Source organism: Hymenobacter sp. H14-R3 (assembly GCF_030063445.1).
Lineage (GTDB): Bacteria > Bacteroidota > Bacteroidia > Cytophagales > Hymenobacteraceae > Hymenobacter.
In genome coordinates this window covers 1-57,671 of sequence record NZ_JASITD010000020.1, presented here as the reverse complement: position 1 = coordinate 57,671, position 57,671 = coordinate 1, and the positions used below count along the sequence as shown (strand labels likewise).

The 57,671-nt window shown below is 62.3% G+C and carries 49 protein-coding genes and 4 pseudogenes (1 of these 53 running past the window's edge); 17 read left to right on the top strand and 36 right to left on the bottom strand.

Going from position 1 to position 57,671, the window contains the following annotated elements; all coding sequences use genetic code 11:
- The 4 genes and pseudogenes from QMK33_RS23645 to QMK33_RS17075 form a co-directional block, all read right to left on the bottom strand.
- On the bottom strand, positions 1-248 hold the 5' portion of the coding sequence (locus QMK33_RS23645; RefSeq protein WP_502867075.1) for a transposase. It extends 232 nt beyond the left edge of the window; only the first 248 of its 480 coding nucleotides appear in the window; the start codon lies at positions 246-248; its stop codon lies beyond the left edge, outside the window.
- Between the two features lie 98 nt (positions 249-346).
- Positions 347-568, bottom strand: a pseudogene (locus tag QMK33_RS23640) (transposase); the annotation flags it as partial.
- A 118-nt stretch (positions 569-686) separates the two neighbouring features.
- A complete protein-coding gene (locus QMK33_RS17080; protein ID WP_283565829.1) occupies positions 687-1,220 on the bottom strand; it encodes a gliding motility lipoprotein GldH in 534 nt (177 codons plus the stop codon).
- Between the two features lie 3 nt (positions 1,221-1,223).
- A complete protein-coding gene (locus QMK33_RS17075) occupies positions 1,224-2,927 on the bottom strand; it encodes a PSP1 domain-containing protein (protein ID WP_283565828.1) in 1,704 nt (567 codons plus the stop codon).
- A gap of 461 nt (positions 2,928-3,388) precedes the next feature.
- Between QMK33_RS17075 and QMK33_RS17070 the strand changes: the two genes are divergently transcribed.
- Positions 3,389-4,201, top strand: a complete 813-nt coding sequence (locus QMK33_RS17070; RefSeq protein WP_283565827.1) for a M57 family metalloprotease — start codon at positions 3,389-3,391, stop codon at positions 4,199-4,201.
- A gap of 188 nt (positions 4,202-4,389) precedes the next feature.
- Here QMK33_RS17070 and QMK33_RS17065 read toward each other — a convergent pair whose 3' ends face one another.
- The 7 genes from QMK33_RS17065 to rsfS all read right to left on the bottom strand — a co-directional run bounded on the left by QMK33_RS17065 (position 4,390) and on the right by rsfS (position 13,575).
- Positions 4,390-7,005, bottom strand: a complete 2,616-nt coding sequence (locus tag QMK33_RS17065; protein WP_283565826.1) for a S8 family peptidase — start codon at positions 7,003-7,005, stop codon at positions 4,390-4,392.
- Between the two features lie 161 nt (positions 7,006-7,166).
- Positions 7,167-8,330, bottom strand: coding sequence for a zinc-dependent alcohol dehydrogenase (locus QMK33_RS17060; protein WP_283565825.1), 1,164 nt, complete (start codon positions 8,328-8,330; stop codon positions 7,167-7,169).
- 190 nt (positions 8,331-8,520) lie between these two features.
- Entirely contained in the window at positions 8,521-9,372 is an 852-nt protein-coding gene (locus QMK33_RS17055; protein WP_283565824.1) for a hypothetical protein, read from the bottom strand.
- A 124-nt stretch (positions 9,373-9,496) separates the two neighbouring features.
- Positions 9,497-10,288 carry a UDP-2,3-diacylglucosamine diphosphatase gene (locus QMK33_RS17050; protein WP_283565823.1) on the bottom strand — a complete coding sequence of 264 codons (792 nt, stop codon included), beginning with the start codon at positions 10,286-10,288 and terminating at the stop codon, positions 9,497-9,499.
- Complete coding sequence (locus QMK33_RS17045; RefSeq protein ID WP_283565822.1) at positions 10,266-10,928, bottom strand: LutC/YkgG family protein; 663 nt, start codon at positions 10,926-10,928, stop codon at positions 10,266-10,268. The genes QMK33_RS17050 and QMK33_RS17045 overlap by 23 nt, the downstream gene beginning before the upstream one ends.
- 92 nt (positions 10,929-11,020) lie before the next feature.
- On the bottom strand, positions 11,021-13,087 hold the full coding sequence (gene ftsH, locus QMK33_RS17040) for an ATP-dependent zinc metalloprotease FtsH (protein ID WP_283565821.1): 2,067 nt from the start codon (positions 13,085-13,087) through the stop codon (positions 11,021-11,023).
- 95 nt (positions 13,088-13,182) lie between these two features.
- Entirely contained in the window at positions 13,183-13,575 is a 393-nt protein-coding gene (gene rsfS / locus QMK33_RS17035) for a ribosome silencing factor (RefSeq protein WP_283565820.1), read from the bottom strand.
- A 49-nt stretch (positions 13,576-13,624) separates the two neighbouring features.
- On the opposite strand from rsfS, the gene QMK33_RS17030 reads away from it, so the two are divergent.
- The 4 genes from QMK33_RS17030 (at position 13,625) to QMK33_RS17015 (ending at position 18,369) form a co-directional block, all read left to right on the top strand.
- Entirely contained in the window at positions 13,625-14,383 is a 759-nt protein-coding gene (locus QMK33_RS17030; protein ID WP_349361772.1) for a biotin--[acetyl-CoA-carboxylase] ligase, read from the top strand.
- A gap of 118 nt (positions 14,384-14,501) precedes the next feature.
- Positions 14,502-16,907: a penicillin-binding protein 1C gene (pbpC, locus tag QMK33_RS17025; RefSeq protein WP_283565819.1), complete on the top strand. Its 2,406-nt coding sequence runs from the start codon at positions 14,502-14,504 to the stop codon at positions 16,905-16,907.
- Positions 16,908-17,075: 168 nt separating this feature from the next.
- The gene (locus QMK33_RS17020; protein ID WP_283565818.1) at positions 17,076-17,750 is read left to right on the top strand and encodes a glycine zipper domain-containing protein; all 675 of its coding nucleotides are present in this window, start codon (positions 17,076-17,078) and stop codon (positions 17,748-17,750) included.
- A 97-nt stretch (positions 17,751-17,847) separates the two neighbouring features.
- Positions 17,848-18,369 (top strand): YybH family protein, encoded by a 522-nt coding sequence (locus tag QMK33_RS17015; protein ID WP_283565817.1) that lies wholly within the window; start codon positions 17,848-17,850, stop codon positions 18,367-18,369.
- A gap of 76 nt (positions 18,370-18,445) precedes the next feature.
- On the opposite strand, the gene QMK33_RS17010 is transcribed toward QMK33_RS17015, so the two are convergent.
- Positions 18,446-18,838, bottom strand: a complete 393-nt coding sequence (locus QMK33_RS17010; protein ID WP_283565816.1) for a DUF779 domain-containing protein — start codon at positions 18,836-18,838, stop codon at positions 18,446-18,448.
- Positions 18,839-18,967: 129 nt separating this feature from the next.
- The gene (locus QMK33_RS17005) at positions 18,968-20,497 is read right to left on the bottom strand and encodes an aldehyde dehydrogenase family protein (RefSeq protein ID WP_283565815.1); all 1,530 of its coding nucleotides are present in this window, start codon (positions 20,495-20,497) and stop codon (positions 18,968-18,970) included.
- A gap of 255 nt (positions 20,498-20,752) precedes the next feature.
- Here QMK33_RS17005 and QMK33_RS17000 point away from each other — a divergent pair, with 255 nt between their 5' ends.
- Positions 20,753-21,682, top strand: a complete 930-nt coding sequence (locus tag QMK33_RS17000; protein WP_283565814.1) for an AraC family transcriptional regulator — start codon at positions 20,753-20,755, stop codon at positions 21,680-21,682.
- Between the two features lie 203 nt (positions 21,683-21,885).
- Here the strand turns inward: QMK33_RS17000 and QMK33_RS16995 are convergent, their stop codons facing one another.
- Entirely contained in the window at positions 21,886-22,404 is a 519-nt protein-coding gene (locus QMK33_RS16995; RefSeq protein ID WP_283565813.1) for a GreA/GreB family elongation factor, read from the bottom strand.
- Between the two features lie 120 nt (positions 22,405-22,524).
- Here QMK33_RS16995 and QMK33_RS16990 point away from each other — a divergent pair, with 120 nt between their 5' ends.
- Positions 22,525-23,757: an MFS transporter gene (locus tag QMK33_RS16990; protein ID WP_283565812.1), complete on the top strand. Its 1,233-nt coding sequence runs from the start codon at positions 22,525-22,527 to the stop codon at positions 23,755-23,757.
- Between the two features lie 422 nt (positions 23,758-24,179).
- On the opposite strand, the gene rfbD is transcribed toward QMK33_RS16990, so the two are convergent.
- Positions 24,180-25,034: a dTDP-4-dehydrorhamnose reductase gene (rfbD, locus tag QMK33_RS16985; protein ID WP_283565811.1), complete on the bottom strand. Its 855-nt coding sequence runs from the start codon at positions 25,032-25,034 to the stop codon at positions 24,180-24,182.
- Positions 25,035-25,154: 120 nt separating this feature from the next.
- On the bottom strand, positions 25,155-25,730 hold the full coding sequence (locus tag QMK33_RS16980) for a hypothetical protein (RefSeq protein WP_283565810.1): 576 nt from the start codon (positions 25,728-25,730) through the stop codon (positions 25,155-25,157).
- Between the two features lie 367 nt (positions 25,731-26,097).
- Here QMK33_RS16980 and QMK33_RS16975 point away from each other — a divergent pair, with 367 nt between their 5' ends.
- On the top strand, positions 26,098-27,195 hold the full coding sequence (locus QMK33_RS16975; RefSeq protein ID WP_283565809.1) for an NHL repeat-containing protein: 1,098 nt from the start codon (positions 26,098-26,100) through the stop codon (positions 27,193-27,195).
- A 466-nt stretch (positions 27,196-27,661) separates the two neighbouring features.
- Here the strand turns inward: QMK33_RS16975 and QMK33_RS16970 are convergent.
- The 11 genes and pseudogenes from QMK33_RS16970 to QMK33_RS16920 form a co-directional block, all read right to left on the bottom strand.
- A pseudogene (locus tag QMK33_RS16970) lies at positions 27,662-28,420 on the bottom strand (NADPH-dependent F420 reductase); the annotation flags it as partial.
- Positions 28,421-28,488: 68 nt separating this feature from the next.
- A complete protein-coding gene (locus QMK33_RS16965; protein WP_283565808.1) occupies positions 28,489-31,053 on the bottom strand; it encodes a TonB-dependent receptor domain-containing protein in 2,565 nt (854 codons plus the stop codon).
- Between the two features lie 97 nt (positions 31,054-31,150).
- The gene (locus QMK33_RS16960) at positions 31,151-32,062 is read right to left on the bottom strand and encodes a TIGR03915 family putative DNA repair protein (protein ID WP_283565807.1); all 912 of its coding nucleotides are present in this window, start codon (positions 32,060-32,062) and stop codon (positions 31,151-31,153) included.
- Complete coding sequence (locus QMK33_RS16955; protein ID WP_283565806.1) at positions 32,059-32,949, bottom strand: alpha/beta fold hydrolase; 891 nt, start codon at positions 32,947-32,949, stop codon at positions 32,059-32,061. Before QMK33_RS16955 ends, QMK33_RS16960 begins: the two co-directional genes overlap by 4 nt.
- Positions 32,950-32,996: 47 nt before the next feature.
- Positions 32,997-33,218 carry a hypothetical protein gene (locus tag QMK33_RS16950; protein WP_283565805.1) on the bottom strand — a complete coding sequence of 74 codons (222 nt, stop codon included), beginning with the start codon at positions 33,216-33,218 and terminating at the stop codon, positions 32,997-32,999.
- Between the two features lie 58 nt (positions 33,219-33,276).
- A complete protein-coding gene (locus tag QMK33_RS16945) occupies positions 33,277-33,678 on the bottom strand; it encodes a hypothetical protein (protein WP_283565804.1) in 402 nt (133 codons plus the stop codon).
- A gap of 106 nt (positions 33,679-33,784) precedes the next feature.
- Positions 33,785-35,053, bottom strand: coding sequence for a putative DNA modification/repair radical SAM protein (locus tag QMK33_RS16940; RefSeq protein WP_283565803.1), 1,269 nt, complete (start codon positions 35,051-35,053; stop codon positions 33,785-33,787).
- Between the two features lie 164 nt (positions 35,054-35,217).
- Positions 35,218-36,246 carry a LacI family DNA-binding transcriptional regulator gene (locus QMK33_RS16935; protein ID WP_283565802.1) on the bottom strand — a complete coding sequence of 343 codons (1,029 nt, stop codon included), beginning with the start codon at positions 36,244-36,246 and terminating at the stop codon, positions 35,218-35,220.
- Between the two features lie 21 nt (positions 36,247-36,267).
- Positions 36,268-36,888, bottom strand: a pseudogene (locus QMK33_RS16930) (ROK family protein).
- A 12-nt stretch (positions 36,889-36,900) separates the two neighbouring features.
- Entirely contained in the window at positions 36,901-37,047 is a 147-nt protein-coding gene (locus QMK33_RS16925; protein ID WP_283565801.1) for a hypothetical protein, read from the bottom strand.
- Positions 37,048-37,062: 15 nt separating this feature from the next.
- Entirely contained in the window at positions 37,063-37,230 is a 168-nt protein-coding gene (locus QMK33_RS16920) for a hypothetical protein (protein WP_283565800.1), read from the bottom strand.
- Between the two features lie 319 nt (positions 37,231-37,549).
- Between QMK33_RS16920 and QMK33_RS16915 the strand changes: the two genes are divergently transcribed.
- Complete coding sequence (locus QMK33_RS16915; protein ID WP_502867074.1) at positions 37,550-39,733, top strand: GH92 family glycosyl hydrolase; 2,184 nt, start codon at positions 37,550-37,552, stop codon at positions 39,731-39,733.
- Positions 39,734-39,852: 119 nt separating this feature from the next.
- The gene (locus QMK33_RS16910) at positions 39,853-41,274 is read left to right on the top strand and encodes a glycoside hydrolase family 125 protein (protein ID WP_283565798.1); all 1,422 of its coding nucleotides are present in this window, start codon (positions 39,853-39,855) and stop codon (positions 41,272-41,274) included.
- Positions 41,275-41,462: 188 nt separating this feature from the next.
- On the opposite strand, the gene QMK33_RS16905 is transcribed toward QMK33_RS16910, so the two are convergent.
- From QMK33_RS16905 to QMK33_RS23505, 5 genes are all read right to left on the bottom strand, one after another.
- Positions 41,463-42,752, bottom strand: coding sequence for a sugar MFS transporter (locus QMK33_RS16905; protein WP_283565797.1), 1,290 nt, complete (start codon positions 42,750-42,752; stop codon positions 41,463-41,465).
- On the bottom strand, positions 42,740-43,165 hold the full coding sequence (locus tag QMK33_RS16900; protein ID WP_283565796.1) for a hypothetical protein: 426 nt from the start codon (positions 43,163-43,165) through the stop codon (positions 42,740-42,742). The genes QMK33_RS16905 and QMK33_RS16900 overlap by 13 nt, the downstream gene beginning before the upstream one ends.
- A gap of 258 nt (positions 43,166-43,423) precedes the next feature.
- On the bottom strand, positions 43,424-44,128 hold the full coding sequence (locus QMK33_RS23515; protein WP_349361771.1) for a glucosamine-6-phosphate deaminase: 705 nt from the start codon (positions 44,126-44,128) through the stop codon (positions 43,424-43,426).
- A gap of 9 nt (positions 44,129-44,137) precedes the next feature.
- Positions 44,138-44,878 (bottom strand): hypothetical protein, encoded by a 741-nt coding sequence (locus QMK33_RS23510; RefSeq protein ID WP_349361775.1) that lies wholly within the window; start codon positions 44,876-44,878, stop codon positions 44,138-44,140.
- Complete coding sequence (locus QMK33_RS23505) at positions 44,809-45,333, bottom strand: 6-phosphogluconolactonase (RefSeq protein WP_349361770.1); 525 nt, start codon at positions 45,331-45,333, stop codon at positions 44,809-44,811. The genes QMK33_RS23510 and QMK33_RS23505 overlap by 70 nt, the downstream gene beginning before the upstream one ends.
- A gap of 506 nt (positions 45,334-45,839) precedes the next feature.
- On the opposite strand from QMK33_RS23505, the gene QMK33_RS16890 reads away from it, so the two are divergent.
- Positions 45,840-47,786 carry a hypothetical protein gene (locus QMK33_RS16890; protein WP_283565795.1) on the top strand — a complete coding sequence of 649 codons (1,947 nt, stop codon included), beginning with the start codon at positions 45,840-45,842 and terminating at the stop codon, positions 47,784-47,786.
- Positions 47,787-48,006: 220 nt separating this feature from the next.
- Here the strand turns inward: QMK33_RS16890 and QMK33_RS16885 are convergent, their stop codons facing one another.
- The 3 genes from QMK33_RS16885 to QMK33_RS16875 form a co-directional block, all read right to left on the bottom strand.
- The gene (locus tag QMK33_RS16885) at positions 48,007-48,420 is read right to left on the bottom strand and encodes an energy transducer TonB (protein WP_283565794.1); all 414 of its coding nucleotides are present in this window, start codon (positions 48,418-48,420) and stop codon (positions 48,007-48,009) included.
- A gap of 499 nt (positions 48,421-48,919) precedes the next feature.
- On the bottom strand, positions 48,920-49,849 hold the full coding sequence (locus QMK33_RS16880; protein WP_283565793.1) for a diacylglycerol kinase catalytic domain-containing protein: 930 nt from the start codon (positions 49,847-49,849) through the stop codon (positions 48,920-48,922).
- Between the two features lie 9 nt (positions 49,850-49,858).
- On the bottom strand, positions 49,859-50,938 hold the full coding sequence (locus QMK33_RS16875; protein WP_283565792.1) for an SPFH domain-containing protein: 1,080 nt from the start codon (positions 50,936-50,938) through the stop codon (positions 49,859-49,861).
- Between the two features lie 165 nt (positions 50,939-51,103).
- Between QMK33_RS16875 and QMK33_RS16870 the strand changes: the two genes are divergently transcribed.
- From QMK33_RS16870 to trpD, 6 genes are all read left to right on the top strand, one after another.
- On the top strand, positions 51,104-51,943 hold the full coding sequence (locus tag QMK33_RS16870) for a CvfB family protein (protein ID WP_283565791.1): 840 nt from the start codon (positions 51,104-51,106) through the stop codon (positions 51,941-51,943).
- A gap of 203 nt (positions 51,944-52,146) precedes the next feature.
- A complete protein-coding gene (locus tag QMK33_RS16865) occupies positions 52,147-52,530 on the top strand; it encodes a BlaI/MecI/CopY family transcriptional regulator (protein WP_283565790.1) in 384 nt (127 codons plus the stop codon).
- The gene (locus tag QMK33_RS16860) at positions 52,523-53,959 is read left to right on the top strand and encodes a POTRA domain-containing protein (RefSeq protein ID WP_283565789.1); all 1,437 of its coding nucleotides are present in this window, start codon (positions 52,523-52,525) and stop codon (positions 53,957-53,959) included. The genes QMK33_RS16865 and QMK33_RS16860 overlap by 8 nt, the downstream gene beginning before the upstream one ends.
- A 245-nt stretch (positions 53,960-54,204) precedes the next feature.
- Entirely contained in the window at positions 54,205-55,647 is a 1,443-nt protein-coding gene (locus QMK33_RS16855) for an anthranilate synthase component I family protein (protein ID WP_283565788.1), read from the top strand.
- Positions 55,648-55,805: 158 nt separating this feature from the next.
- Entirely contained in the window at positions 55,806-56,378 is a 573-nt protein-coding gene (locus QMK33_RS16850; protein WP_283565787.1) for an anthranilate synthase component II, read from the top strand.
- A 138-nt stretch (positions 56,379-56,516) separates the two neighbouring features.
- Positions 56,517-57,512, top strand: coding sequence for an anthranilate phosphoribosyltransferase (gene trpD, locus QMK33_RS16845; protein ID WP_283565786.1), 996 nt, complete (start codon positions 56,517-56,519; stop codon positions 57,510-57,512).
- Positions 57,513-57,574: 62 nt separating this feature from the next.
- On the opposite strand, the pseudogene QMK33_RS16840 reads toward trpD, so the two are convergent.
- A pseudogene (locus tag QMK33_RS16840) lies at positions 57,575-57,671 on the bottom strand (IS5/IS1182 family transposase); the annotation flags it as partial.

The window sequence follows — 57,671 nt, the reverse complement described above, 5'->3', positions numbered from 1 at the left end:
CCCCGAAAACCGCCGTCAATAAAGAGGCGCTTGACCCGCGCAAAGAGCGGATGCTGCCGCAATTCAGCCCACCAGGCTAACGCGCTTTGTCCATCGTGCGCGTTGGCAGCTAACACCCGTACGGCTAGCGTGGCCCCCGACGAGTCGACGAGTACGAAGCGCTTACGGCCTTTGATAAGTTTGCCGCCGTCGAAGCCAATGTGGGCCGTGGCTGTGGCTGAATTTTTGACGCTTTGCGAGTCGAGGATAAGGGTAGTGGGCTGGCCTCTTTTTTTTCAATAGTAGGGTTAATATTCGCTGCATTTGCCCGATAATCAAGCACTAAGCACGCATTGATATTCTCCCAGGTGCCATCCTTGCCCCATTTGGTGAAGTAGTAATGCACCGTGTTCCAGCACGAGAACTCGCCGGGCAAATCCCGCCAGCCGCACCCGTTTTTTAGCACGTACAAAATGCCATTAACCACGTCAAGCAGTGGCCATTTGCTTGTGCGACGCACGACAATCAGCGGTTCAATCAGGGCCCAGTCCCGAGGACGTAAATCAGATGCGTATTGCTTTATTCTCATAAATGACTTGCAACAGGTAGCTTGCTACAAATTTAACTTAAACAGCTTCTTAGACAATAAAAAAGAACGTCATGCTTCCCTGCGGTCGGCATGACGTTCTTTTTTTACTGACTGCTAGTTACTTACCGCCCACCCTCGCCACGCGCACCCCCACGGCCATAATGCCGGGGAGCTGATTTTGGCGCATATACTGCTCTAGGGTCAGCTTGTAGGTACCGGCCCTGGCGAAGTGCTGGCGGGGCAGGGCCAGGAACTGGTGGTCGAAGATGTCGCCTGCGCCCGCGCCGCGGGGCTCGCCGGTTTTGGGGTCCATGAGCACCATTTGGTGCAGCAGGGCGGGGCCGGCGGGGCGGCCATCGGGGCCGGTGAGCGTGTGCTTGAGGTAGAGGTTATAAAACCCGTAGCCCGAGGCATTGCGCACGTTGAAGTACACATCGTAGCGGGCGGCCGTGTCGGTGATGGCAAACGTGAAGTCGGGGCGCTGCTGCACGTCCCACACGTAGGCATCGCCGGAGGGCGATTTCAGGTCCACGTTATCCTCATACACGCGGTTGGGGTCGCAGGCGCTGAGGCTGGCGGCCCCGGCCAGCGGCAGCAGCGCCTGCCAAAAGCGGCGCGCTAGCAGCCGGGTAAAAGCTAAAAAATCGGGCATGGGCTAGGAGGCGCTGGGCGGAGTAGTGGGAGCCGAATTGCCTTCGCTGCCCCGGCGGCCACTGCCGCCGCGCCGGCCGCGGTTGCGGCCGGTGGTGCCATCGGGCCGGGGCTGGTCGTTGCCCTCGCGGGGCGGGCGGGGCACGGCGTCGCCGGCCGCGGGGTCGTTGCGGCGCGGGCGGGGCTCCTGGGCGGAGCCGTCGCCGGTGTTGCGGGGCGCACTACCCTCGCCGGACTCGCGGCCGCGGCCGCTGCGGCGGTTGAGGGGGCGGGCGGCGGCCCCGCGGCGGCCGCGCTGTTCGGGCTGGCCTTCGGTAGGCGGCGTGGCGGGGCTGGGGGCGTTGGCCTCGGGGCGCGGGTTGGTAGGCGGGGTTTCGGGGGCCGGGCCGGCGGGGCTGGGCGGGCGGACGGTGGCTTCGGAGCCTGGGCCAGCCTGGCGCGGGGGGCGGCCACTTTCAGCACCCTGCCCGGCGGGGCGCTCGATGCGCTCGCGGCGGCGGGGCTCGCGGGGTTCGCGCAGCTCCTGCACATCGGCGCTGGGGCTGGCCGAGCCCACCAGGGTGCCCTCGGGGCGGTCTTTGCGCTTGCGCTTGCTGCGCTTGCTGCCACCTTTTATCTGGTCGTCGAGGCGGTCGAGGTCGCCTTCCATGAGGGTCGAAACGGCGGGCGCTATTTCCTCTTCCTGGCGGGGGGCCAGCAGGGCATCGGGCTTTTCACCCTTCTTGTTCATTTCCAGCACTTCGCGCACGCGCTCGGCGCTCAGCATCACCCAGTTATTATCGCCTTTGAAGGCAAACCACATGCGCTTGCGGAAAATATCCGTCTTTTGCAGAAATGCCTCACCACCAGCCACTTGCAAGGGACGCTGCACCTGCGGAATATCCTTAAGGGCGTCGAGGTAGGCGTCGAGCTCGTAGTTGAGGCAGCACTTGAGGCGGCCGCACTGGCCGGCCAGCTTCTGGGGGTTGAGGCTCAAATTCTGGTAGCGGGCGGCGGTGGTGCTCACGGCCTTAAAGTCGGTGAGCCAGGTAGAGCAGCACAGCTCGCGGCCGCACACGCCGATGCCGCCGATGCGGCCGGCTTCCTGGCGCAGCGAAATCTGGCGCATCTCCACGCGCACCCGAAACTCGTCGGCCAGCCGCCGAATGAGCTCCCGAAAATCGACCCGGTCTTCGGCCGAGTAGTAGAAGAGCGCCCGCGTGCGGTCGGCCTGGTACTCGACATCGGAGAGCTTCATTTTGAGGCGCAGCTCATCGACCACGGCGCGGGCCCGGAACATGGTGCCGTTTTCGAGGTCGCGCACAGCCTGCCAACGCTCCTCGTCGTCGGGGGTGGCCACGCGCAGAATGGGCCGGATGTCGCGCGAGTCGGTGGGCACCTTCTTTTTGCGCATTTGCAGGCGCACCAGCTCGCCCTTGAGCGATACGTGGCCCAGGTGCCAGCCCGAGCCGGCGGCCTCCACTACCACGGCATCGCCCGTCACGAGGGGCAGGCGCTGGTCATTGCGGAAAAACTCTTTACGGCCGCCCTTGAAGCGAATTTCTACGCAGTCGAACCCGCGAAAATCGCTGGGCATATCGACGTCGGCCAGCCAGTCGAAAACATTGAGCCGGGTGCAGCCGCCCGAGGAGCAGCCACCCTTGGAGCCGCAGCCGCCCACCTTACTGGTAGAGCAGCCGCCGCCGGATGAACAAGAAGTACAAGCCATGAGGCTGAAAGCTATATAAATGAGGCAGCCACACAAAAGGGCCGCACGAAAGGGGAATCTAACAAAGATAGCCGATTAGGCAAGCCGAAGGGTAGCGGGCCCTAAAGCGCCCGGCGGACCCCTTCAGCCCACTAAATAACGCGGGGCCAGCGCCCGCCTACGCTACCCATCCCCACCGTGCGGGTAGCCCCAACCTATTCCCGCAAAAGAGAAATCGCCCCTGGCACGTGCTGCGACAATGCGAGCAGCCCCAGCCCGGTGGCTAGCGAGTAATACGCATGGCTAGTCGGCCACTACCCCGTAAATAATCACATTTAACCTTACAAAAATATTAAAGCAACATGGTTACACAAACGTGTAACATTTAGGCATTTACAATACTACCAATTGTTAGTTAGAAAATCCTCTACACATTTGGGCACAAGTTTCACACTCTCTTCACCCTTTTCCAAACCAAACCAATGTACAAGTTTTCTTCCCTTTTGACCCTAGGGGCCATTGCCACTATCTCGTTGGCTGGTTGCCAGAAATCGCAGGATTCGGCTACGCAGCCTGTTACCGTTTCGCAGAAAGTGAACGCTCAGGTAAAGGCATTGGGCTTCGGCACCAGCGACCTAAAAGCAGTGGAGGGTGGCTACGTGGTGGAGGGCGACATTTTCCTCTCGCCCGAAGTGCTGGCCAACGGTACCAACCCTTCTATGCTACGGGTAGGTGCTGATGAGCAATACCGCACCACCAACCTGGTAAACCGCCTGCCGCGCACGCTCACGGTGAGCATTTCGAGCCAGTTTACCTCAACCTACGTAACGGCTATCGACGAGGCTATTCGCCGCTATAATGCGGCCGGCCTGCAACTGCGCTTTATGCGCATTTCGACGACCGGGGCCGACCTGCCCGTGAGTTACTCTTCCGACCTAGGGCCCGGCGTACTTGGCCGATCAGGCGGCTTCCCAACCAACGGCAACCCCGCTCCCGGCTTCACACTGGTACCGAATGTAATTGGTAATCAGAACTCTAACGCCATTGCTACCATCATGGCCCACGAGATGGGTCACTGCATTGGCTTTCGCCACACCGACTACTTCAACCGGGCTTACAGCTGCGGCAGTGGCACCCTCAACCCCAACGAAGGCGCCAGCGATATTGGAGCTATCCGCATCCCCGGCACCCCTTCGGCCGCCGACCCCAACTCCTGGATGCTGGCCTGCGTGGGCAACAACGTGAACCGCCCCTTTAACGCCAACGACCTCACGGCTCTCAACTACCTTTACTAGGCTCGTAAGGCTTAGTTAACGAGCAAAAAGCCCCGGTCTGCTAGTCAGGCCGGGGCTTTTTACTCGTTGTATTAGTAATTGATTATCAGATATTTGTCATTGCAACGCGCTGCCTTTGGGCAAGTACCGCCGGGGTTACAGCACAGACATTGTAGTGCCCGCTAGTACTCCGCTTTCGCCGCGTACCATTAGTCAACCAACACTATGCGGCGGGTGCGGGCGGGGCCGCCCCCGGTGGTGGGGGTAGCGCGCAGCAGGTACACGCCCGACCGCAAGCCGGTTGTGCTCACCAGGTTGAGCGCCCCCTGGACCTGCGCCGTGCGCACGTGGCGGCCCAGGGCATCGTAGAGGTCCACTTGCAGGGCGGCACCTGGCTCGCCGGCCACCTGCAAGTCCTGCCCCACCACCACGGGCACCGGAAACACCAGCAGCTCGCCCCGGCGCACCAGCTGCACGGCCACCACCTCGCTATAAAAGGTGCGCCCGGCCGCATCCTGGCCCTGAATGCGGTACTGGTTGAGGCCGGTGGTAGCCGTGAGGTCGGTAAACAAGGTAGTGAGCTGGGTAACGGGGCTCAGGGCTTGAATAGCCTGAAAGCCTTCTGGGCCAAGGCGTTGCAATTGCACGGCCTGCAAGCGGTAGAGCGTGCCGAGCGACAATACCAAGCGCACGGTATCGGCGATGGGCTGCCGGGCCAGCAGCGACCGCACGTAGCAGCTCACGCCGGCCTCGGCCAGGTTAGCAGTAGCGCCGCGCTCGGCCAGCTTGCCGCCTAGCACGGGGGCCACGGCAAAATAGGACCCGGCCTGGCGGGTAGCCTCTATGCGCAGCAGCGTATCGGCCACTACTTGAAATGGCTCGGGGGCCGTAACGCCCAGCCGGTACACCTGGTACTGCGTGGCCCCCGGCGTAGCGGGCCAGGTTAGCAGCGTTTCGTCAGGGCACACGTAGCCTACGCGCACCGGCAGCGGCTGGGCCAGCGCAAACGTATCGGACACAAAAGCTTGGTTATCAACCACCAGCCGCACCTGCGCCAGCGTGGTCGTGTCGGGCGCTACCCAGCTATACATGCGCTGCGCCGGATTGGCGGCGGCCGCAATGGTGCGCCAGGCCGCCCGGCCGATGGGCCGGTACTCAAGGCGGGCGGTGGTGGCCGCGCCGGCGTAGCGCCAGCGCAGCAACGTGGCCTGGCCCGGCCGCACGTTGCGCAATGCATTGGGCGCCAGCCACTCAAACCCCGGAGCCACCACCTCATAAGCCAGGCTGAACGCCTGCGGGCCGCTAGGCACCGCCGTGCCGCGCACCCGCAACTGGTAGGTGCCGGCGGCGGGCAGGCTGATGGTCACCTGCTCCACGTTGTTGAGGTGGTCGGCGCGGCGGCGGGCGGGCTGCGCCAGCGAATCGAGGTTGGGAAAAGCGCTTAGTACCCAAGGCAGCCAGCGGGTGCCGCCGGGCCCCAGCACTTCCAGGTCGAGGTCGTTGACGAGCGCTTGCGGGGCATTGGCGGCGGCTTCGGGGTCGGTCCAGGCGAGGGTTACTTTTAGCTGCCGGGTGCCGGTGGGCACGGGCAGACTCACGATTTGCACCGCGCCCTGGGCCACGGAGCCGTTGCGAAAGCGGCTTTCCAGCACGGTGCGCACCGCGCCCAGGGCATTGAGCTGACCGAAGCCGCTTACAAAATCGACTTCGGGCCGGCCCACATCGTCGGCGCTAGTAAGAAGAGCGGCTTTTACCAGCGCGGCGGGCGGCAATGCGCCGCCCTGGCTGTTGCGGTAGGCCTGCTGCACCAGCAGCGCCGCCCCCGAGCCCAGCGCCGCGGCATCGGACGAGCCGGCGTCGCCGTAGGCCACCAGCTCGGGCTTCACCCGGCCATCGTAGGCCGGCCCGCGTGAGCTGAGGGCCGCCACCTGGCCCAGCGCATCGGTAGCGCCCACGGCCAGCGAGTTTTTCGACATCTTGAACTGGCCGGTGAGGTTAGCCACGTTTGCCAGGCCCTGGTAGGGGCCGCTGGTACTGGCCGAGGTGCCGGCATTGCCCGACGAAAACACGTGCAGCAGGTAGGGCAGCTGCCGCGTTTGCTGGTCGTAGCCCTGGGCTTCGAGCCCGTAATAGTTCTCAATACCAGTACCGTACGAGTGGTTTTGCACGCTCACACCCAGCCGGATGAGGTCGGCGTTAGGGTCGGGCAGCAGGTTGGCGTAGGAGGACGAGGCAATGCCCGCCTGACGCGCCGCGCCCTCCCCGGCCGGCCCCGAGCTGCCGCCGCCCGCGATGAGCGTGGCCATAATACTGGCGTGCACCGACTCGATAGCCGTACCGGCCGGCGTATTCAGGAGCCGCCCCCGCAAGTCGAGGTCGGCCGCGTCGAGCGGGTTTTCCTTGATGCTCACGGCCAGGCCCTGGCCCGTGAGCGCGGGGTAGCGGCGCTGCACCGCGCGCAGGCCGTTGGCCGCGAGGTCGGCCCCGCTAAGCAGGCGCTCATCGTGGGCGGGGCGGTTGGGCACGTCCACAAACTCTACGAAGGGCGAAGTAGCTAATACAGCTAACTGCTTATCTGATAGATTTTTAACTACAAATACGTTTGCATCACCTGCTGAGGCAACCACTTGAGCAACTGGCACTTGCTGGCCAGCCCACTGCCGAAATGCCACCGCGTTGCGCACCCGTAGGCGCACGGCTTGGCGGCCGGCCCCGCGCCGCAACTCCTCCCCTACCCCAGGGGCCAGCTTAGCGGCTGCCGTTTGTGCCCGCGATGGCGCGCTAGCTGCTAGTGTTAACTCAATCAGTAGCAATAGCTTAGCCAACACAGTCCCTTCGTAATTTTTTGGCATTTATTCCGTACTTTTTACCTGACTCTGTTTTATGCACAACTTTAGTCAGCAAGGTAAGTCGCCGCTAAAAAAGCCCGGCTGCTCGCCCCTTTTCAAGAGCGGCAACCGGGCTTTTAACTAGATGGCAGGGCCGTTTATTCGCCGGGGCGCAGCACTACTTTCAGGCAGTTGTCCTTTTTATGACGAAAAATATCGTAGCCGTGGGCAGCCTGGCTCAACGGCAAGCGGTGCGAAATGATGTCATCCAACACTACTTCGCCCTTGATAATGTGCTGCAACAGCTTATCGATGTGCTTGTGGGCCGGGGCCTGGCCGCCCACCAGCTTGATACCTTTATCAAAAAACTGCCCCACCGGGAAGTTGTCGTTGGTGGTGGCGTACACGCCCAACACCGACACCACGCCGCCGCGACGCACGGCGCTCATACAGGTTTCGATGACTTTAGGCGAGCCTTTTTCGAGGTTAATCACGGCCTTGGCACGGTCGAGCAGGTTGCGGTCGGGCTCGAAGCCCACGCAATCGACGCACACGTCGGCCCCGCGGCCCTCGCTCATGTCGCGGATTTGCTCTACCACCTGGTCGTGGCTTTCCCACAGGATGGTTTCGCAACGGGTTGTTTCCTTGGCTTTGTCGAGACGATATTTCTGGGTATCGATGATGACCACGCGGGCCGCGCCGCGCAGCCAAGCACTCTTAGCGGCCATAATGCCCACCGGGCCAGCCCCAAAAATGGCGATAAACTCGCCGCCCTTCACCTCGGCCCAATCGATGCCCGAGTAGCCGGTTGGGAAGATATCGGTCAGGAACAATACCTGGTCATCAGTCAGAAAATCAGGCACTTTACGCGGCCCAAAGTCAGCATACGGCACGCGCACAAACTCGGCCTGGCCGCCGTCGTAGCCGCCGTAGAGGTCGGTGTAGCCGAAGAGCGCGCCGCCCTTTTGGGTCAGCAGGCCGCCCTCGGGGCCGTAGTGGTCGGGATTGGAGTTTTCGCAGTGGCCGGGTAGCTCGTGGTTGCAGAAAAAGCAGGTGCCGCAGGCCACCGGGAAGGGCACCACCACGCGGTCGCCGCGCTTGAGGTTGCCCACGCCGCGGCCTACTTCCTCCACAATGCCCATAAACTCGTGCCCCAGCACCATGGGTGCCGTCGGCAGCGAACCGTTGTAGATGTGCAAATCGGAGCCGCAAATGGCCGTGCTCGTAACGCGGATAATGGCGTCGCGCGAGTCCTTCAGGATGGGGTCGTCAACGGTGTCTACGCTAACATTGCGGGGGCCGTGAAACATCAGTGCTTTCATGGGTCAGGAGGAAAAGGGATGGAAGAATCTGTCTTTTCTAACGGTCGCCCCGGCGGCTGGTTGCCGCTTAGCTGAGCTTTCTTTAATAGCGCAACTTTGTTACACTTAATAAGTTGAGCTCCATAGCTATCCCTTTTACCTGCACAGCTTTAGGAGCTCATCTGTTCAGTACCAAGCGTTCAACTCCTCATTAAAGCTGATAAATACTCACGCCTTTGGTGGTAATAAAATACGCCCGCTGGTCGTCGAGCAGCACTTGACGCACGGTGGTTGCATCGAGGCCGGCCGGTAGGGGCCGTGTGCGCTCGGTGAGGTCATAGAGGTGAAAAAAGTGCAGTTGCCCGCCGCTGACATAAGCTAACTCATCGCCCCGGAACGTGATGAAATCCAGGCCGGTAAAAGGCAGCTTTTTGCGATAATTGCCCAGGTTATCAAACACGAAAATGCCGCTGGTATGGTCCACCAGGTACAGGTTATTCTGGTATTGGCGCAGGAAGCGGAAGTCAGGCCGGCTGCGACCAATAATGAGGTCGAGCGGCGTGCTTTGCACCACGCGCAGGGCCTGGGGGTCAAACTCGCGCAGCGTAAGCGCGCTTTCGTCGAGCAGCCATAGCAGGCCGTCGGGGGCCAGCGTAGCGGTGCGCACCGTTCCATCAATGTAGTCGGCCAGCCTGATTTCGCTCAGCGGAGCCAGAAAGCGGTCGAGCAACAGCACCTGCTGCCGGTCGTCGTAAAAAACGAGCAGGCTGTTCTGGTTCCAGGCTTCAACCACGGCTACGTGGCCGGGTTGGGTGGGCGAGTAGGTGTTGAGCGGCTGGCCGTCGCGGGCCAGTTGGCGCAGGTTATTATCCTGGTCGGCCAAGTAGAGCACGCCGCGCCGGTCAAGCGACGCCGCGCCGGCACCGGGCAGCGTCAGGGTTTTAACGAGCGCCCAAGTGCCAGCGGCCGGCGCGGGCGCGTTGGGATTTTCGGCCTTGCCCATTGGGGCAGCTTCTACGGGGGCTACGCGGGCGGCGGGGGCCACCGAGGCGGCGCTGGGCACAGCTTGCGCTTGGGCGTAGACTGAGTGAAGAATTAAAAATGATACATTAAAAATTAAAAGTGACCACGACCAACTGCGGCCATGGTCACTTTTAATTTTTAGTGTATCATTTTTAATTGCTACTTCATCCCTTGAACTCCCGCAGAACCAGCTCATTACCGTCATACACGCCATATGTGCAATAATTGACCCACTCGCCCAGGTTGATGTAGCGGCTGCCCGGGGCCACGGCCACATCGAGCGGCAAGTGGCGGTGGCCAAATACGTAATAATCATGGTGTTGTCGCTTTTCCAGCTCGCGGCAGTACTGAAGCAGCCACTCGTCTTCGCCAAAGTACGTGGCATCAGCCGCGCCGTTTTGGAGGCGCGAATGGCGGCTCCAGCGGCTGGCCAGGCCAATGCCCAGGTTGGGGTGCAGCCGCGCAAACAGCCACTGCGTTACGGGCGAGTTGAACATGGGCCGTAGCACATGCTTGTAGGCAAAGTCGCCCGGCCCCAGGCCATCACCGTGCCCAATATTAAAATATTGATTACCAATGCGTTGTGAAACCGGGTCGCGCAGTACCGGAATCCCCATTTCCTGGGTAAAGTAACCAAACATCCACATGTCGTGGTTGCCGGTAAAGAGCGTAATGGGCAGGCCAGCATCGGTCAGCTCGGCCAGCTTACCCTGTAAGCGGCTGAAACCCCGGGGGATAGCGTGCTTATATTCAAACCAAAAGTCGAACACATCACCCAGCAGGTAAATGGCGGCCGCATCCTTGGCTACCTCGTCGAGCCAGCGCACAATGCGGCGCTCGCGCTCGCGGGAGGTGGCGGCATCGGGCGCGCCCAGGTGAAAATCGGAGGCAAAATACACGCGCTGGCCGGGGGCCAGCGCCTGCGGGGGCAATTCAGGCAAAATCTTCGGCGTCATCTTCCAGTAAAAATAAGCTGAGCCGGCGCGGGCCGTGGGCACCCAGCACGAGGGTCTTTTCGATATCGGCGGTGCGGCTTGGGCCGGTGGTGAGCGAGAGCATGGAAGGCAGCTGCGCGCCGTAGCGCGCTTGCACCACGCGCAGCGCATCACCGATTTCGGCTACCACCTGGCTGGGCCGGGCCAGCACCAGGTGCTGGTCGGGGTAGATGCTGAGCCGCCGCCCGCTGGCCGTGGCCGGCGCTACTACGATGCTGCCCGTGCGGGCCACCAGTGCTTCGCAACTGGTGAGGCCGACCGCCGCCTGCGTGCGAAAGTCGGCTTCGGTAGGCTGAAAGGGCACTTGCGCGGCCGTAAGCAGCGCCTGCATGGCTGGCTCCCACACGTAGCACTGCTGGCCGACGGGCAGGCGTTCGGCTAGCCAGGCGCGCAACTCGGTACCCAACTGGGCCGGGTCTTCGGCGTAAAAAAACTCCCCGCCTACGCGCCGGAAGCTTTCGGCAAACGTCACGGCCAGGTCGGTGGTCGGCAGGGCCGGGTGCACTGGCGCAGCCCAATCGGGCACCGGCGGCAGCAGGGCCGGGCCAGTGGCCAGCGCCGTGCGAATACGCGCCAGCAGGATATCGCGGGAGGAAGACATGGGTCAAAGGTAATAGCCACAAAAAAGGCCAGCCTTGCGGCTGGCCTTTTAGCGGTGGCGTTACCCTGGGTAGGGCGAGCGACACGCAGTATTTAGACGGTTTCGGGCTGGCCGGGGAGGTGCATCTCGGGGAGGTCGCCCCCCAGCGGCAGGCCGGAGTGCTCGCTTTTTACTTCGCTGGCGGTTTCGGAACGGTCAGTACCAGCCATGTGGGCCTGGTAGTTGGTCTGGCCGCCGAAGGGGCGCTTGCCTACTAAGCGCTCCAGGTCGTCTTGCAGCAGTACCTCCTTCTCCAACAGCTCCTTAGCAATTACCTCCAACTCGTGGCGGCGCTCGGTCAACAGCTCTTTAGTGCGGATATACGCTTGCTCGATGATAGTGCGAACTTCCTCGTCAATCAGTTGCGCGGTGGCTTCCGAGTAGGGCTTCGAAAAGCCGTATTCGTTCTGACCCTTAGAGTCGTAGAACGAGACGTTGCCGAGCTTGCTGTTCATGCCGTACATCGTTACGATGGAATAGGCCATCTTGGTAATGCGCTCCAAATCGCTCAGCGCGCCGGTCGATATTTTACCAAACACCAACTCTTCGGCAGCACGGCCACCCAGGGCCATGCACATCTCATCTATCAGCTGCTCAGTATTGTACAAAAACTGCTCCTTGGGCAAGTACTGGGCGTAGCCAAGGGCGGCCACGCCGCGCGGCACGATACTCACCTTCACTAAAGGGTCGCAGTGCTCTAGGAACCAGCCAGTGATGGCGTGACCGGCTTCGTGGTAGGCCACGATACGCTTTTCACCGGGGCTGATGATTTTGTTCTTCTTCTCCAAGCCCCCGATTACGCGGTCGATGGCATCGGTGAAGTCCTGGTTAGTGATGAACTTCTTGTCGCGGCGAGCCGCGATGAGGGCCGCCTCGTTGCAGACGTTGGCGATTTCGGCACCGGCAAAACCAGGAGTTTGGGCCGATAGCTTGCGGGCATCCACATCGGGGCCAAGGGTCAGGGGCTTCAAGTGCACCGCGAAAATCTCGGTGCGGCCGTTGATATCGGGCTTGTCAATGCTAATCTGACGGTCAAAACGACCGGGACGCAACAAGGCCGAGTCCAGAGTATCGGGGCGGTTGGTAGCGGCCAGGATTATAACCCCCGAGTCGGTACCGAAGCCATCCATCTCCACTAGCAGCGAGTTGAGCGTGTTCTCGCGCTCGTCATTGCCACCGGGCATCGAGCCCTTGCTGCGCGAACGGCCCACGGCATCAATCTCGTCAATAAAGATGATGCAGGGCGCCTTGGCTTTGGCTTGCTTGAACAAGTCACGTACCCGAGCGGCACCCACGCCCACAAACATCTCTACAAAGTCGGAGCCCGACAGCGAGAAGAACGGCACGTCGGCTTCGCCAGCTACTGCCTTAGCCAGCAAGGTCTTACCAGTGCCAGGAGGGCCTACCAATAGGGCGCCTTTGGGGATTTTACCACCCAGAATGGTGAACTTACTAGGGTTCTTGAGGAACTCCACAATTTCCTGCACTTCCTCTTTGGCTTCTTCGAGGCCGGCAACGTCCTTGAAGGTGATTTTTACTTTATCACCGCCTTCAAAAAGGGCGGCGCGGCTCTTGCCGATGTTAAAAATCTGCCCACCAGGGCCGCCCGCGCTGCTCATGCGGCGCATGAGGAACACAAACAGCACAATGCTGAGGATAATGAGGCCGTAGCTGCTGATAATATCAAACAAGCCCACGCGGTCTACCGGCTCCAGTTGCAGCCGCTGCTCGCGGGGCACCTGGGCTTGTAGCTTTTCAAGCTGCTCCTGGAAGTACTTGGCATCCACGATAGGGAAGGTGTACTGCGCACCCCGGTCAGCAAATGGACCGCGGTGGACCATCAGGTCTTTTTGGTACTCAGACTTTTGCAGGGCAGCCGGCGTAAGGCCAATTTCCACGCTCTGCTTGTTCACCAGGAACACATCTCGCACGTCGCCAGCGGCCAGCATTTGCTCGAACTTTTGCTGGTTGATTTTGATAGCGGCATTCTGGTTACTGAACCAGAACATGCCGACGATTAGGACCAGGAGCCCCGCCATCACCCACAACTGCACTCCCGGCCGGGGCGTGGGATTGGGCAGTGTCGGCTTGCGGCGTTTGGTGGGCGTCGTATCAGACATAAAAATGGATTATTTTTAATGAACTCTAGAGCAACCGCGCCGGGCTGGCGTTGTTGGTAACCTAACCCGGTAGACGCAGCCGACGGCCCAATACTTTAGCGCTGAACCACGTCGGCAGTGTCTTCAATGTGCGTAATTTCGGCGTCGCCCCACAGCTCTTCGAGCGCGTAGAACTTGCGGCGGTCACGCAGAAAAACGTGCACTACCACGTCTACGTAATCCAACAAAACCCACTCCCGATTGGTGCGGCCTTCACTCTGCCAAGGGGCCTGGCCAGTTACTTTTTCCACTTCCTCTTCCACCGAGCGGGCCAGCGCGTCGAGCTGGGTGTCGGAGGAAGCCGAGCAGATGATGAAATAATCGGCCACGGCATTTTTCAACTCTTTCAAATTGAGAACTACAATGTCCATTCCTTTGCGGTCTTGGAGACCGCGTACGGCTACTTCTGCCAATGTGTCCGAATCCTGTCGAACCAAGGTGCTCTTCATAGAGTAAGTTTGCGTTGTTTATCTAGCTAATGTACGACTGCTAACCCCCGTGGTCATCAGCCCCACTACCTTATTTACTGGCCAGCAGCTATTATGGCTGCCTGCCTGCCCTTCTACTAACTCGGAAGCGCAACAACTGTTGCGCGAAAACCGGGCCAGCGAAGGCTGCACCGTCATAACGGACGACCAAACGGCCGGCCGCGGCCAACGTGGCAACCAGTGGCAGGCCGCGCCGGGCGAAAACCTAACGCTCTCCGTCATCTGGCTACCCACTTTTCTGGACGCCGGCCAGCAGTTTTTGCTGAGCCAGGCCGTGGCCTTGGGCGTGTACGACTGGGCCAAAACGCTCCTCCAGCCCTCACCGCAGCTGCGGCTGAAATGGCCCAACGACCTATACTTCGGCACCCAGAAATTTGGGGGAATTCTCATTGAAAACAGCCTGAGCGGCGCAAAAATTCAGTCCAGCGTGGTGGGCATTGGGCTCAACGTGAACCAGCGGCACTTTGCCATGCCCACGGCCACCTCGCTGGGCGTGCTCACGGGCCGCTATTTCCAGCGCGAGGTGCTGGCCGCCCGCCTGCTCGAATGCCTGGAGCGGCGCTACCTACAACTGCGTGCCGGCCAGGTAGGCGAGTTGCGCCGCGCCTACCTGGCCGCCCTCTACCGCTACCAGGAGTGGCACGAGTATGAGGTGGCTGGCCGCCGCGTGCGGGGCCAAATTGTGGGGGTGGAGCCCGACGGCCGCCTAGCCGTGGAAATTGGCGGAACGGTGCAACGCTTTGGTTTGCAAGAAATTAAGCATGTATAAGTAGCATAAACTTCCCAGCTTCGCGCGCGCGCGCTACGAGATATCGTCGTTCGCACGGCGTGGTCCTGCCTGCTCGCGGCGCGCGCCCGAACTGGGAAGTTCGCGCTACATTCGCCGTATGCGCCGCCTGCTTTTTCGTATTGTGCTGGCGCTGGCTGCGCTGTTGGGGCTGGCCTTTGGGGCCGACTGGCTTTTTCCGCTACCGCCCGCGCCGCAGTATTCGCCGCTGGTGCTGGCCACCGATGGCACCGTGCTACACGCCTACCTCAACCCCACCCAAAAGTGGCGGATGAAAACGGAGCTGCCCGAGATTACGCCGGCCTTGCAAACGGCCATTATTGAGAAGGAGGACCGCTATTTTCGCTACCACCTGGGTATCAATCCCTTGGCAATGGTGCAGGCGGCGGGGCGCAACCTATTTGGGCACGGGCGCACCACCGGGGCCAGCACCATTACCATGCAGGTGGCTCGGCTGCTAGAGCCCAAGGAGCGCACCCTGGGCAACAAGCTGCGCGAAATGCTGCGCGCCCTGCAGCTGGAGGCGCACTACAGCAAGGCCGAGATTTTGCAGCTCTATCTCAACCTGGTGCCCTACGGCGGCAATATTGAGGGCGTGAAGTCGGCGGCGCTGCTGTACTTTCAGCAGCCGCCCGATTATCTATCACTGGCCCAAACGGTTACGCTGGCCATTATTCCCAACCGGCCGGGCGGGCTGGTGCTGGGCCGCCACAACGCCGAGATTACGCGTGAGCGCAACCGCTGGCTGCACTACTTCGGGCGCGAAAAGCTGTTTCCAGCCCAGGATATTGCCGATGCGCTGCTAGAGCCCCTGGTGGCCCAGCGCCACCCGGCCCCTACCCTTGCCCCGCACCTGGCGCGGCGGCTGGTGCTGGCGCAGCCCGGCACGGCGCTCATTCACAGCAGCTTGCGGCCCGCCACCCAGGCCAAGGCCGAGGACCTGGCCCGCAACTACGTGCGCCGGCTGGCCACGCTGGGCATTTCGCAGGCTGCGGTGCTGGTGGTGAACAACCGCACGCACGCCGTGGAGGCCTACGTGGGCTCGGTCGATTTTCAGGATGCCGGCGCGCTGGGGCAGGTCGATGGCGTGCGGGCCGTGCGCTCGCCGGGCAGCACGCTCAAGCCGTTGCTTTATGGCCTGGCGTTCGACCGCGGCTTGGTTACGCCCAAAACCGTGCTGCCCGATGTGCCGACCAACTTCCAGGGTTTCCGGCCCGAGAATTTCGACAAGCACTGCCAGGGCGAAGTGACGATGGAGCGGGCGCTGACCTACTCGCTCAATATTCCGGCCGTGCGGGTTCTGTCGGAAGTCGGGGTCGATAAGTTTACGAACACGCTGCGGCAGGCCGATTTTCGGCAGGTGGCGCGCGATGCGCCCCGGCTGGGCCTAAGCACCATTTTGGGCGGCTGCGGCGCTACGCTGGAAGAGCTGACGGGCCTGTACTCGGCGCTGGCCAATGGGGGGCGGTGGCAGGAGTTGGAATTAAAAACCAAACAGGATAAAGTAGAAATTGCTGCTGACGCAACGGAATTGGGTAAGAAACCAACTGGAGCGACGCAGCCAAAAAATCCATTTTTAATTTTTAATTCTAAATTTTTAATTAGCGAAGCCGCCGCCTATCTGCTTACCGACATTCTGGCGCAGCGCACGCGGCCCGACCTGCCGCTCGATGCGGCCGCCAGCCGCCACCTGCCGCGCATTGCCTGGAAAACTGGCACCAGCTACGGCCGCCGCGATGCCTGGAGCATCGGCTACAACCAGCAGTATACCATCGGGGTGTGGGTGGGCAATTTTAACGGCCAGGGCAGCCCTGCCCTCACGGGGGCCGATGTGGCCTCGCCCCTGCTGTTCAATTTATTTAACGCGCTGGCCTACAATGGCAAGAGTGAGTGGTTTACGCCGCCCGCCAGCCTCGACTTTCGGCTGGTGTGCGCCGAAACCGGCCTGGTGCCCGGCGAAAACTGCCCCAACCAGCTGCTCGATTATTACCTGCCCGGCGCATCGGGCAGCCAGCGCTGCCAGCACCTGCGCGAGGTACTGCTCTCGGCCGATGGCCAGTATAGCTACTGCCGGGCCTGCGCGCCGACCAGCGGCTACCGGCGCGAATTATTCCCCAACCTGCGGCCCGAGGTGCTGGCGTTTCGGGAGGTGCATGGCCTGCCGGCGCGCCGCCTGCCTCCCCACAACCCCGCCTGCCGCTTGGTGCGCGGCGCCGATGCGGCGGGTGCAGTTGGCCCCGATGCCGCGCCGCTGCTGGCCATCACCTCGCCCGCTGCCCACGCCGAATACGTGCTCAGCGCCACCGAAAAGCAACAATTGCTGCTCAGCTGCGCGGCAGCCAGCGAGGTGCGCCAGGTATATTGGTACGTGAACGACCAGTTTCTGCAAGCCGCGCCGGCTACCGGGCGCGTGTTTTTCCGGCCGCCGCCGGGCGAGGTCAAGATATCGTGCGCCGACGACCACGGCCGCACCGTGGAAGTGCGCGTGCTGGTCAGGGAGTTATAACCGCCTGCTGGCCACCTGCGTACGTGCAGGGTAAGCTTTAGCTTGCTGCTAATGGGGCTACCTGCTTTATAGTTGTCTGATAAATAGCCTTTTATACACCCTGACGCCGGCAAGCTAAAGCTTACCCTACGCGCGTTGCATACTCCACTTCCTTTATTCCCCACTTCCGTGAAACGTACCAGTTGGCTATTTCTCATCCCGGCGCTGCTCTTTGGCCTGCTGCCCGGCTACCGTGCCCAGGCCCAAACCGAGCCCCAGCCCCGCAAAGGCTGGAGCCCCCAGGCTAAAAACGCCGCTATCGGTGGGGCAGCCGGCATTTTGGGTGGCGTTCTCATCAATGGGCGCAACCGCAAAGTGGGCGCCCTGATTGGCGGCCTGGCCGGCGCCGGTGCGGGTTACGCTATTGGCAAGCACACCGATAACAAGCAGAAAGCCGCCGCCGCCGCGGCTGCCCAGGCCGCCGCCGCCCGCGAGCAAGCCGCCGCCGATGCCCAGGCCGCCGCCTCTGAGCGTGCCGCTGCCGCTAGCGAGCGCACTGCCGCCCGGGCATCTGCAACGGAGCGCGCCGCCGCTAGTAAGCGCACCGCCGCGGCCCGGGCATCGGCGCAGGCGGCGGCTAGCCGGGCTACTGCCGCCCGCACCGCCGCCGCGCAGGCCGCCGCCAACCGCGCCGCCGCCGAGCGCCGCCTCGCCGCCGAGCAGCGGGCCGAGGCCAGCCAGGCCAAAGGAATCGCGCCCGCCGTGGCCGACCTGGCCGTAGCCAGCGGCTACTTCCCCAATCCGGGCTTTGAGCAAGCGGGCGCGCCCTACCCGGCCTCGGCAGTGCTTCGCAAAAGCTGGTAGGCTAATACATTGATTATAAAGTTTTTGCAATACTAAGGATTGACCTCGTTTTTGCGGGGTTTTGCGCAGTCTCTTGCGCTCTTCTTCAAAATTCCCCATGAAATACTACTTGCTTTCCTGCTGCGTAGCGGCCCTGCTGACTTCTTGCTCCGGCAACGACCAAAAATCGGCCGCCAACGCGGCCGACCCTGCCAACGCCAACGCCACTACTGCCGGCGGCGCCAGCGCCAGCGCCAGCGTTACGGACCTCGACCAGCAGTTTGTGAGCGCCTGGAACAACAAAGATGCGAGCAAGATAACTGCCATGCTGGCCGACGATGTGCAGTTTTTGCAGGGCGAAACCCGCTTCAGCGGCAAGGATGAGGTAACCAACAAATGGATTACGCCCACCATCAACACCATTGCCAACCTTAAAACCAACGGCGTCAGCACGGGGTCCAATGCCGACATGGCCTACGAGGCCGGCACCTTCTCAGTGGATGTGCTGCCTACGGCTACTGAGAAAGCAACCGGCCTGGGCACCGGCAACTACGTGTTTATCTGGAAGAAAGCCAGCGACGGCAGCTGGAAAATCAGCCTGGCTCACTTGGAAGACCTGCCCGTGCAGGAGAAAAAATAGCCACCCCCACGGCGTAAACGAAAGGCCCGGCGATTGCTCGCCGGGCCTTTCGTTTACGTTGTAAAACTGGCTGCTCTCAGGCCTGCTCCAGGTATTCTTCACCATTGCGCACCGGCTCCATAGCCTGCGCTTCTTCCTCCGTAAAGAGCCGCGAGCGAATAAGGAAGCGTACGCCTAGCGGAATTTCCAACGAGAAACTCGCGCCCCGGCCCTTGGTCACATCGATGGTGAGCTGGGTGTGCTGCCAGTACTCGAACTGGCTGGTGCTCATGAAGAAATCACAGCCGTGAATCTGGCCCAGCCACACGTCGTTGCCGCCAATCCGAAACTCGCCCTTGGTAAAGCACATCGGCGACGAGCCATCGCAGCAACCGCCGCTTTGATGAAACATGAGCGGGCCGTGCTCGTCGCGCAGCAGGTCGATGGTAGCTTCGGCCGCCTGGGTGGCGAGAACGCGGGAGGTGGGCATAGGCTGTGCGGTAAGCTTTATCTTGCTGTTAAATAATTGATGGCTAAATAATTAGCACTACTACCGAATGCTTCCGGCGGCAGTGCTAATTTAGGGTACTTACGGCAAGCTAAAGCTTACCGCACATTGCTAAAAGAAACCTAATTTCTGCTGGCTGTAGCTGATGAGCATGTTCTTGGTCTGGCGGTAGTGCCCCAGCATCATCTTGTGGTTTTCGCGGCCGAAGCCCGACGCCTTGTAGCCGCCAAACGGCGCGCCGGCGGGGTAGTCGTGGTAGCAGTTCACCCACACGCGGCCGGCCTTAATGGCGCGGGGCATCTGGTAGAGCTCGTGCGCGTCGCGGCTCCAGAGGCCGGCCCCGAGGCCGTAGAGCGTGTCGTTGGCGATTTCCAGGGCCTCCTCGTTGTCCTTGAAAGTTGTTACCGACAGCACCGGGCCGAAGATTTCCTCCTGAAAAATCCGCATCTTATTATGCCCCCGGAAAATGGTAGGCTGAATGTAGTAGCCCTCCCCGAGCGCGCCATCTTCCTGGGTGTAGGCCTCGCCGCCCACCAGCACTTCAGCCCCTTCAGCCTTGCCGATTTCGAGGTAGCTCAGGATTTTCTCAAACTGGTCGTTGCTGGCCTGGGCCCCCATCATCGTGGTGGTATCCATGGGGTTACCCAGCTTGATGGCCTTTACGCGGGCAATGACGCGGGCAATAAACGCGTCGTAAATATCCTCGTGCACCAGCAGGCGCGAGGGGCAAGTGCAGATTTCACCCTGGTTGAGGGCAAACATCACGGCACCTTCGATGCACTTGTCGAGGAAGTCGTCGTCGTGGTCCATCACGCTCTTGCAGAAGATGTTGGGCGACTTGCCGCCCAGCTCCATCGTAACGGGGATGATGTTTTCGGCGGCGTATTGCAAGATGAGGCGGCCGGTAGTGGTTTCGCCCGTGAACGACACCTTTTGCACGCGCTTGTTGCTGGCCAGCGGCTTGCCGGCTTCCAGGCCGAAGCCGTTGACTACGTTGATGACGCCAGCGGGCACCACGTCCTGAATCAACTCCATGAGCATCATGATGCTGGCGGGCGTTTGCTCGGCGGGCTTCATCACCACGCAGCAGCCGGCCGCAATGGCGGGGGCCAGCTTCCAGGTGGCCATTAGCAGCGGGAAGTTCCAGGGAATAATCTGACCGACAACGCCCAGCGGCTCCTGAATCACCAGCGACAACGTGTTCTCGTTCAGCTCGGTAGCTGAGCCTTCTTCGGCCCGAATAACGCCCGCAAAGTATCGGAAGTGGTCGATGCAGAGCGGCAAATCGGCGGCCATTGACTCGCGGATGGCCTTGCCGTTTTCCACCGTTTCGGCGGCGGCCAGGTAGGGCAGGTTGGCCTCTATAATGTCGGCGATTTTGAGCAGCACGTTGCTACGCACGGCAGCCGAGGCTTTGCTCCAGCTTTTGAAGGCTTCGTGAGCGGCGTCGAGGGCTAGCTCAATGTCTTCCTTGGTACTGCGGGCCACTTTGCAGAAGACTTTGCCGTCGATGGGCGACGGGTTATCGAAGTACTGGCCTTTGACCGGGGCCACCCATTTGCCCCCAATAAAGTTGTCGTAGTGCGACTTGAACTGCGGGCGGGCCACCACGGTAGTGGCTTTTTCGAGGGTTTCGACCATGATTGCGTGGGAATTGGAAAGAAGTGGAGTACTAGCGCAAAGATGACTCCTTATCTTACTGCGGAGGTTGTGGTATTGTCGCAATAAATGTCGAAATTGCCTCAACCTTAGTAAGTCATCACTCACCTTGTGTAGCACGTCGTGCTGAGCTTGCCGAATCATCTCGCTCGCATCGTTGAGCGATTGATTTTACTACCCCACGCAAGATGCTTCGACAAGCTCAGCATGACGTTCAATTAACTCATACTCATTGAAATGCCTACCCGCGTTCATTTGCCCGCCGCCGTGCCGCCACTTGCGCTGGGACAGCTACACACGCTAGTCGAAAACCGCACGGTTTTCGCGCTCGATGCCTTTGAGCTGAACATTTTTGAGACGCACCAGGCGGCCCACCGCGTGCCGCTGCGCCTCAATGGGCTGGCCCTCACCACCATGCTGCGGGGCAAAAAAGTGATGCACCTCCCCGACCGCCCGGCCTTCGACTACCTGCCCGGCGAAACGGTGGTAGTGGGCGAAGATGAGCTAATGGAAATCGACTTTCCCGAGGCCTGCCTCTGCCGGCCCACACAGTGCCTGGCGGTGGCCATCGCGCCCGACAGCATTCGGCAAACCGTTGATTTACTGAACGAACGCTACCCGCGCGCCGAAGCCCACGCGCCCTGGGCGCTGGCCGGGCCCGAGTACGCGCACCTCACCAACACGCCCGAGCTCACCGGCACCCTGGAGCGCCTGGTGGCCGTGTCGCGCACTACCGACGCGGCCAAGGACGTGCTGGCCAACTTCACCCTGCAAGAATTGCTGGTGCGCCTGATGCAAACTCAGGCCAGGGAGCTGATTTTCAATGACTACGCCCGGCATCTCACCACGCACCGCTTTGCGGCGGTGGTGCACTACATAAAAGAGCACCTGGCTGATAACCTGCCGATTGAGAAACTGAGCGCGCTGGCGTGCATGAGCAAGGCCACCTTTTTTCGCCTGTTTAAACGCGAGCTAGGCCTCACGCCAGTCGAGTACATCGTGCGCGAGCGGCTGGCCGAGGCTAAGCGCCTGCTGCGCCAGCCGCTAGCCAGCGTGGCCGAGGTGTGCCTGCGGGCGGGGTTTAATAACCTGTCGTATTTCCAGGCGCTGTTCAAGAAGCACGAGGGTATTACGCCCGGCGCTTATAAGAAGCAGCTAACTAATTGATTTGCGTTATTTTATAATTTACACAAGAGCCGTTTATCCTTGCGAGCGCAACGCAGTGGAGCGCGGCAATCTTTCCTTGGTCATTCGCTTCATGGGGTTAGTAACCCGAGCGTACAGGAAAGATTGCCGCGCTCCACTGCGTTGCGCTCGCAAGGACAGACGTTTTTACGTAAGCCGCAATGACAGACGTTTTTCTCCGCTCATCAGGCGTAGGTAATAGCAGTTACCTGCACCACTTCTTCGTGCGGCCCTAGGTGCAGCGTTACCTCGCTGCCTAGCTGCGCGCCCGCCACGGCCCGGGCCAGCGGGGCCACGAAGCTCACTTTGCCCGCCGCCACGTCGGCCTCATCAACTCCTACGATAGTGAAGCGGCGCTCGGTGCCCACTTTGCCGCCGCGCAGGGTGCGCAGTATCAGGGTGGCCCCGAAGCGCACTTCCTTGGCGGGCTGGGTGGTGGGGTCGACGAGGCGGGCACTGGCCAGGCGCTCGGTGAGCAGGGCGAGGCGGCCATTTAGCAGCGATAACCGGTGCGTGCGGTCGGTGTCGTTGGTGTGGTCGGCTTCGGCGTGGGTGCGCTCGGCTTCCAGCTCGGTGAGCTCGTGGCGCAGCTGAACCAAGCCATTGGCCGTGACGTAGTTGGGCGAGCCGGGTGGCAGGGCGGCGCGGGGCGGCACTATGGGCGGCGTTTGGGCATCATCTTCCTTTACAAATCCTCGGCTCATACTGGGCAAACGAAGGCCGGGCGGGCGGGTTGCGAAGCTCAAGCATAACCCTGGCGGGCATTTGGGAGTTAACCCACGCTATTCTGCCGCTATCAATACCCGATTCGTTCGCGCTATTTCATGTCTGAGTTACTGCTTAAGCCTACCCCTGCTACCCTAACTACCCCACCCCGCCGCCTCGATAATGCCCTGGTCTGGCTCATGGCCCTCACCTGCGGGCTGGTGGTGGCCAATATTTACTACAACCAGCCGCTGCTGGCGGCCATCGGCCGCACCTTCGGCATCTCCGATAGCCGGGCCAGCTTGGTGGCCACGGCCACCCAAATCGGCTATACGCTGGGCATTCTGCTGGCCGTGCCGCTGGGCGATATGTTGGAGCGCAAGCGCCTCATTCTCTGGATGCTGGTGGGCGCGGCCGTGTGCCTGGGCGGCGCGGCGCTGGCCCCCACGTTTGCGCTGCTGGCGGTGGCGAGCGTGCTCATCGGCATTTGCTCGTCGGTGCCGCAACTACTGCTACCCATGGCGGCGCACCTGGCCCCTGAGGCCGACCGCGGCCGCATTGTGGGGCGCATTATGAGCGGGCTGCTAATTGGCATTCTGCTCTCGCGCACGGTGAGCGGCTATGCGGGCGCGCACCTGGGCTGGCGGCTGGTGTTTGCCGGCGCGGCGGGCCTCATGCTGGCGCTTACGGGCCTGCTGGCCTGGCGGCTGCCGCAGGACCGGCCCAATTTTGCGGGCACCTACGGCTCGCTGATGCGCTCGCTGGGCACGCTGGCGCGCGAGCTGCCGCAGCTGCGGCGCTCGGCGCTGGTGGGCGGCAGCATCTTTGCCGCGTTCAGTGTGTTCTGGACGACCCTGGTTTTTTACCTCGGCAGCCCCGCGTATGGCTACGGCAGCGACGTGGCGGGCTTTTTTGGCCTGGTAGGGGCCGCCGGGGCCCTGGCCGCGCCGCTGGCCGGCGGCCTGGCCGACCGGCGCGGCTCCAGCTACGCCATCACGGCGGGGCTGGCGCTGTCGCTGGCCGCGTACCTGCTGCTGGGGGTGGGCGGCGGCTACCTGGCCGGGCTGGTGGTGGGCATTTTGCTGCTCGATGTGGGCGTGCAGTCGGTGCACATTTCCAACCAGACGCTCATCTTTTCGCTGCGCCCCGAGGCCCGCAGCCGCCTCAACACGGTGTACATGACGGGCTATTTCACGGGCGGCTCGCTGGGCTCGGTAATCGGCGGCGTGGCCTGGATGCACTTCGGCTGGCCGGGGGTGTGCGCCGTGGGTAGCGCGTTTGTGCTGCTGGCGCTGGCGCTGCACCGGTTTTATGGGCGGCAACAAATAGCTGCCGAACCTACTCCTGCTTAACTCACCTATTTTAAGGTAGTTATAAAATAAGTAACACTGCCATCCCAGTGACAATTCAAGCACCTTCCGGCTTTCATAAGGTGTTTGCAATTAGCATATTTATACAGATAATGTGCGCACTCAGGGCATAGAGCCGCCAGCTGCGAGGTATCGGTAAAGTATAAGCTGCCGCATTCGTCACATTCTTTAGTTTCTCTCTTCATACTTCTTGAGTCGTACCAGCGAGGTTATTAGCTTAGCTGCCTAGAGGACAGCAAAGTAGTTTTAGAATGCGCTGGAGCACAAACCTGCTGGAGTGTGTGGGTATTAAGCAAAAAGGCGGTCACGCAAAGCGCGACGAAGCGAGTTGCTTCGTCGTTTTGGGTGACCGCCTTTTTGCTGACTTTTATCAAAATCGTCAGCTTTCTACACGTTTTACTGTACTATCCCAATTGCCCCAGGCACGCCTGCAAGCTCACGCGCCAGTGCGGAATAACTACGCCCAACTCCTTCTTTATCTTGCTCTTATCCATAACCGAATAGGGCGGGCGGGTGGCTTTGGTGGGGTACTCGGCGGTGCGGATAGGCACGGTGCGCACCGGGATGTTGCTGAGCTCGAAGATGGCAGTGGCGAAGTCGTACCACGAGGTCAGGCCTTCGTTGCTATAGTGGTAGAGACCGTAGGCAACGCTCTGGCTGGCAATGATATGCAGGATGCAGCCGGCCAGGTCGATGGCGTAGGTGGGCGTGCCGGCCTGGTCCCAGATAACGCGCAGCTCGTCGCGCTCGCGGCCCAGCTTGCGCATGGTTTTCACGAAGTTGCCCGCAAACTCGGAGTAGAGCCAGCTGGTGCGCAGGATGAAATACTGGCTGGTGAGGGCCGGAATTACCTGCTCGCCCTCCAGCTTGGTGAGGCCGTAGACGCTGATGGGCGCGGTTTCGTCGGTTTCGACGAGCGGCTGGTTGCCGCTGCCGGCAAACACGAAATCGGTCGAAATCTGGATGAGGGTGGTGCCGAACTCGCCGCAGAGGCGGGCCAGGTTTTCGACGCCGTCGCGGTTCACTTTGCGGGCCAGGTCCAGCTCGTCCTCGGCTTTGTCTACGGCCGTGTAGGCGGCGCAGTTGATGGCATAGGCCGGGCGGTGCTGAGTGAATAACTCGCGCAAGCCGCTTACATTTAGAATATTAGCTTGAGCTTCGGGTGGAAAAACCAAGTCCGTCATGCCTTGCTGCTGGGCCACGTGCGCCAGGCACTGCCCTAGTTGGCCCGAGGCCCCAAAAATCAACGTAGTATTCATTTTGCTTTTAAGTTGGCCTGCTGGCACCTGGTAGCGGCGGGCACGCGGCCGCTGCCTACCGAGCCCCGAAAGTACGGCTTGCCCGGTGCCCGCCCCAAGCGGCGCCGGCGGGGGAGCGGCTTATTCTTCGGACCGAAAAGCGCTGGCGGGGTACTGGCGCACCCGCTGGTTGTCGTTGAGCACTTCCACAAAACCTGCTTTGGTAGCGGGGCCCAGGGCCACGTAGGCGCTCCCCACGGTGAGGCTATCGGCAAAGGAATAGCGGCCAAATTGCTGGTTGATGCACCGTAGTAGCTTCGGAAACTCCTGCCTGTCAAATACATGGCTAGGGGCCTGGTCCTGACCCACTTCGGGCGCAGCTGGTGCGGCGGGCAGTAGCTGCAGCACTCCGCCGGGGCCGTTGTGCAGCCGCAGGCTGGCACACCAAGCGTGAGCGCGGCCGCGCTGGGTAGCTGGCAGGTGCAGTTGTAGGTGCGGGCCCGCCAGCTGGTAGCCGCCCTGCAGCAACGGCACGGCCCGCAGGCCTTTATCCAGCAATTTTTCCAGGCAATAGGTTTGGTCGAGTTGGAGCAGCAGCCGGTACCAGACTGGCCCCGGCGCGGTGGCATACCCCCCAAACAGCCGCCGCGCGGTTGCGGAAGCAGCCAACTTAGTACTGGCCAGGCACCAGTGGCGCAACATGTATTCGGCACGCATGCTGTGAGGATGATTAGTTGGGCTACTGAATTCTGTGGTCTGAGTGCTTATTTACTCACTACAGGTACGCAACCGGGCGTAGCGTGGGTACTATGGGCTTGCGCCACACCCGGTTGCGTTAAGGAAAATATTTTTCCGCGTAAGCCCTGCAACTAGTCACTACGCAGTCGATAAATTTGCCTTAAATATTTAATAATCAGTTACTTATTAATTTATCCTGACGAACAACAGCGGTGACCGGGCATTTTCTATATCCTGGCTAAGTGTGGCGTGGCCCCGGGCGCACGCGCGGCACTGGCCAGCCGCGCTAACTTGCTCACTCGCAACGTCTACACTATCAGCACCCTCACTTTCACTTTACTTTCGTATGACATTTCCACTATCCCGGCTAGGGGCGATGGGCCTGCTGGCGGTGGCGCTACTGGCCTGCAACGAGCGCGACGACCCCACCAGCCACGCGCTAACTTACACGGTGAGCACGCTGGCGGGCACCGGCACGGCGGGTTTTACCAACGGGGCGGGCAGCGCCGCGCAGTTCAACGGGCCAAACTCGGTGGCGGTTGATGCCCAGGGCACCGTGTACGTGGCCGATATCAACAACAACTGCATCCGCAAAGTGACGGCGGCGGGCGTGGTGAGTACGCTGGCGGGCACCGGCACGGCTGGCCAAACCGATGGGCCGGGTGCCACCGCCCAATTCTTCCTGCCAACCGGCATCGCGGTTGATGCCCAAGGTACTGTGTACGTGGCCGATACCAACAATAATTGCATTCGTACCATTAGCCCGGCCGGGGTGGTGAGCACGTTGGCCGGGGCGGCGGGCCAGGGCCTGCAGGATGGCCCCGCCGCTACGGCCAAATTCTGGCGGCCGCAGGGCCTGGCCCTCGACCAGCAGGGCGCGCTCTACGTGGCCGACTCAAACAACAACCGCATCCGTAAGATTACGGCGCAGGGCGTGGTGAGCACGGTGGCCGGCAGCGGCCCCGCCGATGTGAAGTTTGTAGACGAAAACTTTGCCGATGGCCCCGGCAACGCGGCTTTGTTTTACTCCCCCAGCGGGGTAGCGGTTAACGGGCAGGGCGCGGTGTACGTGGCGGACTACCGCAACAACCGCATTCGGAGCATTACCCCGGCGGGGGTAGTGAGCACGGTGGCGGGCGGCGTGGCCGGCTACGCCGACGGCGACGCGGCGCAGGCAAAGCTTTTCCTGCCTACCGGCGTGGCCGTGGATGCCAGCGGCACGCTGTATGTAGCTGACTGGGGCAATGGCTGCCTGCGCTGCATCAGTCCGGCTGGCCAGGTGAGCCTCTTTGCTGGCTCCAGCACCCGCTTGGGCTTTGCCGATGGCCCCGTGGCCTCGTCGCTATTCAGTAGGTCCGTGGGCCTCGCGGTAAATGCGGCGGGCACCGAATTGTACGTGGCTGACACCAACAGCCACCGCATCCGCAAAATCAGCGGGCAGTAGCCACGCCAACGGCTCTGAGGGTAATGAGGCAGGTCCGGCGGCTAGTTGTTCTTTGTCAGTTCTTGATGATATCTAATTGATTTTCATGCTTTTATAACTCGCGCAAAAACATCTGTCCTTGCGAGCGCAATGCGGTGGAGCGCGGCAACCGCCCCTGAATGATACCCGCACGTCGTCGTTCAGGTGTCGTTTAGGGGCGATTGCTTCGCGTTTCTCGCAATGACAGACATTTTTACGTGAGTCCTAAATTTTATAGTATTACTTGAGTAGCTGATGATGGTGCAGCTTCAGGTTTTTACGCTCCGCACTAGTGACGTGGGCCAACTGTACCTACTTCAAAGTTTTGAATAGTAGTCTAACAAGAAAGCTACGCTAACCAAAAGAGCCGCGGCAGTTGCCGCGGCTCTTTTGGTTGGTACCCCGAAGGCTGCCGGCTTGGCTGGCAGCCTTCAATTTTGGCAGGTGGCTACTTCAGCTTAATGCCTTGCGCGGCCATTTGCTTTTCCTGCTCGGCGTGGTTGGCCAGGTATTGAGCGTGCTGCTCCTCGGTGCGCTCGTGGCCCAGGCTGCGCAGGTGCTCGCGCAGCTTGTGCGCGGGCCAGTCGGCCCCGTACGAAGGGGTACCGGGCTGCTGCCGCCACGACTCGTGGAGGGTACCGTCTTCCACGGCGTCGAAGCCCAGCTCCTCCACCAGGTCCATCACCTTGCGCTTGGCAGCCTCGTCGTCGCCGGCTACGGGTAGTGAGATGCGGTCGGGCGTGCCCACGGGCGTACCCTTTTTTTCGAGGTGCTCGGCGTAGATGTTGTTGAACACCTTCACCACCGGGCGGCCCAAGTGCTGCTGCACCCACTCGCTTTCGGTGAGGGTGCCGGTTTCGAGTTCGCGCAAGTGGCCGTCGCGCAGCAGGGGGTAGTAGTTGCTGGTGTCGATAACCGGCACGTCGGCCGATACGCCCGCAAACAGGTCCTTGGGCAGGTCGGGGATGTTTATCAGCGGAATGGTGACCACGATAATTTCGCCGTGCTGGGCGGCTTCGCGGGCCGTGGCGGGGGTAGCGCCGGTTTTTTGGGCCACGTCGCCCAGCGTTTCGGGGCCGCGCGAGTTGGCAATCAGTACCGAGTGGCCGAGGCTGACGAGCCGCACGGCCAGCGCGCTGCCGATGTGGCCGGCGCCAATAATTCCGATGTTCATAGTTGAGAAGATTAACGAGTAGTGGGCAGCGGCGGCGCGCCACTGCGTTCTTCAAGACCACGGGGCGCAGGTGATTGTTTAGCTGCGGGGCGCAGGGCGACCTACTTCGGACTAACGGGCGCAACGGGCGCGGGTGCAACGGGCGCGGGCACAACGGGCACCGGGCGGCTAGCAGCGGGCGGGCCGCCGCTGCCCTGGCTGCCGCCGCCGTTTTCGTCCAGCTTGAGGTCGTCGTTGCGTACGGTTTTGCGGGTGGGCAGGTCGGCGGTGAGCTTGCCGATGCGGTAGCTGAAGTACACCTTGAAGCTGGTGAGGTGCTGGGTGGTGCGGGTGGTTTGGGCGAGCAGCGGGCTGGCGATGTCGTTGCACACGGTGTTGCGGGGCGAAAAAAAGTTTTCGGCCCCGAAGCCCAGGCTGCCCTTTTTGTCGGCAAACTCGTGTTTCAGGCTCATGCTGTACACCGCAAAGCTGCTTTGAGAGCCTTGCAGCTGCACCTGCTGGCCGCGGTAGAAGCCAAACAGCTGCACGCCCCAGCCCTTGGGCAGGGCGTAGCTGCCGTAAAGGCGGCCGCTCAGCACCAGGCCGGCGTTGCGGGCGGCGTACAGCGGGTCGGCCACGCGGTTGCTGAGCACGGCGTAGTAGGTATCGAGGCCGCCGCTAACGCTGAACGTGCTACCGAGGTTGAGGCTCCCAAAGGCACTGCCGCCGTAGGCGTTTTCGTGGCCGATATTCTGAAAATCAATGCGCACCGCGCCGGGGTACCGCGCATCGCCCAGCGGCGTGCGCACCGACTGGATGGAGCCGGTGGTGTTGCGCGCAAATGCCGAGAAGCTGAGGTTGGCCTGCCGCAGCAAAGTGCTGTAACCCAGCTCGTAGTTGTTGGTATATTCGGGGCTGAGCAGCGGGTTGCCCTGGGTTTGGATGAGCGGGTTGGCGGCTTGCAGGTTGGGGTTGAGAAACTGGAGGGCCGGGCGCTGCAAGCGGCGGTTGTAGGCCAGTTTCAGCACGTTGCCATTGGCCAGCTTGCGCAGCAGGCTCACGCTGGGCACCAGCACGCCGTAGCTCGGCACGGCAATAGCAGGCACCACGCCGCGGCCGTAGCCGGCCTCGATGGCCGTGTACTCGTAGCGCACACCGGGCTTCAGCACGAAGCCTTGGGGCAAGGGCAGGGTGTAGGCCAAGTAGCCGGCCACCACGTTTTGCTGATACGTGAACGAGTTGTCGGCCTGCACGTTAGCCAGCTGCCCGTAGTAGGTGTAGTCGCTGCGCACGGTGCGCCGGATGTCCTTCACGCCTACTTCGAGCAAGTGGTTTTTGGCGGTGGGCGTCTGGTAGTCGAGCTGGGCGGTGAGCTCCTGGTTGGTGCTAGGGTTGTCGTTGCCGGCGGGGCCGCGGCTGGCCGCGTCGGTGGCGGCGTAGGTGTCGTTGCCGAAGGCGTAGGTGCGGCTGTTGCGGCTCAGCAGCGCCAGCACGCTCAGCTCGCGCTGCGGCGCGTCGTAGAGGTGGGTGTAGGTGAGGCTGGCATCGACGGTACCCGAGTCGTCGGTGGTTTTTACGTTGCGCAGCGAGCTGGCAACCGCGCCGCCGGGGCGTATCGTACTGGTGGCCAGCGCATCCTGGTAGGTGGTGGCGTTGCGGGTGCCGTAGGTGAGGGAGGCGGCCAGCGCGTTGTGCTTGTCGATATCGTAATCCCAGCCGAAGGTGTAGCGGCCAAACAGCTGGTTCTGGCGCGTGTCGGCGGTTTGGGTGGTGCGGGTTGGCAGGCCGGTGGCGGGGCTGGTGGTCAGCTGGTCGTTGGTGAAGCTGCCCGGCGTGTTGTAGCCCGCCCGCCCGAAGCCACCGAGCGCGAAGCCCATGCGGCCGGTGCGGTAGCCCCCGTTCAGGTTGAGGGTGCCCGAGCGGGTGCCGCCGCTGCCATCGAGGCTCAGCTGGCCGCCACGCAGGGTATTTTGCTTGGTCACGATGTTGATGATGCCGCCCGAGCCCTCGGCATCGTACTTCGCTGAGGGCGAAGTTATTACTTCTACCCGCAGAATCTGGTCGGCGGGCAGCTGGCGCAGGCCGTCGGCCACGCCGTTGGCGGTGAGGGTCGAGGGCTTGTTGTTAATCAGCACCTTAATATTCTGGTTGCCGCGCAGGCTCACGTTGCCATCCAGGTCCACGCTCAGCAGCGGTGCGCGCCGCAGCACGTCCACGGCGTCGCCGCCGGCCGTGGTTTTATCCTGGTCAGCGTGGTAGATGGTGCGGTCGGCCTGCTCCTCGATGAGCGGCTTGGCGGCCGTTATCACCACTTCGCCCAGCTTTTGGGTGGCCGCGGTCAGGGGCACGTTGCCCAGGGCCACCGTGCCGCCGGCCGGCACCACCACGCCCGGCCGCCGCTCGTCCTGGTAGCCCAAAAAGCGCACCAGCAGCGTGTAGGTGCCGGCCGGAATGCCGGGCAGCACAAACTGCCCATCGCCGCCGCACCCGCCGCCGGCCACGGGCGAGCCGTCCTCAGCCAGCACGGCCACCGAGGCGTAGCCAATTGGCCTGGCCGTGGCCCCGTCCGTGACGGTGCCCGTGAGGCGGCCCGCCACGCGGGCGGGGGCCTGGCCGTAACCCGGCACAGTATAGCCGATTAAGGCACTAGCCAGCAATACACTAGGCGAAATAAGTTGGGGGCGCATAGAAGTTTATTCTTCCCCAAAGGCAGCGCGGGCGGGGCGGGGGTTGCTTGCCGGGCGCACTTTTCAAATGCCGGCTGGCGGCGGCCCCGCCCCTACCCTACTGCGCGCCATTGGGCCCGCTTTTGTTGTTGATGGGCACAAAGCGGCGCTCGCGGGGCTGCTTCTCGCTCAGGTATTTCCAGTAGCGCTTGGGCAGCTGGCGGTGTTGCAGCTTCAGATTTTTGCGCTCCGGAATATTGACGTGGTCGAAATACGCCTGCCACAGGATTTTGAATAGCGGCTCGCGCTCGTCGAGCACAGTGGCCGACAGCTCGCCCCGGCGCGGGGCCCCGCCGCCGGTTTCAAACTCCACAATGGTGGTTTGCACCAGGTCGTAGTGCAGGCCGTAGCGGCGCTTCTTATCAAAAATGAGCCAGCGCTGGTCGGCGTAGCGCTTGGTGAAGTGACTGATAATGAGCGGTAACACGTCGAAATCGGGCTCGATAACGGCGTGAAACAGGCCATCCTGCGCCTTCTCGAAGCGCACGAACGCCTCCATGCGGTGCTTCTCGCGAAACAGCTGCTGGGCCAGGCGCTGGCAGCGGCGCACGGTGGCATCGGCGTAGTTGTCAGAAATATCGCGGTCGGCGCGCAGGGCCGTGTCGGCGTAGCGGAAGATGAGCAGCTCGCGCTCGGGGTCTTCGCTCAAAAAAACGTGGTAGAGGCGCGCCCGCGCCGGCTCGGGCATGAAGCGCAGCAGGCCGTCCCAGGTGCGGGCGGCCAGGGTTTCGTCGGTGGCCACGGGCACGGTTTGGGCAAACAGCCCGCCCTGCGCGGCCACCTCGGGCTGGATGCTGCTGGGGGCCGACTTGCGGTCGTACACCCGAAACAGCACCGTGAGCAGGCCCTCAAACGAGCCGTCGTAGGTGTAGTCGGCGGGCGGGTTGCGCAGCTCGGGGGCGGGCCGGCGGGCGGCCACCGGGCCCACGGCCGTGCTGGTAGCGGGGCGAAGGGGAGTAAGCTGGCTCACGCGGGCAAAGTCAAATCAGGAGACAACGAATTAGTAGCTATAAACTTCAGCAATAAGGTATTAACGGCCTCGGCTTCTTCCAGCTGCACCCAGTGCGAAGCCTGCGGAAAGTAGTGCACCGCGCCCTGCGCGCACTGCGCCAAACTGAGTTCGGCCAGCTTCGCATTCAAAAAGGCATCCTGCTGGCCCCAGATAACCTGCACTGGCTGCTCGATGCGCGGCCAGGCCGGGCCGGCGGGCAGCCGGAGCGCCCGGTACCAGTTGAGCATGGCCGTGAGCGCGCCCGGCTGCGCCCAGGACACCTTATAACGCGCCAGCTCGGCCGCGCTGAAGGTGCCGGGCCGGCTGCTGCCGAGCAGCGACTGCGCCCCCAAGTGCCAGTTGCGCCGCCGAATGAGGCGCTCGGGCAAGCCCGGCAGTTGAAAAAACAGCATGTACCAACTGCGCGCCAGCTGGTCGGGCACGCGCCAGAGGTTGGGCACCAGCACCGCCGGGTGCGGCACGTTGAGGATGCTGGTGCTCGCCACCCGCTGCGCGTGGTGCGCCGCCAGGTACCACGCCACGATGCCGCCCCAGTCGTGCCCCACAATATGCGCTTGGCGCTGCCCCGCCGCATCGAGCAGGCCCACGATATCAGCCGCGAGCACGGGCAACGCATACGCGCTGATTTCCAAGGGCTTATCGCTCAGGTTGTAGCCGCGCTGGTCGGGGGCCCACACGCGGTAGCCGGCCGCAGCCAGCGCCGTAAGCTGGGCCCGCCAGCTAAACCAGCACTCCGGAAAGCCGTGCAGCAGCACCACTAGCGGGCCGGCGGGCGGGCCGCACTGCACCACGTGCAGCCGCAGGCCATTGGTAGGCACATCGTGGTGTTCAAGGGCGTAGTCCATGCCCCTTTTACCCCGTTGGCCCACGCTAGGGTTGCGTGGTTACGGAGTTACGCAGCCACGCCGGGCTGCTGCCCCGGCTGCTGGGCGGCGCGGGCGGCATCGTGCAGCTGGCGCACCAACGGCATCAATTCGGAGATGCGGCAGCAGCACGACAGGCGCGGGGCTTTGCCCAACGGGCTACCAGCGAGGGCGGCCAGGCTGCGGGCGGGGTCAGCTACGAACGGAACGGGGGCCGACGCGTCGGCGGGTGCGCGATGGGTAATTTTCATGGGTGAAAATGGACCGGGTGAGCCCGGCCGCCGGAGCGGCCGGGGTAAGCGCGGGCGGCTACTTAGCCACCAGCGTATCGATGAGGTAGCCGTTGTTGGCCACAAACTTCAGGTAGTAAGTCCCCGCTTGGGTGGGCACGAAATTGTATGTGGTTTGCAGCGGCGTGGCGGGCACGGCGCAGTTGCAGGTGCTGTAGCGCACGGTCACGTTGATGGTGCGGGTATTGGTGTTGGCGGGGCTTTGGCCCTGCTCCGAAAGCGCGTCGAACACGCCGCAGCCGGTACCGGGCAGGTAGTCGAGCAGGTAGGTGGCGGGCTGGTTCACGGCAATGGTTTTGGGACCCACGGCTTTCACAATGGGCGTAGTCAGGATGACCTCGCAGGTATCGGCCTGGGTTTTGAGGCAGCTGGTGAGGCTAAAGGCGCTGAGGGCAAGGGCGGCAAACAGGTAATACTTCATAAAGTCAAGAGGCGGGGCGGGGCCAAAGGGTTGGCTTCGGTAACTGGTAAATGATTGGCTAGGGCAAATTTACTTGCCACCGTGCCACCCGCCGCCCACCCGCACCCTAACTCACCTGGGCAAATAAATCCAATTGCTGGGTTACTAGCGCCGAGCGCACCGACTTGCCCCCGAACAAAATCTGGCGGCGCACCTGCTGGGCATCGAGCTCACCCAGGGCCGCCGGGGCCATGCCTCGCGCCGTGAGAAAGTGCCGCGCCCGCTTCATCACCACCCCAAACTGGGTGAGGTGCTCGGCCGTGAGCGAGCTGAAACGCCGGGCCTGCACAATGCGCTCGGCCGAGCGCGCGCCCACCCCGGGAATGCGCAGAATCATGGCCCGGTCGGCCACGTTCACATCCACCGGAAACAGGTGGCGGTTGCGCAGCGCCCACGCCAGCTTGGGGTCAATTTCGAGGTCGAGATACGGGTGCGCGGGGTCCAGAATTTCGTCGGCCTCGAAGCCGTAGAAGCGCATGAGCCAATCGGTTTGGTACAGCCGGTGCTCGCGCACCAGGGGCGGCTGGGTCACCTGCGGCAGGCGCGCATCGTCGGTAATGGGCACGTAGCCCGAGTAGTACACCCGCTTCAGCCCGTAGCCCTGGTAGAGGCTGTCGGAGAGCTTAATTATCTGTAAGTCATTCTCATCGCTCGCGCCCACGATGAGCTGGGTGCTTTGGCCGGCGGTGGCAAACTGCGGCACCTTCTTGAAGAGCGCCTTCTCCTCCTTGTTCTGAATAATGCCGTCCCGAATCTGGCCCATTGGGGTCAGAATCTCGGCGTAGTTCTTTTCCGGGGCCAGGTTTTGCAGCGCCAGCTCTGAAGGCAGCTCGATGTTCACGCTCAGGCGGTCGGCATACAGGCCGGCCTCATGGATGAGTTCGGGCGACGCGCCGGGGATGGTTTTGACGTGGATGTAGCCGTTGAAATTGTGCTCGGTACGCAGCGTTTTCGCAATGCGCACCAGCCGCTCCATGGTGTAGTCGGGGCTGCTGAAAATGCCGCTGCTCAAAAACAGCCCCTCGATGTAGTTGCGGCGGTAAAAATTGATGGTGAGGTCCACCACTTCCTCCACCGTAAAGGCGGCGCGCTTCACGTCGTTCGAGCGGCGCGACACGCAGTAGGCGCAGTCGAAAATGCAGTGGTTGGTGAGCAAAATCTTCAGCAGGCTTACGCAGCGGCCATCCTCGGTAAAGCTGTGGCAGATGCCCATGCCCTCGGCGTTGCCAAGGCCCTTCTGCTCGTTTTTGCGCTTGCCGCCGCTGCTGCTGCACGATACGTCGTACTTGGCGGCGTCGGCTAATATGCTTAGCTTTTCCTGAATGCGCTCGTTCATCTATGCGAAAGGTGTTAGCGAGGGTAAAAGTAGTGCCGGCCAATGAGATTGGCAAGCTTTTCATAAGCTAATTTTTTTAGAAAAAGTTTCCCGTTTTTCGCACTTTTAACTGGCCAGGTAGGGGGTAGCGCGGACTCGCAGAGTCCATGCTACCTCTTGGCTACCTACGCCCGCACCGACGACTGCCGCACCACCAGCGACAGGGGCAGCACGAGCTGCTGCAGGGTGGGGGCCTCGGGGCGGCCGGGGGCCAGCTTTTCGAGCAGCACGTTTATCAGGGCTTCGGCCAGGGCCTCTACGGGCTGGGCAACGGCCGTGATGGTGGGCGTGTGCAGCCGAAATAAGTCGTTGTCATCGAAGGAGATAACGGCCAGCTCCTGCGGAATGCGCCGCCCGAGCCGGGCAATGGCTTCGAGCCCGAAAATGGTGAGCGGATTGTTGGCAAACACGATGGCCTCGCAGTCAGCGTGCGCCTGCAAAAACTGATATATGGCCGTGATGCTCTGCTCCTTATCGCCCCCAAAGGCCAGCGGAATACGCTGTACGCTGGGCGGCAGCCCCTGCTCGCGCATGGCGCGGTGGTAGCCCCGGAGGCGGGCGGCCATTTGGGTCTGTTCCGACTCGGTGGTGAGGAATGCCACGCGGGCCAGGCCCTGGTCGAGCAGGTGGCGGGTGGCCTGGTACACGCCGGCCTCGCCATCGACCACGATGTAGTCGGTGGCGAGGCCGGGCAGGTAGCGGTCGAAGAGCACGACGGGGAGATTGTTGAGCAGCAGCGCCTCAATCTCTTTTTCTACGCCGGCGGGCGGGGCAATGATGTAGCCATCAAGGTGTTGGTCCTGAAACATGACCAGCAGGTCGCGGGCCTTGGCCGTGTCGTTGTCGGTGCTGCAATACACAATGCGGTAGCCCCGCGCAAAGGCGTGCCGCTCGATGAACCAGGCTATGGTGGCAAAAAATGGATTCGATATGTCCTCGATTATCAGGCCGATAACGTGGGTTTTGCCGGTGCGCAGGCTTTTGACCAGCTGGTTGGGTTTGTAGCCCACTTCCTCCACGTAGGCGAGCACGCGCGCGGCCAGCGCATCGCTGATGCGATGCTCCTTGGCCTTGCCGTTGAGCACCAAAGAAACCGTGGCAATAGAAACCTCTAAGTGCTTGGCAATGTCGTGAATGAGGGTACACTTTTTCAAATTGGCTGGGCTGGAAAACGGCTACGCAGCTAGGTAGGCCGCGCCGAATACCCCGGCGCTGTCGCCGAGCAGGGGCTTCACAACCGGCGCCTCAAACTGGTGGTTGAACACGTACTTGCCAATGCTGACCACCCCTGCTTGGTGGATACAGTCAATATTACCCACGCCGCCGCCAATAGTAATCACGGCGGGGCCGAGCACGTTTACCACGGCGCTTAGGGCCCGGCCAAAAAAGCCGGTGAGCCAGCGCATGGCTTAAGTAGCTACGGCATCGGTGCTGGCCTGGGCACGGGTCACAATCTCTTATAAATCAAGCTTCTGGCCGCTGTGCTGGGCGTAGTAGCGCTCCAGGGCCAGGCCGACCAGGATGCTTTCGTTGCAGCCCTTTTTGCCGCAGAAGCAGCGGTAGCCCTCGGCCTCGCTCAGGTAGTTGTGGCCCCACTCGCCGGTAATGCCGTGAAAGCCCTCTATAACGTGGCCGTTCACCACCAGCCCCCCGCCTACCCCCGTGCCCAGAATAATGACGAATACCACCCTGGCGTCCGGAAACTGCTGCTGCACCACGCCCAGCCGAGTTTCGGCCAGGGCAGAGCAGTTGGCATCGTTGGCCAGCACTACATCCATTCCCAGCCGTTGCGCCAATCTATGACACAATCACTTGATTTCAAGCACTTTATAGTTATATTTTTTCATCAATCCGTTCTTCGGGATGGTGGTGCCGGGCGTGCCGATGCCCACCCGGGCGGCGCGGTAGCCAGCGGCCGTGGCCATGTGCTGCACCAGCAGCGCCAGCTGCCTCATTGTGCACGCGTAGCTTTAGTCGGCCCCGGTGGGCAGGCGGTGGCGAAACAACACCTCCGGCTCCTGGGCCGAGCGCAAAATTACGCCCTCCAGCTTGGTGCCCCCCAGGTCGATGCCCTGGAGGTTTTGCTGCGCATTAAATTTTTCGATAGGACTTGCCACCACTTGTTCTGTTTTAGGCATGGCTTAGGGGTACGCAGCTGGCATGGCCCGGCGCAAAAAGTACTGGCAGCCGGCGCGGAAGCGGCCGATAAATAGGGGTTAAAAAAACGTTGCTAAACCCTTTGAGCAAACCAGGCTTTTTCGCGCCGCAACTCCGAGAAAGGTCTTACCTTTTCGGTATCGTTCAGGCAGCCCTGCTTCTTTTTTTCCTCTCCGAATGCTCAAGCTTTTTTCTGGCCTGGCGGCGCTAGCCCTGCTGGCCGGCTCGCCGGCCCTGGCCCAAACGCCGGCTACCCCCGCTTCCCCTACCGCCGACCCCGCCCAGTGGGTGAACCCGCTCATGGGCACCGACTCAAAGCCCAGCCTGTCCAATGGCAACACTTACCCGGCCATTGCGCGGCCGTGGGGCATGAATTTCTGGATGCCGCAAACCGGCAAAATGGGCGACGGCTGGGCCTACCAGTACGGGGCCGACAAAATCCGGGGCTTCAAGCAAACGCACCAGCCCTCGCCCTGGATGAACGACTACGGGCAGTTTGCCCTCATGCCCATTACCGGCAAGCCGGTGTTTGACCAGGATGCCCGCGCCAGCTGGTACTCGCACAAGGCCGAGGTGGCCGAGCCCAACTACTACCGCGTGTACCTGGCCGACCACGACGTGACCACCGAGCTGGCCCCCACCGAGCGCGCCGCCAGCTTCCGCTTTACCTTCCCCAAAACCGACAGCGCCTACGTGGTGATTGACGCGCTGGATAAGGGCTCGCACGTGCAGGTGCTGCCCCAGCAGCGCCGCGTGGTGGGCTACACCACGCGCAACAGCGGCGGCGTGCCCCAAAATTTCAAGAACTACTTCGTGCTGGAGTTCGACCGCGACTTCACCAGCACCACGCTGTACCAGGACTCGCAACCCGCCGCGGCCGGCGTGCTCACCGTGACGGCCAACCACGCCGGGGCCATCGTGGGGTTTAAAACCCGCAAGGGCGAGCGCGTGAATGCCCGGGTGGCCTCGTCGTTCATCAGCCCCGAGCAGGCCCTGCTCAACTTGCAGGAAATCGGTGATAAGGACCTGGAGGCCGTGCGCCAGCAGGGCCGCGCCGCCTGGAACCAGGTGCTGGGCCGCATCGACGTGGCGGGCGGCACGCCCGACCAGCAGCGCACCTTTTACTCGTGCCTGTACCGGGCGCTGCTGTTTCCGCGCAAGTTCTACGAGCTCGATGCCAGCGGTAAGATAATGCACTACAGTCCCTTTAACGGGCAGGTACTGCCGGGCTACCTGTATACCGATACTGGTTTTTGGGACACGTTCCGGGCCTTGTTTCCCTTCCTGAACCTGCTGTACCCCGAGGTGAGCGCCGAAATTCAGCAGGGCCTGGCCAACGACTACCGCGAAAGCGGCTGGCTGCCCGAGTGGGCCAGCCCCGGCCTGCGCAACGTGATGGTGGGCAACAACTCGGCTTCCGTGGTGGCCGATGCCTACCTCAAGGGCGTGCGCGGCCAGGACATGAACGTGCTCTACGAGGCCCTCACGCACGGCGCCAACAACGCCGGCCCGCTGGAGGCCGTGGGCCGCGCCGGCGTGCAGTACTACAACAAGCTCGGCTACGTGCCCTACGATGTCAAAATCAACGAGAACGCGGCCCGCACCCTGGAGTATGCGTATGATGACTTTGCTATCTACCAGCTGGCCAAGGCGTTGGGTAAGCCCAAGAAGGAAATCAACCTCTACGCCCAGCGCAGCCAGAACTACCGCAAGCTATTTGACAAGGAAAGCGGGCTGATGCGCGGCCGCAACCAGGACGGCACGTTCCAGAAGCCCTTCAACCCCTTTAAGTGGGGCGATGCCTTTACCGAGGGCAACAGCCTGCACTACACCTGGTCGGTGTTTCACGACGTGCAGGGGCTGGTGGATTTGATGGGCGGCCGGCAAAAATTCGTGGCCACGCTCGACACCGTGTTTGCCCTGCCGCCGAAGTTCGATGCCTCGTACTATGGCAGTACCATCCACGAAATCAGGGAGATGCAGATTGCGGGCCAGGGCAATTACGCCCACGGCAACCAGCCCATCCAGCACATGATTTACCTCTACAACTACGCCGGCCAGCCCTGGAAGGCGCAGTACTGGGTGCGCGAGGTAATGGACCGCCTCTACCTGCCCACCGCCGACGGCTACTGCGGCGACGAGGACAACGGCCAGACCTCGGCCTGGTACGTTTTCTCGGCCCTGGGCTTCTACCCCGTGTGCCCCACCGTGAACCAGTACGTACTCGGCGCGCCACTCTTCCCCAAAGCCACCCTGCACCTGCCCGGCGGCAAAGACGTGGTGCTGAACGCGCCCCAGAACTCGGCCGCCAATCGGTACGTCAATAAGCTGACCCTCAATGGCAAAGCCTACGATAAGAACTACCTCGACTTCGAAACGCTCAAGCAAGGTGCCACCCTTGACTTCGAGATGAGCGCCGCGCCCAACAAAACGCGCGGCACCGCGCCGGCCGCCGCGCCGTATTCTTTCTCCAAAGCCAAGTAGCGCGAAGTTTCCACTTCGTGCACGAGCGCAGCGAGTAGGGCCGGTGGCGCAGCTTGCCACCTCACGTCGCTACTCGCTGCGCTCGTTCGCAGGCTAAAGCCTACGCTACACCCACTCCCATGAATCGTAGAACATTCGTCGGCAACGCCTCCTTGCTCACCGCCAGCCTGGCCCTTCCCACCACTATTCTGGCCGCCGCCGCGCCCGCTTTCCCGGTGGTGCGGCCCGCGGCTGGTAAGCGCCGCTTTCGCAGCAAGGCCGTGGAGGCGGCCATCACCGAGTTCAAGAAGAAGGTGAAAGACCCTGAGCTGGGCTGGCTGTTTGAGAACTGCTTCCCGAGCACCCTCGACACCACCGTAACCTACGCCGAGCGCCAGGGCCGGCCCGATACCTACGTCATCACCGGCGACATCGACGCCATGTGGCTGCGCGACAGCTCGGCCCAGGTGTGGCCGTATCTGCAACTGGTTGACCGCGACGCACCGCTTAAACAGCTGATAGCCGGCGTGATAAACCGCCAGACGCACTACGTTAATAAAGAACCCTACGCCAACGCGTTTTACGGCGACGATGCCAAGGTGGGCGAGTGGGCCACCGACCACACCGCCATGCAGCCCGGCGTGCACGAGCGCAAGTGGGAAATCGACTCGCTGTGCTACCCCATCCGGCTGGCCTACCACTACTGGCAGAAAACCGGTGATACCCAGCCCTTTGACGCGCAGTGGCAGCAGGCCATCGGCACCACGCTGCGCACCTTTCGGGCCCAGCAGCGCAAGGATGGGCCGGGGCCCTACAAGTTTCAGCGCCTCACCAGCACCTCTACCGACACGCAGCCGCTGGGCGGCTACGGCTACCCGGTGCGGCCGGTGGGCCTCATCGCCTCGGCCTTCCGGCCCAGCGACGACGCCACGCTCTACCCCTTCCTGATACCCAGCAACTTCTTCGCCGTGGTGAGCCTGCGCCAGGCCGCCGAAATGCTCACCGCCCTGGCCCCCGCCGAGGCCGCCACCGCCACCGACTGCCGCGCCCTGGCCGATGAGGTAGAAGCCGCCCTGCGCCAGCACGCCGTGGTAGACCACCCCCAGCACGGCAAAATTTACGCCTACGAAATCGACGGTTTCGGCAGCCAGCTTCTCATGGACGATGCCAACGTGCCCAGCCTCGTCACGCTGCCCTACCTGGGCGCGGTGCCCCTCACTGACCCCATTTACCAGAATACGCGCAAGTTTTTGCTCTCCGAGGCCAACCCGTTTTTCTTCAAAGGCACGGCGGCCGAGGGCGTCGGCGGCCCGCACGTGGGCCTGGATATGATTTGGCCCATCGCCATCACCACCCGCGGCCTCACCAGCCAGGACGACGCCGAAATACGGGCCTGCATCCAAAGCCTCAAAACCACCCACGCCGGCACCGGCTACATGCACGAGTCGTTCCATAAAGACGACCCCAAGAAATTTACCCGCGCCTGGTTTGCCTGGGCCAACACTATTTTCGGCGAGTTTCTGTGGAAAGTATACCAGGAAAAACCGCAGCTTTTAGCCTGATAATGAGCGTCAAAGCGTAATGCCGGGTGGCACCACGCCCTGCCACGGCCTGATTAAAGCGGTTTGCAGATGAGCGTGTTTAGCGCAGTTCCTAAGTCAGTGTACAGATTGGCTGGGGCGGGCTGCCGACCTGGAAACTGCCCTAAGTGGTGCATCAGAAGCAAGGAGGCGCGCATCCTCCACAAGCCCTAGGCCCGCCGGGCCTTGTGCCCGGACACGCCGTAGAACAGCAAAAACAAGTAGCACGGAACCACCAGCCAGTAAGCGTGCTGGGGCGACGAATAGTCGGCCAGCAGGCCGTAGAGGGGCGGCAGCACCGCCCCCCCGGCAATGGCCATAATCAGCAGCGACGAGCCCAGCTTGGTGAAGCGCCCGAGGCCCTCAATGGCCAGCGGCCAGATGGCCGGGAAAATCAGCGAGTTGGCCAAGCCCAGCAGCGAGATAAACAGCACCGAGGTGTAGCCGTGGGTGAAGAGCGCACCCAGCGCAAACAACACCCCCGTCACGGCCGAAACCTGCAAGGCCCGCTCCTGCGAGATGAACCGCGGGATGGCCACAATACCAATGCCGTAGCCCACAATCATGGCTACCAACGTGCAGGTGGTGAAAAACTTGGCGGTAGCCAGGGCAATGCCCTGCGACGCACCGTAGCTGATGATGGTGTCGCCGGCAATTACCTCCACGCCCACGTAAAAAAACATGGCCAGCGCACCCAGCATAAGGTGCGGAAAGTGGAAGATGCTCGACTTGTTGGTGTTGGCGGCGGCCACGGTTTCGTCTTCGTGGTCGGTGTCGATTTCGGGCAATGACGAGAAGTAGATGAGCACGGCCAGCACCACCAGCACGGCCAGCATGAGCAGGTAGGGCGTCACCACGCGGGCGGCCAGGGCATCGAGCGCGGCGGCTTTGTCGGCCAGGCTCAGGGTTTTGAGGCGCAGCACCAGGGCGTCGGCATCCTTGAGGGCCACGGCCCCCAGGGCAATGGGCGCCAGCGCGCCCGCCACCTTGTTGCAGATGCCCATGATGCTGATGCGCTTGGCGGCGCTTTCGCGCGGCCCCAGGATGGTGATGTAGGGGTTGGCCGCCGTTTGGAGCACGGCCAAGCCGGTACCCTGCACAAACAGACCCAGCAAAAACAGCGCGTAGGTGCGCGTGAGTGCCGCCGGCACAAATAGCAGCGCCCCCGCGCCCATCACCAGCAGGCCCAGCGACATACCCTTCTTAAACCCGGTGGCCTTCAGCACCCAGGCCGACGGAATGGCCATCACCAAGTACGAAATGTAGAAGGCGAACGCGACCAGGTAGGCTTCGAAGTTGGTGAGCTCGCAGGAGATTTTCAGGTACGGAATCAGCACCGAGTTGAGCCAGGTAACGAAGCCGAAGATGAAAAACAGCGACCCGATAATGACAATCGACTTGGTGGGCTGGCTGGTGGCCGGCAGGGCCGGCGCGCCGGCCGTGGTAGCTACTTGGGGCATAGGATAGCGGGTTGAGAAATCAGTTGGGCAAAGGAAGCCCGTAAGCTACGCGGCCGGGGCGGCTTATCGCACCACCAACTCATCGGCAAGCAGCCAGGCAGTTGATTCCCTGGCCCCCGCGGCGGCCGTTTTGGCCCGCACGTTTTTGGCCGTGACGCGCCCAAACCGGGCCTTATTTTTTCCCAGTTGGCCCTCACCTCCCCAATGGAGCCGCCGACCGGAGCCGCCGACACGGGCGCCGAACACACCGTTTTGTAGGTGCGGTCGTCCGTCGAAACGGCCACTTTCAACGAAGTTGGCAGCACAATCTTGTCCTCCGGCTTTTGCAGAAACGTGCTGCGCACGCTGCTGACTTCGGTGGCCTGGCGCAGGTCGAGCGTAGCCGCCAGGGCGGCTAACAAACTTTTAATCATGGCGTTAGCGCACAGGTTGGGTAGGATGTAGGATGCTGCTTCACGTGGCACAGCGCCGCCACGCCCAACACGGCCGCGCCACCCATAGCGTAAAACATAACTGATTTATTATTAGATAGTTACACAAAAAGTACTAATATTAAAGCGCTCGTGCAGGCTGCCACGAAAATAGCCAAGGCTCCCGCTATGCCCCTGGGTACGCCGCATGGCCGGTCCGCCAGCTGGCGCCGGCGGACCGGCCATGCGGCGCTTTTTTTCTTAAAAGTGCCAGCGCACAAACGCTTTCATGGCTTCGTAATCGGCCAAGCCGAGGCTGTCGTATTGCCGGGCGATTTCGCGGTTGCGGTGCTCGGCGCGCACCCAGAATTCGCGGGCGTCGTCGCCCGGAAACACCGGCGTGTCCTTCTGGCTCTGGTGCTTGAAAATGGCGTTGCGCTTGCGCGTCACCTCCCGCGGCGACAGCGGCACGGCCATCTCAATCTCGTAGGGCTCAAGCCACGCGCCGCGGTACATCCACACCCAGCAGCCCTCCACCCAGGCGTGGGTGGGGCGCAGGCGGCGCAGCGCCTCGGTCACAATGTGGAAGCAGGTAATGTCCGTGCCGTTGGGGTCGGCAAAGTCGCCGGCCAGAAAGAGCTGGTGGGGCTGCACTTGCTGCAAAAGCGCCATCGTCAGCTCGATGTCCTTGTCAGTCACCGAGTTCTTGGCCGTTTTACCCGACTCGTAGAAGGGCAGCGCCTGGAAGTGAATGTGGTCGTCGGACAGCCCGGCGTAGCGCGCGCCCGCAATGGCCTCGCTCTTGCGAATGAAGCCTTTTACGTTGCGAATCTCCTGGGCATCAACCTGGTTAGTTTGCTTCTGCTGGATAAACGCGCGCATGTTTTCGTACACCGTGCGCAGCTCGCGGGCGTCCCTGCCCAGGCTGGTTTCGAAGTCGATGGCAAACTCTACGTAGCGCAGCACGTCGTCGTCCTACACGGCCGTGTTGCCCGAAGTTTGGTAGGCCCCGTGCACATCATGGCCCTGGTCGATGAGGCGGATGAAGGTGCCGCCCATCGAAATCACGTCGTCGGGGTGGGGCGAAAAGATGATAACCCGCTTCCGGGCCGGCAGGGCGCGCTCGGGGCGCTGCGAGTCGTCGGCCCCCGGCTTGCCACCCAGCCAGCCGGTAATGGTATGTTGTAACTTATTGAAAACATGAATGTTAATAGCATAGGCCGGCCCCTGCTCAGTAACCAGCTGCGCCATACCGTTGCCGTTGTAATCTTCCTCGGTGAGCTTGAGAATGGACTTGCCCAGGGTGTTCGAGAGCCAGATAACGGCTTTCTTGATGAGGCGCTCGTCCCACACGCAGTCCTTCACCAGCCAGGGCTTATCGAAGCGCGTGAGCTCGGCAGCGGCGGCCTCGTCTACAATAAACTCTACATTATCAGCTAGTTGCAGGTACGTGGCCGGCACTTCACTCGATACCTCACCCTCCACGGCCTTCTTGATGATGGGCGCTTTCTTGCCGCTCCAGGCCATCAGAATAATCTCGTGGGCCTTAAAAATGGTGCCCATGCCCATGGTAATGGCCTTGGTGGGCATGTACTCCTTGCCGCCAAAATCGCGCGCGGCATCGCGGCGCGTGAGGTCGTCGAGCGTCACCAAGCGCGTGCCCGAGTTGGGGGCCGAGCCGGGCTCGTTGAAGCCCGCGTGCCCGGTGCGCCCAATGCCCAGCAGCTATAAGTCGAGGCCGCCGGCCTCCTCAATCTGCCGCTCGTAGTTGAGGCAGAAGGCCGCCACCGCATCGGGGCCAGCGTGCCGTCGGGAATGTGGATGTTAGCCCGCTCGATGTCGAGGTGGTCAAACAGGTGCTCGTTCATGAACGTCACGTAGCTCTGCGGCGACATGGGCTGCATGGGGTAGTACTCGTCGAGGTTGAAGGTCACCACGTTGCGAAAGCTCAGGCCCTCCTCGCGGTGCAGGTGCACCAGCTCCTCATACACGCCCACCGGCGTGGCCCCGGTGGCCAGGCCCAGCACGGCCTGCTCGCCGCGCGCCTGCTTGCTGCGGATGAGGGCCGCGATGCGGGCCGCCATCTGCACGGCCGCCGTTTCCTTGTCGCGGTACACGGTCACCGGGAGCTTTTCAAAACGGGTGGCCTCCAGGAGGTTCAATCTGTGCATGAGGGGTAGCGTAGCGTTGTGCATAAGGGCAAAGCCAGGAAGATTTGCGAAAGGGCGAAAGTAGGCAAGCCTATGCGGGGTATCTGCCTGGCCCGCGCGCTACCGCCGAGCGCGGTGTACCCCACCGGCTTAGGCAACCCAAATTGCGCCATGCCCCGGTCCGCCGGCGCCAGCCGGCCGACCGCTTGTCGTTGCGCAGCCCGCGCCGGTCAACGATAACCAGTCCGCCGGCTGGCGCCGGCCGACCGGCCAGGCTTCCCCGCAAGCTGGCACTTGCCTGGGCGGCGCGCTGGTTTGCAACGTGGGTTGCGTAGCCAACGGTTGCGGGCCTACCCAAGGACAGGCGGGTAACCGAAAAATACAATGGGCTTTTTGAAATTTGCACGCAAAATCCTTAGCCTGAGCGGCTGGCGCGGGTGGCAACCGGGGGCGGCCCGGCTCGCCTCCGTAACTTGCGCATAGTGCTGCCGCGCCCCATGCCCTGCTTTTCGCTTCGCCTGTTTTTTGTGCTGCTTGCCGGGCTGCTGCTCGGCGGGCGGGCGCGCGCCCAAGCCCAGACCACGGAGTTCAGCCCGCGCCTGGCCGTGCCTCCCGATTCGCTGCACGCCAAAAACGCCGCGCCCCTGCCCGCCGACTCGCTGGGCCGCCGCTTCGACGAGGCGCGCGTGCGCCTGAGCCTGGAGCGCTACACCCGGCGCGGCACCATTGTGGGGCGCGGGCTGGCGGCGTTCTTCCGCTTTACCCGCCCGCAGCAGGAAGAGCACGGCCTCGACGCGGTGCTGCTCAACCGGCAGTTCGACAAGCATAATTTCAAAGTGGTGCGCCGCGTCACCATCACGCCCTTCGATGCCTTTGGCTATAGCCTCAACGACTCGCTGCGCCAGCCGCGCACGTTTTTGGAGCGCTCGGGCAATGCGCTGCACATTCGCACGGCGCGTTCGCGCATTCGGCAGGTGCTGCTGTTTCGGCCGGGCCAGCCGCTGCTACCCCAGGCCCTGGCCGAGAGCGAGCGCCTGCTGCGCCAAACCGACGAAATTCTGGACGCCCGCGTGCTCGTGAACGAGGGCACCGCCACCCGCGACAGCGTGGATATTCTAGTTTATACTACCGATGTGTTCAGCATCACGGCGGGCTACGAGCTGCGCGGTGGGCCGGGCTCGGCCATCGCCACGCTGGGCGACCAGAACTTTCTGGGCCTGGGCCACCAGCTCGACAACCGCTACCAGTATGGCCGCGACCTGCCCCAAACCTGGGGCTACGAGGCCACCTACCGGGTGCCGTTTCGCAACTTCGTGTACGCCCAAGGGCATTATTTTAACGAGTTTGAGTCGCACTCGGGCGGCGTGGCCGTGCAGCGCGACTTCTACTCGCCCAGCGCCCGCTGGGCCGGGGCCTTCACGGCCGACATTTTCAACCTGCGCGTGGTGCTGCCCCGCGATGTGCCGCTGCCCGGCCAGCCGCCCGATTTCCGCATCCGCTCCTTCACCAGCCAAAGCCTGTGGGTGGGCCGCGCCCTGCGCCTGCGCTCCTACGACCTGGGTTATGAGAACCCCGGCCGGCTCATCATCGCGGCCAGCGTGGCCCACGAAAACCACACCACCAACCCCACCGCCACCCTCGAAACCCCCGCCGGCAGCCCCGACGACCGTACTCGCACCCTGGTGCTAGGCTCGGTGGGCTACTCGGTGCGCCGCTACTATAAGGATAAGTACCTCTTCGGCTTTGGCCGCACCGAAGACGTGCCGGCCGGCACGCTGCTCAGCCTCACCACGGGCGTCGAGATGAACCCCGTGGGCCCCCGCCGCTACTTCGACGTGCGCATTGCCGGGGCCGGCTACTCCGAGCGGCAGGGCTATCTATATGGCAGCCTGAACTTTGGCACGTTTCAGCGCGTGAACGATGGCGGCTGGGAACAGGGCCTGCTGAGTGGGCAGTTCTTGTACTTTACGCGGCGCTACCGGGTGGGCAACTACCAAAGCCGCCATTTACTGAGCACCCGCGTCACGGCGGGCTTCAACCGCTACCCGGCCGAGGTGCTGCTCAGCGGCATCAACAGCAACCCCGACGGGGTGCGCGGCTTCCGGCCCGTGGGCCAGATACTGGCCACCAGCCGCTTTTTGGCCAATTACGAGGGCACCGTGTACACGCCGCTCTCGCTGCTGGGCTTCCGGGTGGCCGTGCTGGCCTTCGCCGACCTGGCCGTGGTAAACGAGCGCATTGGCGGCGGCTCGCCCTTCGGCAGCAGCGCCCCGGTGTATTCGGGCATCGGCATCGGCTTCCGCTTCCGCAACGAGCTCACGGTGCTGCGCACGTTTCAATTGCTGCTGGGCTACTACCCGCGCGGGCAGCTCAGCGCCAACGGCTTGCGCCTGTTCGAGAGCAACCGCGACTCGTATCAATTCAGCGATTTCAGCTTTGGCCAACCCAGCGTGGTACAGTACGGCTCACAGTAGATAACTAGCTGTTATTCTAGTTTTTATACCTAACTCACTAACTACTGTTACCACGGATGGCGCGGGGCTCTGCTCCGTGTCAGTTAGTAGCAGGTTTCTGGCCTGCAATCGTTGAACAATCAGACGCGGCTTCGTGCAACGAGCGGACCAGCGCCCCACGAATAACCGGCACGGGGCAAGGCACCGTGCCGGTTACTTTCGGGAATAACTCCCTAATTTACTAGTCGTTACGAAATTCAATGGGAATGGTGCACGACACCCGCACGGGGTGACCCTGCTGCCGGCCAGGCTGCCAGGGCGGCATCAGCCACACTAGGCGCAGGGCCTCTTCGTCGAGGCCGTGGCCGCGGCCCCGCGCCACGGTAGCATCCGTGATGCGGCCCTCCGCATTCACCACGAAGCGCACGTACACTTTACCCGTAACTCGCTGAAATTTAGCCGCTTCCGGGTAGCGCATGTTTTTGGTCATATAGCCGACCAGCGCCTCTTCCCCCCCCTTAAACTGCGGAATAATTTGGGGGTTCACAAAAATGGAGTCGGGGTAAAACGCCGTTGACACTGGGCCAGCAGGCTTAGTTATGCTGCCCTCAGTGGGCGGGGCCACTATCTCCAACACGGGGCTCTTTTGAGCCATCGCCGAACTAGCCACTCCCAGACTAGCTGCCAAATAAAAGTAGATTATTTTCAAACTAAATAAAATTAAAATAGTGCAAAAAATAAAGCCCATCAGCACTACAAAAATAAGGGTTTAACCTGTATTATTGCAAATTATCAAAATGTTATTCACGATGCTTATTGCGCATGAGGCAGTCGAATCAGGACTGCCGACAACTTGGCGGCAGCCAGTTGGTAAGCCTGCAAAGCAGCACCCAATTGGTGGCTAAAAACGGCGGTGTAAGCCAGGTACGTTGCGTGTTACGCGTCCGGATTGCCGCTCATTGTGCGGCATTTATTGCGGTTGCTAAGCAAGAGTATGCGCCCCGGTCCGCCGGCGAAGCCGGCCGACCGGTTATCGCGTGAACGATGCCGGAGCGACTGGCCAAGAGTACGCACCCATCTCACCAATTGTCGCGTGAGCGATGGTGGAACGACTGGCCGACCGGCGCACGTAAGCACCAACGCGCCTGGTGGCTCTAGCGGGGCTGCACCAGCCGCGCCACTTCGGCGCTGGGCCCGATGGTGGCCACGCTACCAGCGTTAAAGCGCAGAAAATCAGCTTCTACCCCATCGGAGAAGATGACGCCGCCGCCGGGCATCAGCGACTCGACGCGCAGCGGCCGGCCGGTAGCGAGGCGGCCGGCCACCAGGTCGGCCTGGGTGCGCTGGCTGCGGAAAGGCTCGCGCACCACAAATAGCAGCTCGCCGGCGGTGGGCGCAGCGGGCGGCGGCAGCGGGCGCACCTGCGCAAAGGCCTCCACGCCCTGCGTCATATTAAAAATGGACGACAGCCAGCCCGTGCTGCCGGCCGGCGTGGCCACAATGATGCCCGACGACGAGTGCTCCTCGGTGCGGTCGGTGAACGTGAGCCGGTAGCGGGCCGACACGTGCGAGGCCGCGCCAATGAATAAGTCATTGAATGCCAGCAGCCTTTGGCCATCTTGCAAAGTGGCCTGGGCCAAGTACTGGGTGCGCACCGGGTAGTCGGAGCCCTTGGCCACGGCCTGCACGGCGGCGCGGCAGGTATCGGGCCGGAAGGGCAGCAGCACGCCGTCGTAGCGGTCGGGGTCGGGGTTGACGGCCACCAGCGGGCGGCCGCGCACGTACTTGGCGGCGTTGGCCACCAGGCCATCCTGGCCCACCACTACCACCACCTGGTCGTCGGCGAAGATGAAGGAGGGCAGAAACTCGCGGTCTACCACTTTGCTTTTTACCACTTGGCTCAGCTCGCGCTGCACCCGGCTCAGGGCCTGCTCAAAGCGCTCGTGCTCAGCCTGGTACTCGTCGAAGTTGCCGCCGGTGCGCTCCAGTATGAAGCGGGCCTGGGCGGCGGTGTTGTAGCGGGCCGTGAGCTGTTCGAGCCGGGTTTTGGCCCGCACGATAATGGCGTATTCGATTTTGGGCATGGCGCGGGGCTAGCGGCGGCCCTTGTTGGGGTTGGGAGCCGGCTCCGGCGCGGGCGGCGCGGGGCGGCGCGGCGCATCGGGGCCGTTGCTACCCAACACGTTGTCCAGCAGGTTGGGCGTGATGTTGAGGGTGCCGATTTTGGCGGCGTTCTCGGCCATTTCGCGGAAGGCCAGGCTGATATTGAGGCGCGGGTCGGGGTTGTTTTGCAGCGCCGTGAGCGTGCGCCAGTCGAGGTCGCGGAAGGGCCGCAGGGTGGCCTCGGTTACGTAGCCCTGGGCATCGGCAGCCAGGCGCTGGTTGGCGGTTTGCTGGGTTAGCAGCCCGGCGCGGCTGGCCTCCACGGCAATGTCGGCCTGCACCTGCAGCTCGCGCAGTTTGCGCTCATTGGCAGCGCGTTGCAGCTGGGCTTCCGAGCGCTTTTCGTCGATTTGCTTGCGCTTTTCCTCCACCGCAATGTCGGTATTCAGCTCGCTTTCCTTGATGCGGCGCTCCTGCTCCACGGCAAAGTTGCGGCGCTCGTACACGGCCTGGTCGGCCTCTTGTTGCAGGCGCTCGCGGGTTTCGGCTTCGAGGGCGCGCTCCATCTCGGGCGTGGCCTTCACGGCTAAGATGTTGATGCCCAGCACTTCAATGCCGAGTTGCGTTACGGCCGGCGAACTTTGCAGGCCTTCTTTAATCTGCGCCTCAATCTGCTTGTTCGAGCGAATAGAATCCTTTAAGCCCAAGCTGTGTACGTAGGCCGAGGTGGCAGCCTGCGCCTCATTCACGAGCCGCTGGTTGAGCTTTTCGAGGTCGTTCTTCTTGTAAATCCCAAAGCTATTCACCGTAAAATCAAGCAGTTCGGCCAGCTGCCTCGGCTCGCGCACCCGGTAACTCAGCTGCCCCTGAATGGTGATGCTCTGGTAGTCGGCCGTGGTTTCGTTGAAGATGAATGGTAAGTCATTCGAGGCCAGCGGCACCGCCGCGATGGAGCTGCCCAGCGTGCCGTAGAAAAAGGCCAGCCCACGCCCCTCGCGCACCACTTTCCCGTTTTTATACTGAATAACGTAGGTGACCGAATCGAATTTAGCGTAGCTGAGGCCGAACATAGGCAGAGGGATAAAAAGCGGAGCGGTCAAACTTACGCCAAACTCACTTCGCGCGGCAGTTGTGCCGGGTGGGTCGTTTGCCGCAAAAAAACCGGCACACCCATTTTAGCCCGACCTTTGCCCCAGCCAGGTACCCGCAACCAGGCACCCGTAACCCCCAGAACCATGCTCCAGCTCGGTGATTTTAACGACCTCGAAATAGCCCGCGAGGTCAGCATTGGCCTCTACCTCACCAGCGACGACGGCGACCTGCTGCTGCCCGAGAAGTACCGCCCGGTAGGCGCGCACGTCGGCGACGTTATCCGCGTATTTGTGTACCGCGATTCGGAAGACCGCCTCATTGCCACCAACTTAGAGCCCCTGGCGGTGGTCAACAGCTTTGCCGCCCTCACCGTGCGCGACATCGGCGCGCCCGGCGCGTTCCTCGACTGGGGCCTCGAAAAAGACCTGCTGCTGCCCCACGCCAACCAACGCCAGGCCGCCCGCACCGGCGACCGCGTGCTGGTGTACGTGTACCTCGACGATGCCACCGACCGCCTCGTGGCTTCGGCCAAGTGGCAGCAGTTTCTCAGCCCCGAGCCCTTCGTAGGGGCGGCCGGCGAGGCCGTGCAGGTGCTCATCGGCGAGGAAACGCCGCTGGGCTACTCCGTTATCGTAAATGGCACCCACGCCGGCCTGCTCTACTCGAACGAGGTGTTTCGGCCGCTGCGCGTTGGCGAAGTATTGCCCGGCCACCTGCGCCAGATTCGGCCCGATGGCAAGCTCGACGTGCGCCTCGGCCAGGCCGGCTACGATGAGGTCGAAACCGCCTCGCGCCTCGTGCTGGCCGCCCTGCGCGCCCGCCCCGACGGCCGCCTGCCCCTCGGCGATAAAAGCCTGGCCGACGACGTATACCGCCGCCTCGGCATGAGTAAAAAGGTGTTTAAGAAGGCCTTAGGCTCGCTTTATAAGCAAGGCGTAGTGGTGCTGGGGCCGGAGGAAACGCGGCTGGCAATTTCCGAGTAGGCGCGCGGTCGCCTGAGTCCATTTAGCCCGTTGAGCCAAAGCTCAGCGGGTTTTTTTTGTGCGTAGAGGTGCCTGCTTGGCTGGAGCGGGTATTGCTTCACTCAACGGCGATAAACAGCGGATTCTTAACTTATAACTGCTAAATACGTTATAAAACGTACTAAACAGTTTTTAAACTGCTTTATCAGTTATACATTTGGCCCATGGAGGAATTAACCAAAACCGAGGAGCCCATCATGCAGGCGCTCTGGAAGTTAAAGCAGGCGTTTGTGAAGGATATCATTGAGCACCTGCCTGATGTGCCCAAGCCGCCCTATAACACTGTGTCGTCGGTGGTGCGCATTCTGGAGCGTAAGGGCTACGTGGGCTTCAAGGCCTACGGCAAGACCTACGAGTACTTCCCGCTCATCAGCAAGGCGCAATACCGGGCGCAAAGCCTCAAGCGCATGCTGGCCCGCTACTTCGACGACTCGCCCACCGCCCTGGTTTCCTACATGGTGGAGGAGTCGCTGAACCCGAAGGAGATTCAGCAGCTGCGCAAGCTGCTCGACGAGGACGAGGCCAAGGGGACGACCGGCCGTGGGTAGCGGCTTCTTCTGGTACCTGGCGGCCGCCACGGCCTGCCAGGGCGTGTTTGCGCTGGGCTACTGGCTGCTGCTGGCCCCGCTTTCCACCTTCGGCCGCAACCGCGCTTACCTGCTGGGTACCCTCGTGCTGAGTGTGGCGCTGCCGCTGGTGGCGCTGCCCGCGGCCTGGGCGCAGCTGCTGTGGCCCACGGGACCGGCCGCGGCCACGCTACCGGTGTGGCACTTTGGGGCGGGGGCCGCCCTGGCTCCGGCGGCGGCCGCGCCCACCGGCATTTCGTGGCTGGGCGGGGCGCTGGTAGTGTATTGGGCGGGGGTGGGCTACCGGGGGTGGGGCACGGCGCGCCACCTGGGCTGGCTCTACCGCCTCAGCCGGCGGCACCCGCGCACGCGCCTGGGCCGGGGCTGGCTGGTGCAGCTGCCCGCGCCCGGCCGACCGGCGTTTTCGTTTGGGCGCTGCGTGTTTTTGTCGCCCGCCCACGCCCAGCTCAGCGCCGCCGACTACGCGCTGCTGGTGCAGCACGAGCAGGTGCACGGCGCGCAGCACCACTCGCTCGACCTGCTGCTGGCCGAGGCCGTGGGGTGGTTTTTCTGGTTTAATGGCCTCGTGCCCTACTACCGACGGCAGCTGCGCTTGGTGCACGAGTACCTCGCCGATGCCGCCGTGACGCGCCCGGCCGGCACCCGCGCGGCCTACGGGCGCTTGCTGCTCAAGCTGGCGGCCGGGCCGCTGCCCACCGCGCTGGTGCACCCTTTTGCGGCCCGGCAGGTGGCCAGGCGCATTCACATGCTCACTTTTCCTCCTTCTTCCCCCATGAAAAAGCTTCGTTTTCTGTTGGTTATGCCAATCGCCGCCCTGGCCTGGGTAGGCGCGGCGCTGCTCGGCCCCGCGCCATCGGTAGCGGCCGGCTTGCCCGGTACTAAGCCGGTGGCCAAGGCCCAGGGCCGCATTGGCACCATTACCTGGCAGGGCAACCAGTTTCTTTCCACCGCCCAGCTCAACCAGGCGCTGGGGCTCAAGCCGGGCGACCCTTACTCGAAAGAAGCGCTGGCAACTACGCTCGCCTACCGGCCCGACAACAGCGACGTTACCTCGCGCTACATGGACCAGGGCTACCTGTTTTTTCAGGTCACGCCCAGCGCCACGCCCCGGCCCGATGGCGCTACCGACCTGCTCCTTACCATCAGCGAAGGCCCAGTGGCTCACATCAATAGCATTACCGTGCAGGGCAACAAGAAAATACCCACTGCCGATGTGCTCGCCTTACTGCCCCTGCGCAAAGGCGAATTGTTCAGCCGGGCCAAGCTCGTGCAGTCGCAGCGCGCGCTGGCCGAGAGTGGCTTTTTTGACCCGGCTAAAATCGGCATCAACCCCCAGCCCAACCCGGCCACGGGCTTAGTCAACCTCGAATACACGGTGATTGAAAAGTAGGTAAGGAAGCGTTTTTTTCGCCTCAAAAATTTGCTTTTCCCCAAAAGCGTTGTTCCTTTGCCCCCGCAAACCGACCACAACCCATGCCTTTCTCCGCAACCGTTTCGCAAAGCTGGTGGCACTCAACCTTTCCAAAAGGCTGAGCATTAGGCATATATAGTTGGTTGAACCCTTAGAGATTCTCCAAGCCCGCTGCTCACCGCAGCGGGCTTTTTTGTTGTCCTGTCATTCCGTTTTCCTCTACCATGTCGGCCGCTACTGCCACCACTCCCGCCACTATCGTTCATAGCCGCCACCGGCGCCTGCTGGCCGATACCCTCACACCGGTGAGCCTGTACCTGCGCCTGCGCGACCAGTTTGTGGGCACGCTGCTGCTCGAAAGCTCTGACTACCACGGCAATAGCAACAGCTTTTCGTACCTGTGCTTTAGCCCGGTGGCGCGGTTTGAGCTGGATAAGAACCAGCTCACCACCCAGCACCCCGGCCAGCCGGCCACCACCAGCACGCTGGCCGACCCGCGCCAGGCGCTCACGCAGCTGCGCGAGTTTCGGAGCAGCTTTCGGCCGGCCGCACCGTCGGGGTTGCCCTTCATTACCAACGGGTTGTTTGGGCACATGGCCTACGAGGCGGTGCAGTATTTTGAGGACGTGACGCTGCGCGACAAGCCCGGCGTGAGCACCGTGCCAGCCATTGTGTACCAGGCGTTTCGCTACGTTATCGCCATCAACCACTTCAAGGAGGAGCTGTATCTATTTGAACATCAATACCTTACAGAGGGTGAAGAGCCGGTGACCGATACGCTCGACGCCATCGAGTCGATTATTCAGAACCGCAACTTTGCCACCCACGGCTTCCACCTCACCGGCCCCGAAACCTCGAACGCTACCGACGACGAGTTTCTGGAGCTGATTCGGCTGGGGCAGCACCACTGCCAGCGCGGCGACGTGTTTCAGATGGTGCTCTCGCGGCGCTTTCAGCAGGGGTTTCAGGGCGACGAGTTTAACGTGTACCGGGCGCTGCGCTCGCTCAACCCGTCGCCGTACCTGTTCTTTTTCGACTATGGCAGCTACAAGCTGTTTGGGTCGTCGCCCGAGTCGCAGATTGTGGTGAGCAAGGGGCAGGCGGTACTCTACCCCATTGCGGGCACCTTCCGGCGCACCGGCGACGATGCGGCCGATGCCCAGCTGGCCCAGCAGCTCCTCGACGACCCCAAGGAAACCGCCGAGCACGTGATGCTCGTGGACCTGGCCCGCAACGACCTCAGCCGCCGTTGCGACGTGGTGGCCGTGGAGCGCTTCAAGGAAATTCAGTACTATTCGCACGTTATTCACCTGGTTTCCAAGGTAGTGGGCCAGCTCGGCCCCGACACCGAGCCGCTCGACGTGGTGGGCGAAACCTTCCCGGCCGGCACGCTTTCGGGCGCGCCCAAGTACCGCGCCATCCAGCTCATTGATGAGTACGAAAGCACGCAGCGCGGCTTCTACGGCGGCTGCATCGGCGCGCTCGACTTCGGCGGCGACTTCAACCACGCCATTATGATTCGCACGTTTCTGAGCAAGGATAACACGCTGTATTTCCAGGCCGGCGCGGGCGTGGTGGCCAAGTCGGTGCCCGCCAATGAGTTGCAGGAAGTGCACAACAAGCTGGGCGCGCTACGCGCGGCCATGCAGCAGGCCGAGCAGGTGTAATTAATGAATGCGTAATCAATAACGTTCGTCATGCTGAGCGCAGCGTAGCGGAGTCGAAGCATCTCTACCGCTTCGTTGAGCGGTGCGGAGGAAGCGGCCAAGATGCTTCGACTCCGCTGCGCTGCGCTTAGCATGACAGCTTAAAAAGAATTTCAATAATGCCCATTCTAGTTCTCGACAATTACGACTCCTTCACCTACAACCTCGTGTATATGCTGCGCGAATTGGGCCAGGAAGTAGACGTGTTTCGCAACGATAAAATCAGCCTCGATGAGGTCGATAAGTACTCGCACATTCTGCTGTCGCCGGGCCCCGGCATCCCGAGCGAGGCCGGCATCATGCCCGAATTAATTAAACGCTACGCGCCGACCAAGCATATTTTGGGCGTTTGCCTGGGCCACCAGGCCATTGGCGAAGCCTTTGGCGGCCAGCTCGCCAACCTCGGCGAGGTGCACCACGGCGTAGCCCACACGCTGCACCAAACTCCCGAAGCCGCTGATAACCGGCTCTTTAACGACGTGCCCGACAACGTGCGCGTGGGCCGCTACCACTCCTGGACCATCGCGCCCGAAGGCGTGCCGGCCGAGTTGCGCATCACGGCTTTGGACGAAAACGGCCAGGTGCTGGCCCTCGCCCACCGCGACTACGACGTGCTGGGCGTGCAGTTTCACCCCGAGTCGGTGCTCACGGAGCACGGCAAAACCATGCTGGCCAACTGGGTCAATGGGTGAACCGTGCCCATGCCATATGTCATTGCGAGCCTGCGAAGCAATCGCACCCGCCCGATACCCGAATGACTCGTTCTGATGCGATTGCTTCGCAGGCTCGCAATGACAGCTGTAAAAATCTAATCTATAAGCAGTAGCACCTTGAAAGATACTCTAAATCACCTCTTTGCCTACCGCACGCTGCCCCAGGACGAGGCGCACCGCGTGGTGCTCGGCATTGCCCAGGGCCAGTACAACCCCGCCCAGATTGCCGCTTTCCTCACCGTGTACCTCATGCGCAGCGTGACGGTGGAGGAGCTGGCCGGCTTCCGCAACGCCCTGCTGGAGCTGTGCCGCCCCGTGGACCTCGGCGGCGTCGATGCGATGGACGTGTGCGGCACCGGCGGCGATGGGCGTAACACGTTCAATATCTCCACGTTATCGGCCTTTGTGGTGGCCGGCGCGGGGCAGCCAGTGGCTAAGCACGGCAACCACGGCGTGTCGAGCATCAGCGGCAGCAGCACGGTGCTGGAGCACATGGGCGTAAAATTCACGGCCGATAACGACGCGCTGAAGCGCCAGCTTGACGAGGCCAACATCTGCTTTTTGCACGCGCCGCTGTTTCACCCGGCCCTCAAAAACGTGGCACCGCTGCGCAAGGAGCTGGGCGTGAAAACGTTTTTCAACATGCTGGGGCCACTCGTGAACCCGGCCCGGCCGCGCTTGCAGCTGGTGGGCGTGTTCAGCCTGGAGCTGGCGCGCCTCTACGCCTACCTGCACCAGCAGGAGGCGGGCCGCGAATTCCTCATCGTGCACAGCCTCGACGGCTACGACGAGGTATCGCTGACCGGGCCGGTGAAGCTCATCAGCCGCCAGGGCGAGGAGCTGCTGTCGCCCAGCGACTTAGGCCTGCCGCAGACTACGCCCGAGGCGCTGTTTGGCGGCGACACGGTGGCCGAGGCGGCCACTATTTTTCAGCGTGTATTGCGCAACGAGGCCCCCGCCGCCCACCGCAACGCCGTGCTGGCCAATGCCGCGCTGGCCCTGCGCACCGCCGGCCGCGCCGCTAATGTGGCTGAAGGGTTGGCCCAGGCGGCTGAGTCGCTGGATAGTGGCCGGGCGCGGGCCGCGTTTGAGAAGCTGCTGGCGCTGGGGTAGGCGGGGCCTCATCCCCCGGCCCCCGATTCGCTTTAAGTGCCTATCCGAATAGGGAAACAGCGTCACCCAAAAAGACAATTGTACCACGTAATTCGGGCGCAGGCAAAATGGAGCATGGCCAGGTAGTTTTCCGGCTTTTTGGCCCAGCGGATGAGCAGG

Bases quoted from the DNA above. Each gene is read 5' to 3' on its own strand.
- QMK33_RS17080 (WP_283565829.1), bottom strand. From the start codon at position 1,220: ATGCCCGATTTTTTAGCTTTTACCCGGCTGCTAGCGCGCCGCTTTTGG.
- QMK33_RS17075 (WP_283565828.1), bottom strand. From the start codon at position 2,927: ATGGCTTGTACTTCTTGTTCATCCGGCGGCGGCTGCTCTACCAGTAAG.
- QMK33_RS17070 (WP_283565827.1), top strand. From the start codon at position 3,389: ATGTACAAGTTTTCTTCCCTTTTGACCCTAGGGGCCATTGCCACTATC.
- QMK33_RS17060 (WP_283565825.1), bottom strand. From the start codon at position 8,330: ATGAAAGCACTGATGTTTCACGGCCCCCGCAATGTTAGCGTAGACACC.
- QMK33_RS17050 (WP_283565823.1), bottom strand. From the start codon at position 10,288: ATGACGCCGAAGATTTTGCCTGAATTGCCCCCGCAGGCGCTGGCCCCC.
- QMK33_RS17045 (WP_283565822.1), bottom strand. From the start codon at position 10,928: ATGTCTTCCTCCCGCGATATCCTGCTGGCGCGTATTCGCACGGCGCTG.
- ftsH (WP_283565821.1), bottom strand. From the start codon at position 13,087: ATGTCTGATACGACGCCCACCAAACGCCGCAAGCCGACACTGCCCAAT.
- rsfS (WP_283565820.1), bottom strand. From the start codon at position 13,575: ATGAAGAGCACCTTGGTTCGACAGGATTCGGACACATTGGCAGAAGTA.
- pbpC (WP_283565819.1), top strand. From the start codon at position 14,502: ATGCGCCGCCTGCTTTTTCGTATTGTGCTGGCGCTGGCTGCGCTGTTG.
- QMK33_RS17015 (WP_283565817.1), top strand. From the start codon at position 17,848: ATGAAATACTACTTGCTTTCCTGCTGCGTAGCGGCCCTGCTGACTTCT.
- QMK33_RS17010 (WP_283565816.1), bottom strand. From the start codon at position 18,838: ATGCCCACCTCCCGCGTTCTCGCCACCCAGGCGGCCGAAGCTACCATC.
- QMK33_RS17005 (WP_283565815.1), bottom strand. From the start codon at position 20,497: ATGGTCGAAACCCTCGAAAAAGCCACTACCGTGGTGGCCCGCCCGCAG.
- QMK33_RS17000 (WP_283565814.1), top strand. From the start codon at position 20,753: ATGCCTACCCGCGTTCATTTGCCCGCCGCCGTGCCGCCACTTGCGCTG.
- QMK33_RS16995 (WP_283565813.1), bottom strand. From the start codon at position 22,404: ATGAGCCGAGGATTTGTAAAGGAAGATGATGCCCAAACGCCGCCCATA.
- QMK33_RS16990 (WP_283565812.1), top strand. From the start codon at position 22,525: ATGTCTGAGTTACTGCTTAAGCCTACCCCTGCTACCCTAACTACCCCA.
- rfbD (WP_283565811.1), bottom strand. From the start codon at position 25,034: ATGAATACTACGTTGATTTTTGGGGCCTCGGGCCAACTAGGGCAGTGC.
- QMK33_RS16980 (WP_283565810.1), bottom strand. From the start codon at position 25,730: ATGCGTGCCGAATACATGTTGCGCCACTGGTGCCTGGCCAGTACTAAG.
- QMK33_RS16975 (WP_283565809.1), top strand. From the start codon at position 26,098: ATGACATTTCCACTATCCCGGCTAGGGGCGATGGGCCTGCTGGCGGTG.
- QMK33_RS16965 (WP_283565808.1), bottom strand. From the start codon at position 31,053: ATGCGCCCCCAACTTATTTCGCCTAGTGTATTGCTGGCTAGTGCCTTA.
- QMK33_RS16955 (WP_283565806.1), bottom strand. From the start codon at position 32,949: ATGGACTACGCCCTTGAACACCACGATGTGCCTACCAATGGCCTGCGG.
- QMK33_RS16950 (WP_283565805.1), bottom strand. From the start codon at position 33,218: ATGAAAATTACCCATCGCGCACCCGCCGACGCGTCGGCCCCCGTTCCG.
- QMK33_RS16945 (WP_283565804.1), bottom strand. From the start codon at position 33,678: ATGAAGTATTACCTGTTTGCCGCCCTTGCCCTCAGCGCCTTTAGCCTC.
- QMK33_RS16940 (WP_283565803.1), bottom strand. From the start codon at position 35,053: ATGAACGAGCGCATTCAGGAAAAGCTAAGCATATTAGCCGACGCCGCC.
- QMK33_RS16925 (WP_283565801.1), bottom strand. From the start codon at position 37,047: ATGAGGCAGCTGGCGCTGCTGGTGCAGCACATGGCCACGGCCGCTGGC.
- QMK33_RS16920 (WP_283565800.1), bottom strand. From the start codon at position 37,230: ATGCCTAAAACAGAACAAGTGGTGGCAAGTCCTATCGAAAAATTTAAT.
- QMK33_RS16915 (WP_502867074.1), top strand. From the start codon at position 37,550: ATGGGCACCGACTCAAAGCCCAGCCTGTCCAATGGCAACACTTACCCG.
- QMK33_RS16910 (WP_283565798.1), top strand. From the start codon at position 39,853: ATGAATCGTAGAACATTCGTCGGCAACGCCTCCTTGCTCACCGCCAGC.
- QMK33_RS16905 (WP_283565797.1), bottom strand. From the start codon at position 42,752: ATGCCCCAAGTAGCTACCACGGCCGGCGCGCCGGCCCTGCCGGCCACC.
- QMK33_RS16900 (WP_283565796.1), bottom strand. From the start codon at position 43,165: ATGATTAAAAGTTTGTTAGCCGCCCTGGCGGCTACGCTCGACCTGCGC.
- QMK33_RS23505 (WP_349361770.1), bottom strand. From the start codon at position 45,333: ATGCACAGATTGAACCTCCTGGAGGCCACCCGTTTTGAAAAGCTCCCG.
- QMK33_RS16885 (WP_283565794.1), bottom strand. From the start codon at position 48,420: ATGGCTCAAAAGAGCCCCGTGTTGGAGATAGTGGCCCCGCCCACTGAG.
- QMK33_RS16880 (WP_283565793.1), bottom strand. From the start codon at position 49,849: ATGCCCAAAATCGAATACGCCATTATCGTGCGGGCCAAAACCCGGCTC.
- QMK33_RS16875 (WP_283565792.1), bottom strand. From the start codon at position 50,938: ATGTTCGGCCTCAGCTACGCTAAATTCGATTCGGTCACCTACGTTATT.
- QMK33_RS16870 (WP_283565791.1), top strand. From the start codon at position 51,104: ATGCTCCAGCTCGGTGATTTTAACGACCTCGAAATAGCCCGCGAGGTC.
- QMK33_RS16865 (WP_283565790.1), top strand. From the start codon at position 52,147: ATGGAGGAATTAACCAAAACCGAGGAGCCCATCATGCAGGCGCTCTGG.
- QMK33_RS16855 (WP_283565788.1), top strand. From the start codon at position 54,205: ATGTCGGCCGCTACTGCCACCACTCCCGCCACTATCGTTCATAGCCGC.
- QMK33_RS16850 (WP_283565787.1), top strand. From the start codon at position 55,806: ATGCCCATTCTAGTTCTCGACAATTACGACTCCTTCACCTACAACCTC.